General features: G+C 47.0%; 60 protein-coding genes, 3 pseudogenes and 2 other annotated features (1 of these 65 running past the window's edge). Of the genes and pseudogenes, 11 read left to right on the forward strand and 52 right to left on the reverse strand.

Translation table 11 applies throughout. From position 1 onward, the window contains the following. Nucleotides 1-7: 7 nt before the first annotated feature. The 14 genes and pseudogenes from PAV_RS00005 to PAV_RS00060 all read right to left on the reverse strand — a co-directional run bounded on the left by PAV_RS00005 (nucleotide 8) and on the right by PAV_RS00060 (nucleotide 6739). Nucleotides 8-544, reverse strand: a complete 537-nt coding sequence (locus tag PAV_RS00005) for a hypothetical protein (protein ID WP_005542498.1) — start codon at nucleotides 542-544, stop codon at nucleotides 8-10. Further along, nucleotides 535-876: a hypothetical protein gene (locus tag PAV_RS00010; RefSeq protein WP_005542500.1), complete on the reverse strand. Its 342-nt coding sequence runs from the start codon at nucleotides 874-876 to the stop codon at nucleotides 535-537. The genes PAV_RS00005 and PAV_RS00010 overlap by 10 nt, the downstream gene beginning before the upstream one ends. An 82-nt stretch (nucleotides 877-958) precedes the next feature. Beyond that, nucleotides 959-1135, reverse strand: coding sequence for a hypothetical protein (locus PAV_RS34315; RefSeq protein WP_005542502.1), 177 nt, complete (start codon nucleotides 1133-1135; stop codon nucleotides 959-961). A gap of 9 nt (nucleotides 1136-1144) precedes the next feature. Beyond that, entirely contained in the window at nucleotides 1145-1558 is a 414-nt protein-coding gene (locus PAV_RS00015) for a RusA family crossover junction endodeoxyribonuclease (RefSeq protein WP_005542504.1), read from the reverse strand. A 439-nt stretch (nucleotides 1559-1997) separates the two neighbouring features. After that, on the reverse strand, nucleotides 1998-2153 hold the full coding sequence (locus PAV_RS34320; protein ID WP_005542506.1) for a hypothetical protein: 156 nt from the start codon (nucleotides 2151-2153) through the stop codon (nucleotides 1998-2000). Next, the gene (locus PAV_RS00025; RefSeq protein ID WP_005542508.1) at nucleotides 2150-2356 is read right to left on the reverse strand and encodes a hypothetical protein; all 207 of its coding nucleotides are present in this window, start codon (nucleotides 2354-2356) and stop codon (nucleotides 2150-2152) included. Before PAV_RS00025 ends, PAV_RS34320 begins: the two co-directional genes overlap by 4 nt. Before the next feature lie 140 nt (nucleotides 2357-2496). Further along, on the reverse strand, nucleotides 2497-3315 hold the full coding sequence (locus PAV_RS00030; protein ID WP_005542512.1) for an ATP-binding protein: 819 nt from the start codon (nucleotides 3313-3315) through the stop codon (nucleotides 2497-2499). Then, nucleotides 3257-3973 carry a hypothetical protein gene (locus PAV_RS32020; protein ID WP_163979656.1) on the reverse strand — a complete coding sequence of 239 codons (717 nt, stop codon included), beginning with the start codon at nucleotides 3971-3973 and terminating at the stop codon, nucleotides 3257-3259. The genes PAV_RS00030 and PAV_RS32020 overlap by 59 nt, the downstream gene beginning before the upstream one ends. A gap of 129 nt (nucleotides 3974-4102) precedes the next feature. Continuing rightward, nucleotides 4103-4438, reverse strand: coding sequence for a hypothetical protein (locus PAV_RS00040; RefSeq protein WP_005542517.1), 336 nt, complete (start codon nucleotides 4436-4438; stop codon nucleotides 4103-4105). Nucleotides 4439-4450: 12 nt separating this feature from the next. Beyond that, nucleotides 4451-5262: pseudogene (locus tag PAV_RS37455) on the reverse strand (PD-(D/E)XK nuclease-like domain-containing protein). Beyond that, entirely contained in the window at nucleotides 5249-5863 is a 615-nt protein-coding gene (locus PAV_RS00050; protein WP_081505642.1) for an ERF family protein, read from the reverse strand. Before PAV_RS00050 ends, PAV_RS37455 begins: the two are co-directional and overlap by 14 nt. 71 nt (nucleotides 5864-5934) lie before the next feature. After that, nucleotides 5935-6135: a hypothetical protein gene (locus PAV_RS00055; protein WP_005542524.1), complete on the reverse strand. Its 201-nt coding sequence runs from the start codon at nucleotides 6133-6135 to the stop codon at nucleotides 5935-5937. A gap of 141 nt (nucleotides 6136-6276) precedes the next feature. Further along, nucleotides 6277-6441 carry a hypothetical protein gene (locus tag PAV_RS34325; protein WP_005542526.1) on the reverse strand — a complete coding sequence of 55 codons (165 nt, stop codon included), beginning with the start codon at nucleotides 6439-6441 and terminating at the stop codon, nucleotides 6277-6279. A 100-nt stretch (nucleotides 6442-6541) separates the two neighbouring features. Next, nucleotides 6542-6739, reverse strand: a complete 198-nt coding sequence (locus tag PAV_RS00060) for a hypothetical protein (protein ID WP_005542528.1) — start codon at nucleotides 6737-6739, stop codon at nucleotides 6542-6544. 94 nt (nucleotides 6740-6833) lie between these two features. Here PAV_RS00060 and PAV_RS00065 point away from each other — a divergent pair, with 94 nt between their 5' ends. Next, on the forward strand, nucleotides 6834-7547 hold the full coding sequence (locus PAV_RS00065) for a hypothetical protein (protein WP_005542529.1): 714 nt from the start codon (nucleotides 6834-6836) through the stop codon (nucleotides 7545-7547). Here PAV_RS00065 and PAV_RS35180 read toward each other — a convergent pair. Genes PAV_RS35180 through PAV_RS00080 form a run of 4 tightly spaced genes read right to left on the reverse strand, consistent with a single transcriptional unit; the run spans nucleotide 7488 to nucleotide 9047 of the window. After that, a complete protein-coding gene (locus PAV_RS35180) occupies nucleotides 7488-7802 on the reverse strand; it encodes a hypothetical protein (protein ID WP_005542530.1) in 315 nt (104 codons plus the stop codon). The two genes, PAV_RS00065 and PAV_RS35180, sit on opposite strands and share 60 nt — an antisense overlap. Before the next feature lie 16 nt (nucleotides 7803-7818). Continuing rightward, entirely contained in the window at nucleotides 7819-8529 is a 711-nt protein-coding gene (locus PAV_RS00070) for a Rha family transcriptional regulator (protein ID WP_005542531.1), read from the reverse strand. Further along, a complete protein-coding gene (locus PAV_RS00075) occupies nucleotides 8526-8756 on the reverse strand; it encodes a MerR family transcriptional regulator (RefSeq protein ID WP_005542532.1) in 231 nt (76 codons plus the stop codon). Before PAV_RS00075 ends, PAV_RS00070 begins: the two co-directional genes overlap by 4 nt. A gap of 15 nt (nucleotides 8757-8771) precedes the next feature. After that, the gene (locus PAV_RS00080; RefSeq protein WP_005542533.1) at nucleotides 8772-9047 is read right to left on the reverse strand and encodes a hypothetical protein; all 276 of its coding nucleotides are present in this window, start codon (nucleotides 9045-9047) and stop codon (nucleotides 8772-8774) included. Between the two features lie 180 nt (nucleotides 9048-9227). Between PAV_RS00080 and PAV_RS00085 the strand changes: the two genes are divergently transcribed. The 3 genes from PAV_RS00085 to PAV_RS35710 are packed head-to-tail and all read left to right on the forward strand — an operon-like array spanning nucleotide 9228 to nucleotide 11402. Continuing rightward, complete coding sequence (locus PAV_RS00085; protein WP_005542535.1) at nucleotides 9228-10160, forward strand: helix-turn-helix domain-containing protein; 933 nt, start codon at nucleotides 9228-9230, stop codon at nucleotides 10158-10160. 55 nt (nucleotides 10161-10215) lie between these two features. Beyond that, a complete protein-coding gene (locus PAV_RS00090; protein ID WP_238555724.1) occupies nucleotides 10216-11124 on the forward strand; it encodes an Arm DNA-binding domain-containing protein in 909 nt (302 codons plus the stop codon). Continuing rightward, a complete protein-coding gene (locus PAV_RS35710; RefSeq protein WP_420798657.1) occupies nucleotides 11124-11402 on the forward strand; it encodes a tyrosine-type recombinase/integrase in 279 nt (92 codons plus the stop codon). Before PAV_RS00090 ends, PAV_RS35710 begins: the two co-directional genes overlap by 1 nt. 55 nt (nucleotides 11403-11457) lie before the next feature. Here PAV_RS35710 and groL read toward each other — a convergent pair whose 3' ends face one another. The 6 genes from groL to PAV_RS00125 all read right to left on the reverse strand — a co-directional run bounded on the left by groL (nucleotide 11458) and on the right by PAV_RS00125 (nucleotide 16379). Beyond that, on the reverse strand, nucleotides 11458-13095 hold the full coding sequence (gene groL, locus PAV_RS00100) for a chaperonin GroEL (protein ID WP_005542538.1): 1638 nt from the start codon (nucleotides 13093-13095) through the stop codon (nucleotides 11458-11460). Nucleotides 13096-13222: 127 nt separating this feature from the next. Then, complete coding sequence (groES, locus tag PAV_RS00105; RefSeq protein ID WP_005542539.1) at nucleotides 13223-13504, reverse strand: co-chaperone GroES; 282 nt, start codon at nucleotides 13502-13504, stop codon at nucleotides 13223-13225. Between the two features lie 301 nt (nucleotides 13505-13805). Then, nucleotides 13806-14588 (reverse strand): twin-arginine translocase subunit TatC, encoded by a 783-nt coding sequence (gene tatC, locus PAV_RS00110; RefSeq protein WP_005542540.1) that lies wholly within the window; start codon nucleotides 14586-14588, stop codon nucleotides 13806-13808. 77 nt (nucleotides 14589-14665) lie between these two features. Beyond that, nucleotides 14666-14935, reverse strand: coding sequence for a twin-arginine translocase TatA/TatE family subunit (locus tag PAV_RS00115; protein ID WP_005542541.1), 270 nt, complete (start codon nucleotides 14933-14935; stop codon nucleotides 14666-14668). A 127-nt stretch (nucleotides 14936-15062) separates the two neighbouring features. Then, complete coding sequence (locus PAV_RS00120) at nucleotides 15063-15563, reverse strand: MogA/MoaB family molybdenum cofactor biosynthesis protein (protein WP_005542542.1); 501 nt, start codon at nucleotides 15561-15563, stop codon at nucleotides 15063-15065. Between the two features lie 93 nt (nucleotides 15564-15656). Continuing rightward, nucleotides 15657-16379, reverse strand: coding sequence for a 5-formyltetrahydrofolate cyclo-ligase (locus PAV_RS00125; protein ID WP_005542543.1), 723 nt, complete (start codon nucleotides 16377-16379; stop codon nucleotides 15657-15659). Nucleotides 16380-16697: 318 nt separating this feature from the next. Here PAV_RS00125 and PAV_RS00130 point away from each other — a divergent pair, with 318 nt between their 5' ends. Continuing rightward, the gene (locus PAV_RS00130; RefSeq protein ID WP_005542544.1) at nucleotides 16698-18668 is read left to right on the forward strand and encodes an ABC-F family ATP-binding cassette domain-containing protein; all 1971 of its coding nucleotides are present in this window, start codon (nucleotides 16698-16700) and stop codon (nucleotides 18666-18668) included. Nucleotides 18669-18764: 96 nt separating this feature from the next. Here PAV_RS00130 and PAV_RS00135 read toward each other — a convergent pair whose 3' ends face one another. The 7 genes and pseudogenes from PAV_RS00135 to PAV_RS00165 all read right to left on the reverse strand — a co-directional run bounded on the left by PAV_RS00135 (nucleotide 18765) and on the right by PAV_RS00165 (nucleotide 25635). Then, a complete protein-coding gene (locus PAV_RS00135) occupies nucleotides 18765-19241 on the reverse strand; it encodes a YbaK/EbsC family protein (protein ID WP_005542546.1) in 477 nt (158 codons plus the stop codon). Between the two features lie 477 nt (nucleotides 19242-19718). Then, entirely contained in the window at nucleotides 19719-21293 is a 1575-nt protein-coding gene (locus tag PAV_RS00140; RefSeq protein WP_005542550.1) for a 2-isopropylmalate synthase, read from the reverse strand. Nucleotides 21294-21424: 131 nt separating this feature from the next. Continuing rightward, nucleotides 21425-21717: a binding site (T-box leader), on the reverse strand. A gap of 67 nt (nucleotides 21718-21784) precedes the next feature. Next, nucleotides 21785-22070, reverse strand: a binding site (T-box leader). 110 nt (nucleotides 22071-22180) lie between these two features. Further along, nucleotides 22181-23187 (reverse strand): annotated as a pseudogene (tsaD, locus tag PAV_RS00145) (tRNA (adenosine(37)-N6)-threonylcarbamoyltransferase complex transferase subunit TsaD). Between the two features lie 60 nt (nucleotides 23188-23247). Continuing rightward, nucleotides 23248-23739, reverse strand: a complete 492-nt coding sequence (gene rimI / locus PAV_RS00150) for a ribosomal protein S18-alanine N-acetyltransferase (protein WP_040735036.1) — start codon at nucleotides 23737-23739, stop codon at nucleotides 23248-23250. Between the two features lie 96 nt (nucleotides 23740-23835). Then, entirely contained in the window at nucleotides 23836-24723 is an 888-nt protein-coding gene (tsaB, locus tag PAV_RS00155; RefSeq protein WP_005542554.1) for a tRNA (adenosine(37)-N6)-threonylcarbamoyltransferase complex dimerization subunit type 1 TsaB, read from the reverse strand. A 3-nt stretch (nucleotides 24724-24726) separates the two neighbouring features. Then, nucleotides 24727-25206 (reverse strand): tRNA (adenosine(37)-N6)-threonylcarbamoyltransferase complex ATPase subunit type 1 TsaE, encoded by a 480-nt coding sequence (tsaE, locus tag PAV_RS00160; RefSeq protein ID WP_005542556.1) that lies wholly within the window; start codon nucleotides 25204-25206, stop codon nucleotides 24727-24729. Nucleotides 25207-25443: 237 nt separating this feature from the next. Continuing rightward, nucleotides 25444-25635, reverse strand: a complete 192-nt coding sequence (locus tag PAV_RS00165) for an H-type small acid-soluble spore protein (protein ID WP_040735038.1) — start codon at nucleotides 25633-25635, stop codon at nucleotides 25444-25446. A 214-nt stretch (nucleotides 25636-25849) separates the two neighbouring features. Here PAV_RS00165 and ku point away from each other — a divergent pair, with 214 nt between their 5' ends. The 3 genes from ku (at nucleotide 25850) to ligD (ending at nucleotide 28990) form a co-directional block, all read left to right on the forward strand. Beyond that, nucleotides 25850-26920, forward strand: coding sequence for a non-homologous end joining protein Ku (ku, locus tag PAV_RS00170; protein ID WP_005542560.1), 1071 nt, complete (start codon nucleotides 25850-25852; stop codon nucleotides 26918-26920). Then, entirely contained in the window at nucleotides 26920-27885 is a 966-nt protein-coding gene (locus PAV_RS00175) for an ATP-dependent DNA ligase (RefSeq protein WP_005542562.1), read from the forward strand. Before ku ends, PAV_RS00175 begins: the two co-directional genes overlap by 1 nt. A 163-nt stretch (nucleotides 27886-28048) precedes the next feature. Next, entirely contained in the window at nucleotides 28049-28990 is a 942-nt protein-coding gene (gene ligD / locus PAV_RS00180) for a non-homologous end-joining DNA ligase (protein ID WP_005542564.1), read from the forward strand. Here the strand turns inward: ligD and cls are convergent. After that, nucleotides 28973-30400 carry a cardiolipin synthase gene (cls, locus tag PAV_RS00185; RefSeq protein WP_005542566.1) on the reverse strand — a complete coding sequence of 476 codons (1428 nt, stop codon included), beginning with the start codon at nucleotides 30398-30400 and terminating at the stop codon, nucleotides 28973-28975. The genes ligD and cls overlap by 18 nt on opposite strands. A 184-nt stretch (nucleotides 30401-30584) precedes the next feature. Here cls and PAV_RS00190 point away from each other — a divergent pair, with 184 nt between their 5' ends. The 3 genes from PAV_RS00190 (at nucleotide 30585) to PAV_RS00200 (ending at nucleotide 34543) form a co-directional block, all read left to right on the forward strand. Beyond that, complete coding sequence (locus PAV_RS00190) at nucleotides 30585-32789, forward strand: penicillin-binding transpeptidase domain-containing protein (RefSeq protein ID WP_005542567.1); 2205 nt, start codon at nucleotides 30585-30587, stop codon at nucleotides 32787-32789. A gap of 153 nt (nucleotides 32790-32942) precedes the next feature. Next, nucleotides 32943-34061, forward strand: coding sequence for a M23 family metallopeptidase (locus PAV_RS00195; RefSeq protein WP_005542570.1), 1119 nt, complete (start codon nucleotides 32943-32945; stop codon nucleotides 34059-34061). A gap of 38 nt (nucleotides 34062-34099) precedes the next feature. Further along, nucleotides 34100-34543 carry a bactofilin family protein gene (locus PAV_RS00200; protein WP_005542573.1) on the forward strand — a complete coding sequence of 148 codons (444 nt, stop codon included), beginning with the start codon at nucleotides 34100-34102 and terminating at the stop codon, nucleotides 34541-34543. Nucleotides 34544-34709: 166 nt separating this feature from the next. On the opposite strand, the gene PAV_RS00205 is transcribed toward PAV_RS00200, so the two are convergent. The 20 genes and pseudogenes from PAV_RS00205 to PAV_RS00300 form a co-directional block, all read right to left on the reverse strand. Continuing rightward, nucleotides 34710-35720, reverse strand: a complete 1011-nt coding sequence (locus tag PAV_RS00205) for an LCP family glycopolymer transferase (protein WP_005542574.1) — start codon at nucleotides 35718-35720, stop codon at nucleotides 34710-34712. A gap of 70 nt (nucleotides 35721-35790) precedes the next feature. Then, entirely contained in the window at nucleotides 35791-36660 is an 870-nt protein-coding gene (gene rfbD, locus PAV_RS00210) for a dTDP-4-dehydrorhamnose reductase (RefSeq protein ID WP_005542576.1), read from the reverse strand. Beyond that, the gene (gene rfbC / locus PAV_RS00215) at nucleotides 36657-37247 is read right to left on the reverse strand and encodes a dTDP-4-dehydrorhamnose 3,5-epimerase (RefSeq protein ID WP_040734809.1); all 591 of its coding nucleotides are present in this window, start codon (nucleotides 37245-37247) and stop codon (nucleotides 36657-36659) included. Before rfbC ends, rfbD begins: the two co-directional genes overlap by 4 nt. Nucleotides 37248-37352: 105 nt before the next feature. Then, nucleotides 37353-39215: a glycosyl hydrolase family 28-related protein gene (locus PAV_RS00220; protein WP_005542580.1), complete on the reverse strand. Its 1863-nt coding sequence runs from the start codon at nucleotides 39213-39215 to the stop codon at nucleotides 37353-37355. A gap of 119 nt (nucleotides 39216-39334) precedes the next feature. Next, nucleotides 39335-40435 (reverse strand): lipid II:glycine glycyltransferase FemX, encoded by a 1101-nt coding sequence (locus PAV_RS00225; protein WP_005542582.1) that lies wholly within the window; start codon nucleotides 40433-40435, stop codon nucleotides 39335-39337. Nucleotides 40436-40507: 72 nt separating this feature from the next. Continuing rightward, complete coding sequence (locus PAV_RS00230; protein WP_005542584.1) at nucleotides 40508-41287, reverse strand: formyl transferase; 780 nt, start codon at nucleotides 41285-41287, stop codon at nucleotides 40508-40510. A gap of 21 nt (nucleotides 41288-41308) precedes the next feature. Then, on the reverse strand, nucleotides 41309-41911 hold the full coding sequence (locus PAV_RS00235; RefSeq protein WP_005542585.1) for a sugar transferase: 603 nt from the start codon (nucleotides 41909-41911) through the stop codon (nucleotides 41309-41311). A 41-nt stretch (nucleotides 41912-41952) separates the two neighbouring features. Further along, nucleotides 41953-43113 carry a DegT/DnrJ/EryC1/StrS family aminotransferase gene (locus PAV_RS00240; RefSeq protein WP_005542587.1) on the reverse strand — a complete coding sequence of 387 codons (1161 nt, stop codon included), beginning with the start codon at nucleotides 43111-43113 and terminating at the stop codon, nucleotides 41953-41955. A gap of 44 nt (nucleotides 43114-43157) precedes the next feature. After that, complete coding sequence (locus PAV_RS00245) at nucleotides 43158-44504, reverse strand: UDP-glucose dehydrogenase family protein (RefSeq protein WP_005542588.1); 1347 nt, start codon at nucleotides 44502-44504, stop codon at nucleotides 43158-43160. Then, a complete protein-coding gene (galU, locus tag PAV_RS00250) occupies nucleotides 44501-45427 on the reverse strand; it encodes a UTP--glucose-1-phosphate uridylyltransferase GalU (protein WP_005542589.1) in 927 nt (308 codons plus the stop codon). The genes PAV_RS00245 and galU overlap by 4 nt, the downstream gene beginning before the upstream one ends. 17 nt (nucleotides 45428-45444) lie before the next feature. Next, complete coding sequence (locus PAV_RS00255) at nucleotides 45445-46434, reverse strand: NAD-dependent epimerase/dehydratase family protein (protein ID WP_005542590.1); 990 nt, start codon at nucleotides 46432-46434, stop codon at nucleotides 45445-45447. Next, the gene (locus tag PAV_RS00260; protein WP_005542591.1) at nucleotides 46431-47681 is read right to left on the reverse strand and encodes a glycosyltransferase family 4 protein; all 1251 of its coding nucleotides are present in this window, start codon (nucleotides 47679-47681) and stop codon (nucleotides 46431-46433) included. Before PAV_RS00260 ends, PAV_RS00255 begins: the two co-directional genes overlap by 4 nt. Then, on the reverse strand, nucleotides 47675-48667 hold the full coding sequence (locus PAV_RS00265; protein ID WP_005542592.1) for an NAD-dependent epimerase: 993 nt from the start codon (nucleotides 48665-48667) through the stop codon (nucleotides 47675-47677). The genes PAV_RS00260 and PAV_RS00265 overlap by 7 nt, the downstream gene beginning before the upstream one ends. Next, nucleotides 48664-49869 (reverse strand): glycosyltransferase family 4 protein, encoded by a 1206-nt coding sequence (locus PAV_RS00270; RefSeq protein WP_005542593.1) that lies wholly within the window; start codon nucleotides 49867-49869, stop codon nucleotides 48664-48666. The genes PAV_RS00265 and PAV_RS00270 overlap by 4 nt, the downstream gene beginning before the upstream one ends. Further along, the gene (locus PAV_RS00275) at nucleotides 49847-51103 is read right to left on the reverse strand and encodes a glycosyltransferase (protein ID WP_005542595.1); all 1257 of its coding nucleotides are present in this window, start codon (nucleotides 51101-51103) and stop codon (nucleotides 49847-49849) included. Before PAV_RS00275 ends, PAV_RS00270 begins: the two co-directional genes overlap by 23 nt. Nucleotides 51104-51195: 92 nt before the next feature. Next, nucleotides 51196-52620 carry an O-antigen polysaccharide polymerase Wzy gene (wzy, locus tag PAV_RS00280; protein WP_040734811.1) on the reverse strand — a complete coding sequence of 475 codons (1425 nt, stop codon included), beginning with the start codon at nucleotides 52618-52620 and terminating at the stop codon, nucleotides 51196-51198. A 5-nt stretch (nucleotides 52621-52625) separates the two neighbouring features. After that, complete coding sequence (locus tag PAV_RS00285; RefSeq protein ID WP_005542599.1) at nucleotides 52626-54149, reverse strand: lipopolysaccharide biosynthesis protein; 1524 nt, start codon at nucleotides 54147-54149, stop codon at nucleotides 52626-52628. Between the two features lie 66 nt (nucleotides 54150-54215). Further along, nucleotides 54216-56122 (reverse strand): annotated as a pseudogene (locus PAV_RS37460) (polysaccharide biosynthesis protein). A 324-nt stretch (nucleotides 56123-56446) separates the two neighbouring features. Then, nucleotides 56447-57145 (reverse strand): CpsD/CapB family tyrosine-protein kinase, encoded by a 699-nt coding sequence (locus PAV_RS00295; protein WP_005542605.1) that lies wholly within the window; start codon nucleotides 57143-57145, stop codon nucleotides 56447-56449. Then, on the reverse strand, nucleotides 57126-57671 hold the 3' portion of the coding sequence (locus PAV_RS00300) for a YveK family protein (RefSeq protein WP_005542606.1). It continues 225 nt past the right edge of the window; the window shows 546 of its 771 coding nt (coding positions 226-771); its start codon lies beyond the right edge, outside the window — the gene reads right to left on this strand; the stop codon is at nucleotides 57126-57128. The genes PAV_RS00295 and PAV_RS00300 overlap by 20 nt, the downstream gene beginning before the upstream one ends.

Genomic DNA, 57671 nt, shown 5'->3' on the forward strand with positions numbered 1-57671 from the left:
GAGCCTCCTACTGGATGCTGTATTCAAAATGATTTGTTATTTTCAGCAATTCGCCCTGTAATAGCTCTTGTTCTACGCGTATCGGTAGCACTACAATCATCCCGTTTGCTAGGAATACTGGACTGTTTTCTGCGTGGAACCCTTGAACTTTTCCGCCATCCGCCAGTGCTGCATAGCCTTCCTGGATTAATGTGAATCTATCACCAACCATAACTACTCTTTCCAACCTGTCTTCGTATTTCCGCATATACGCTGTGATTTTTCCCTCAGTCTCAGCCGTATCCGATTTTGGTATGCTGCTATGGTCGATATAGGTATAGTCATTTTGATACTCTCCGTATATGATTTTGAGAGTCTGGCCCATTTCTGGCTCACGAAGATACACGCCTAGTAACGTTGACAGCACATCGAGTGGTAAGTCTTTAAAACTAGCCAAGTAATGTTTGTTGGTTATGTGATGCCCCTGCTCATCTCTTGTCCATAACAACGTTTGTTTAGCATCTCGCTTGATCTGCTGACATAACTTCTTTGTATTTACTGACATGTCCGTTCCCCCTCATAGATTCCTAGCTCCTTAAATGCTAGAAGTAGTTTTGAAAATGCCGAACTCCTGATCTTTGCGTATGTCACCGCGCTTGTTGGTGGGTCAAATTCAAATGAATAGACTTGCATATCCGTTACTCTATCGCGCTTCATGTACCTTTCACGGATAAGTAGCTGCTCGTCCGGATCTAAGCCTGTAACGATGTCATCAATTGTTCTGCATATATGTGCTTCTACTGGAACCTCTGGTAGATTGAGTTTGTTTAAAATGTTGAATTTTCGGTATCTGATAAAGACATGTTCGATTGCTGCTTTGACCTCTTTATTGGTCATAAAACCACCTTTTCACGTACATATGTTCGGTTTAGGTCATGTAAAGTGTCGCTCCAGTAGTGCATATACTGGTTTCAGTTGCTTATGCTCGTTTGCATTGCAGACCTTTTCTTGATCTGCTCTTTGCGACAATGTTATCTGGGTCTGTTACATAGACCACTCCGTATTCTCTACCGTCTTCGTGAATGCTGTATCTATGGAGTCTTGTGCGTTCTTCCGTCGTTAGGTTCTTGTCCTTCTGGGAATCGAAACGCTTCATATTGACCTCCTAAACAGCTTTATTGATCGATATTTCAATGCGCGGCTTGCTGCTGTATCGCTTTTTCATTGAGACATCCGTCACGCAACTATCGTCACGCCATATAACGCCGTTTAGCGCGTCTTTCACGGCTTTCAGATAGTTGTCTATGTCTGGCTTGGTGACCGGAAGCAAACGACCTTCCTCGGCTTCTACGGCCTTCTTTTTGCTGAAGCTCTTGGGCATCTGTCTGTAAAATGTCACTTCCAGCCGCAATGGTTCTGTTATTAACTCATCCGGTGCATGCTCACTCGCTGCCAACTTCACATAATCCTTGAAGTCTCGGGACTTCTTTGGGTCATATGCCCTTGGAAATCCGCCTGCCGTTGAAAACTTAGGTCGTCCTTGCGCGACTGGGTCACCGTATATCGTAAATTCAATCACGTTGCTAACGCCTCCTATTTTCGTTTCTGAGATCGTTTATTGTTCGGATGATCGAATGTATTAATCTTTCCTTAGAATCGGAATTTGCCTATGTTCCGTTCGCCTGACGCGCTATTTTTGTCATTAGCTCATCGAAACGTTGACGGAAGTACTCTTCCTGTTTGCTTTTCGGGACATTAAACTGTGTTGCCTCTTTGAACATCCTTCTCGTTATGTCATCAGCTCTTTTCAATGCTTCTTCGAGATGATAGTCCCAGCTCTCCCATATTTCTTCTAGCGTTGTTTCTTTTCCCATGGCGTTAGGTGACGGATGGATTCATATGTCACACGCTCCGCCGATGTGATTCGCTGGGCGTAGTAGCGTACAAACTCTGTCCGTATCTCCTTTCGATGGTCGCTGCAAACGGGGACGAGTGCCCATGTCTTAGTCGCTATCTTCTTACAATCCGGTACTCGGCATATCATCGTATTCCCCATCCTTTCTGATGCGGTTCCATATTTCCTTGGAAGCTTGCTGCTTGTCTTCTTCAGTTGCCTGCTGGTCTTGTATCACCATGCATAATTGCAATGTTGTGGCTTCTGCAAAGTTAATCATTTTGAATGCACCCCCGGCACAATGATTTTTGAGTGCTTCCCGTTGTACGTTTTGTATGGCCCGATCTTTTCCATCCTTGCCCGTTCTTCATCGGTCATCTGTCGCTTTGTGACTTCACTAGGCTTTCGAGCTGCATCTTCTGCTGCTATATCGCGCCGTGGTACCGCTCTTACTCCACTGCTTTTATAACCGCTATCCATCATCTATCTCGCCCCCGGATGGTCGTCCTCTGCCGCCTCCTGACTGCAGCATGGGCACGGCCCTATTTTTAAATAGCCTTTAACCAACTGATACATTACTTTCGTTCCTTCGCAAACTTCGCATTTCATGGATTACGTCTCCCTCAAAACCTCTTGTTTTTTATCCGATAGTCTTCACCCTCGAATTTCAAAGGTTTTGTATTCGCCATCATGCGAGAAAAGTTTCGCGGCCCAACTTTACGCCGCAAGTCCTCAGATGTGAGGTTAGTAGTGTACAAGGTATGCCGCCCACTCCTGCCGTCGATAATCTCGAACAGCTTTTCTGTTGCCCAACTATCGCCTTCTTCTTCCCTGCGCACTTTCTCGGCGCCTATATCATCCAGAGCTAGAAAGTCAACTTTCGATAACACATCTAGCAATTCAGCTTCCGTGTAATCCGAATCATCGTGATATGTGCTTTTGATGATCGTTAGTAGTTTGGGCACTGAGATAAACACGGCTACCAATCCTTTTTCTCGCAGCTCCTTACAGACCGAATACGCCAGGTGAGACTTGCCAAGCCCATACATGCCGGAAAAAAGAAGGTTTATAGGTTTGTCGAGTGAAAACTCTTGAACGTATTTATACGCGGTGCTATAGGCATGTTCTAAATTAGGACTCAGGCGTTCATAATTTTCAAAGCATGCATTTTCTAACTCGGGATTAACCGTACTGTATCGATTAATCATGTATTCGATCTGTAATTCCTGATGTCTCAACTTCGCTTCTCGGGCCTGTTCATATTCCCAACACTTGCAACCTCGTTTTCCCCTTGTGATCTTTCCTTTGTTTGGTCCGCCGATAATTGGGGCTTCGATCACGACAACCTCATTACCACAACCGGAACAAATATATCGTTCAACCTCAGAAACCGAAGTCAATCCCGGCATAAGTGTCTTTAATACGTTCCCCAGTGGCTGCACTCTTTCTACCTCCTTTGTCCTTTAATTCGTATACACTTTGCCAACCGTGCAAAATTGACTGCTCCAAGATTGCTATTTTATCTTCATCGTTTGATGCAAGCTTATCCAACTTGTTTAAAAGCAACACAACCGCTTTGTCAGTCATTGGTTTTTTGATCTTCTTACGGAACTCGATGAATGATTCCAATGATTCTAACAATCTAGGATTTGAGGTGTAACCCTCAAATGCGGTCTTATATTCTTTCTTTTCTTTCTTGTCTTTCTTACTTCTTTCTTTACTTTCTTTGTTATTGGTTGGCTGCTGGTTAGCTGCTGGTTGGCTGCTGGTTGCTCGTTGGTTATGTTGTTGGTTGCTGTCATGGTTGTTCTGCTGGTTGACCAACCCCACTTTTGCTTGTAGTGGCGCTGATTCTTGTTGGTTGCCTTGCTGGTTAATCTCTTGGTTATCCTGCTGGTTGAATTTTTCATAGTTTTTAATTCGATAAAGCGTAAATCGTGGATATTTTTGAACAAGCTCGATCATGCCATCTTTAATCATCTTTTGAATAAGTGTCTTTAAGCGTTGCTCACTAATGCCTAACCTTTTGCTCCATTTAGGTCGGCCGAAGATGAATTCTCCTCGGCCAACCTCAATAAGTTGGTCGCCTACTAATTCCATGGATGATTCGTCCCAATACCTAGCCCTAACCAGCATTTCGACCCAGACTTTTAGGTACTCGGCGTCCTTGTAAATCCAATGATCTATAATCTCTCGATGGAGTTTAATCCACCCGTCCATACCACCCACCTACTTGCTTTTTAATGCTGTGTTTATCACTCTTGCAACCATTCGTCGGAAGCGTATGCCCTCGGGCTTCTCGTCCATCCAGTCATGACAATCTGTGCAAAGGTGGAGCAAGTCCGTAACTTTTGTCTTCCATTCCAAATGCTTGCGGCCCGTGAGATGCGCTCGTTCTATTGCCCTTTTCTTGCCGCACAACTCACAGATGCCCTGCGATCTATCTTTCAATTCCGCATCCACAGACGGGCTTATATCGCCCTTCTGCTTTTGCGTCTCCTTTATACGCTTGCTCTTTAGTTGCGCTTCTTTTGAATAAGGCCGAAACGGTAACGTCAAGATCATTCCGCCTCCTTATCAGTAAAGACTTAGCTCCGAAAAATGCTTGATTTGCTTTATCACCTTCGTTGCTCGGCAATACTCGCATTTCTCACAACGATTGGGTTCTACTCGTCCTGACTTAACAGCCTTTACTCGTTCAATGTTGTTTTGCACAATCTGCAGACTGGCTGCTATAACTTCATAATCGAAATAGATAATTTCATGGTCTGGTGGATCTTGTTTAGTTACTACTACCATGTGTGGCAGCAACCAAATATCATTGCCTGTCGCCCGTTTTTCTATCTCAGCGTAAACAGCCATTTGAATCGTGTACCCATAGTGCTCTAAGAAATTCTCATAAGCTTGAACATCCTTGTTCCACCATTTCCCGTCCATTTCTTTGATGGCTTTTAAATCCGTGAAAATCCCAATGTCCGGATTGTAGCTGTCTAACATCACTTTCCAAGGTATGCCGAACAGTTCAGCAGTCATAATGACTTCTTTTTTCCTGCTAGTTTCTCCATAACAAGAGGGTCGTTCTCCAGAACTTCGATCATCCTGTTACAGTATTTATAGTTAGCCTTGAGTTGTCCTTTTGTGGGGCCTTGGCTGCTGTATAAATGAGGGTTATCGGCTTTGAATTCCTCTAAAGTCCCCTCATTCCACGCATGTACATAGTGCCCCTCGTCAAAAGCCTCTTTTTTAGACTCGACAAACTCGCCCTTGATCTTAGCCATTGCTTGAGCTTCACAGCCCCCATACGAGGGAAGGAAGCTCTTAAATTGGCTTACTGACATGTACTGTAGGTTGGCTTCAAGGCTGTAATAGTTCTCCTTAGTTAACTCCATCAGGATCACCCATTTTCGCTTCTAGCATCGTCAGGAATTCTTCTGCTGCTTCTTCGCTCAACTGAGCCAAACCAGAGCCATAAATGGTTTTGCATTGATGTTCTAGTAAATTGATTTTCAGCCCGAGTTTCATCCATGTTTCTCTTATTTTGACCTGTATTTCTTTGGATGCCTTTTGCTCGAATTTCTTCTGGAATGTATCCGGATCGTCTTTATCAGTCGGTATATTGAAGAATTTTAAAATGAAATATTTCTCGCCATAGGTTAACGCCTTCCCTACTCCCTTTTCTCCAGCAATGTCCACTCCTTGTGAATACCATGGACATTCAACTGTCTCGGATGGATTATCAGCATTAACCCATGTCATTGATAGCGTTAATTCGGTGAAATATGTTGTTGTCTTTTTTGGCTTTTCTTTTTCGATAAATTCTACCGTTTCGGTATGGAGTGACTTGTCCAGAATTTTTGGAACCAAAATCAAACCCATTTCATTGATTTTGTCCCTTACAGACGCTAATACTTGAGCACTTCCGGTATATTTGTATTGCAGTGATGACTCTTCTTTTTTAGATAAGAAACAGACTTCCTTACCTCCAGTAATTTCTGATAAATATTCAGCTTCTCAGCGGCCAACTTTACAACCTCCCAAAAAGTGTGTTATTGTGTCCGTAACTAATTTTGTTGATCTGTTGAATTGGTCGCGGCCCCCACCGCGGCCATTTCGTTTTCTGCCTGCTGCAACAACATGATTACTTCCGCTAAATCGTGGCGTAGAAACACGGCAATATCTATGAGTGCTGCAGGAATCGAAACGTTTGTCGTATCATTTTGTAACTGCTCCAATTTGTCGATTGCTTTCCTGATTTCTTCCAAGCTCTCGCCCCCAATCCATTGGTTTACGAACCATGATATAGACCGAACATTCGATAGCTTCTTTCATACATGCCTCGCAATGCGGTTGCTCGTCCTCATACACCAAATACTCTGCCGTACGCCCGCATCCACATTTCGGCCTCATCTTCCTACACCACCATCAAATCCATACTTTCGTCCGATCTCATCCATTTGGGCACTCAATTGCTGTCTTATTTCAGGACTCGGTTCTTCAATAAAGCGATTGTATAATGGCATGTATTCATCAAAAGCTCGTTCAATTTGTGCCCGTTGTTGTATGGTCACGCTCTCGCCTCCCACATTTTCTCTGTCAGGTACACCATATATTCCAACGCTGACATTTTCTCTCCACTAGTCAATGAACGCCAAGATTTAACCTTGATAATCATGCTTGCACCCCCACATCTCCGCGTTTTCTATGTCCTACTGCCAGCAGCTTGTCCAATCTTACCAATGCCTTTTTCCACTGATCCGTGACCGAATCTTTCAAGTTGACCCAATACTCCGAATGGCTTACGAGAGTCGCTACAGTTACACCAAGCAAGCTTACGACTGTCTTTTTGCTCACACTTCGTTTACTCATTTGTCATCCACCTTTCCTATATTTGGCTTTAATATAGTTTCTCTTCCCTATACAATAGAGTTGTCCAGACACCATTGAAGGGATGGTAGTTTATTTGAAACATGATATTTTTGAAATGATTAATACGATTGAAAGATTAAATCACGACTTAACGCCTTCTTTGACAAGATTATTAGAACAACAAAACAGATTAAGAGAGGCTCTTAGACCTGCTACTTCAGCTTTGGCTACTGCTATGGAAGCAAATTATTTGGCATTATCTAAAGTCTCCGATGCTCTTCTTCCTGTAGCAAAGGAATGGGAAGCTGTTGCCGACTTCATTCGGGAACAAGATTATAGTCATTTTTCCATAACTGATTCCTTATCTTCAAAACTGAAAGACTTAATTCAATCAGTGGAAGTAGAACTACCAGATATTAAAGAAGAAATTATCCAAACAACTGCATTCGACATCAACTCACCATCATCTAATAAGAAAATGGATATCGGGCAATTTTTAAGTGTTATTGGCATTATCCTCACTGTTCTTAGCATGTTACACAATCAGCGAATCGCCGATGAAAGCAGCATAGAAGCTCAAAAATTACACCAGATTCAAATTGAACAAGCAGAGAGACATCATATCGAACGTATGGAGCAGGCAGAACGTCATCATCGTGAAGTGACGCAGGCTAATGGCGCAAAATCTTCACCCAATAAGGAATCAGATAATGTACTCGAAGACCTTATTTCTTCGATATTCACTGAGTTACGTTCTTTTTACCTTCTGAAAATACAAGTAATTCCGAAGATCAGTGAGGCTACTTAAAAGATCTCGTGCTCGCTTGATGTTTATTTCAGTTTCTTCGTTTATGTGATTACCTTGTTTGATTTGGTATTCGTATTGCTTGTTCAATTCTTCATACTTTTGATTCAATTTCTCTCGTTGCTCAATCAGTTGTGCATATTGCTGGTTGAGCTTGTTTTTTTCGATATTGACCCAAACATTGAAAGTTATGGACAATGTCAGACCAGCAATTACTACATAAAACATTCGGCGGGTAGGTTTCCCTAAAGCATCCATGTTCATATCCCCTTTCTTAATTAGTTGGCATTGGTACCCAACCTTCTACGTATTTCAATACCCTTTGCAAATCGGTACGCAGTACATCTTTGTAGCTGGTCACTTGGCAGCGGTTCTTAATTTCTCGGTGGAGCTGTCGGAAATACTCGCTTCGCTCTTCTTTGTCTTGTGTAAGGCTGTATACCTTCGAATTGATTGCCTTCTGCAGCCTCCGTTGTTCTCCACTTGCAAGCGTGATCTGCTCGTCCACTTTCTGTTCTACCTGATCTATACGGCTTTCCAACACCGGTACCTTTGTCATCATCTCAGCTGTTTGCTGGAGAGCTATTGCCATGGCTTGATTAGGTGAAAGGCTCGGCACACCACTTTGCAGCTGCTGCCGCATGCGGTCGAACTCCGAAATGTAACGTTCCTTGAATTCCATTGCCCGTTGCCCGGTATATCCCATTGCCAACAGCGTGAAACCTTGTTCAGTAATTAGATACTTAGGCATTTCGCGACCCTGTCCATTGATGTATGTTGACTCGCCAAAATTGGAGAGTCGGAAATCATCACTGCACCCAAGCCCCCGAATGTCTCGAAGCACTTTATCGTGTGCTTTCTCGAACACCTCCGCTACTGTCAAACTGTCTGTTACAACTCGTCCATTATCTACGAATAAAATTTCTTTATTACGTTGTGTATCCATCCATCCTTGCATTGCTGAATTAAACTGATTTTTGTTCATGCTGTTTTATCTCCCTTCTTCTTCAATTTATCTCTCCACTTCATAACATCTTCCTTATCAGCTCTTCTTGAAGTCCCAATACTGTAATTGGGTATGCCGCCCTTCTCAAGCGGTAAGTCAAAGAGGTCATAAACTCGACGTCTATCAATGCCGAAAATATCCGCAATGTTTTGGGCTGACATTTCATCCGGCATCTTGTCCCAGTGGATTACTTTCTCCCTTGACATTACTCATCAACCTTTCTAAGCAGTTGCTCGTTGTTTTGTTTTTCGAGGATCGTCGACTTCTTCGATATAGAAAAAGTCATCAAACCTACCTCCGAATACCTCCATTACACCTGCAATAAATTGATTTCCAGGCGTATTATATTTTTCATGAGTTATTGGAAGCTTAGTTCTCCATACCTGTGTGACATTTACATTTAACAAGTCAGCCAAGTCTTTATCAGTAGTGATGTCTTTATCTATTTGCGCCTTCATTAACTCTTTGACTCTTAGCCGAACTACATATTTTTTCATTTGTTCCCCTTTCTTAATTGCGCCGTCGCAATTATTTTTTACTTTGATTTCGTCCTCGCAATTTGATTATATTACACTGATTTCGACCGCGCAATAGATTGATAGATAATAATTGCGTGCGCGCAATGTTTGTGTTATGATATTTCCAACCATTAGATGAAGGGAGATTTTTGAATCTCAATGAAAGAAATTAAGATCGGTGATTTTATTAAAGATGCACGGCTTGCGAGCGGTTATAACACGAAGAAGGAATTCTCGTTAGTTACTGGCGTTTCACCGGCTACATTGACCAGAATCGAAAATAATACCCAAACTCCTACTCCGGACACTTTATTGAAACTTTCCAAACATTTAAAAAGTGTTACATATGGAGAGTTAATGAAAGTTGCCAACTATTTCGATGGTTTGAAGGAAGAACATGAAGTGTATTTGGTCGATTTCATGAACGAAAACGAGGAATTGGATGAAAAAATTATCGACATGCTGGAGACGTGCTTCATGTACACCAACATGGATAAAGACATACATAAAAAATTGATTTCGATGTTTGTTTCAAACGATGTTCTGGATCTATATGAAAATGCAAAATTGGATGAATTGATTGATTTGTATAGAAGAAATGATTATGACATTGATTCAAAGAAAAACATTGTAGAAGAGCTGAACAAAATCATCATGGGGTATTCCCCAAAATTAAAAGAATACTTTAAACATTGCAAAAAAGTTAAACCGATTCCACTTGTCGGCTCGATTTGTGCTGGTAATGGGCTTATAGCTAAAGAGGAGATAGAAGAATTTATCAACTTCCCATTCTTGAACGATCAACAAATAGACTATGCTTTGAAAGTCAAAGGTGATTCGATGAAGAATGCTGGAATTGAAGATGGAGACATCGTGTTTTTAAGAAAAGCTTCGTGGGCAGAATTTAATGGTCAAATCGTGGCTGTAATCATAAACGGAGAGGAAGGCAGTTTAAAGAGAATTAGTTGGTCTGAAGGCACTCCTAGATTTACTCTATCCCCAGAAAATGAAGCTTATCAGTCCGTGGAGGTGAGCCCAAATGAATTGATAATTTGCGGTGTATATGCAGGGCACTTTAGACCATTTTTGTAAGGAGTGTTTGATTTTGAAAGGTAGTTTTTATAAGCGAGGAAAGACTTGGTCTTTCATGATTGACGTTGGAAAAGACCCTCAAACAGGAGAGAGAAGACAACTCGGCAAAGGCGGATTTAAAACGAAAAAGGATGCTCAAGCTGCAGCTGCCGAAATACTTGCCGAGGCAAATCGCGGAACATATGTCCGAGAGGAAAAAGTAACTTTCGAGGAATTGTCAAAACGATGGTTAGATAACTACAGCAAACATGGAAAACCGAAAAAGGATGGGACAATAAGAGTTAGAAGCCACGAAAGAGATGTCTTGTTAACACGATTTGCTAAGCTGGTTGCTTGTGATATTATGCCTGACGACTATCAAAAAGGATTAAATGAACTAAAGGAAGGAACTGAAGAGAATAAGAAAGGATATTCTGAAAACACACTCTCTGGTGTTCATTCAACAGCTAGAATGATTTTTAAATATGGCGTGAAAATTGGTGCTGTTAAAAATGATCCAACCGAGTACGCTTATGTACCTAAAACGATAAAAACTGTTGAGGAACTTGAAAGGAATAATGAGCTTCCGAATTATTTAGAAAAAGATGAACTTATTCATTTCCTCAACACCGCCCAAATTCATGGTCTTGACAGGGACTATGAGATATTTTCCACACTTTCATTCACCGGGATTCGCGTAGGAGAACTCTGTGCACTCAAAGACACAGACGTTGATTTTGAAGAACATAAGATTCGGATAACAAAGACCTTGTACAATCCAAATAACAACTACAGCAAATACATTCTGAATACACCCAAGACCACATCATCCATTCGAGAAATTGATGTGGAACCTGAAATAATCGAGGGCATAAAAAATCTTCTAACAATTCAACAAATAGAAAAACTAAAAGACCAAAAAGCTACCACGATAAAGGTTTTGTTTTTGCAAAGATCGGTCAATATGCCGGCTATCCAGAAGTAATTAAGATGATTCAACTTAGAATGAAACGTCTTTTAAGATTGGCCGGACTAAATGAAGAGCTTACGCCCCATTCATTAAGACACACCCATACTTCGTTGCTTGCTGAAGCTGGTGTCAGCCTTGAACAGATAATGCAGAGACTGGGGCATGCTAACGACGATCTAACACGAAGAATATATCTGCATATAACCAAGCCAAAAAGAAAAGAGGCTTCTCAAAAGTTCGGAGAACTAATGAGAGCCTCTAAAAAAACGGATTCTGAGTTAACAGATTGTTAACAAGTAGGCATTACCGGCTGTCGAACCCTTGATGCAACAAGGGTTCACGGCCTTATTACATCATGCCGCCCATTCCGCCCATGCCACCCATGCCGCCCATATCAGGCATGCCGGCTTTTTCTTTTTCTGGCTTGTCAGCGATAACCGCTTCAGTTGTCAAGAACATAGCTGCAACGGAAGCTGCGTTTTGCAACGCGGAACGCGTTACTTTCGCAGGGTCAACGATACCTTGAGCGATCATGTCAACCCACTCGCCTGTAGCAGCGTTATAGCCTACGCCAACTTTTTCGTTTTTCAAACGCTCAACGATAACGGAGCCTTCTTGGCCAGCGTTGTCAGCGATTGTGCGAACTGGGGACTCAAGAGCTTTCAAGACGATGTTCACGCCTGTTTGCTCGTCGTCAGATGCTTTTACAGCTGCAACTGCATTATATACGTTCAGAAGCGCAGTACCGCCACCAGCAACGATACCTTCTTCAACTGCTGCACGAGTCGCGTTCAAAGCGTCCTCAATGCGCAATTTGCGCTCTTTCAATTCTGTTTCAGTAGCCGCACCAACTTTGATAACTGCTACGCCGCCAGCCAATTTAGCAAGACGCTCTTGCAGCTTCTCTTTGTCGAACTCGGAAGTTGTTTCTTCCAATTGCGTGCGGATTTGGTTTACACGTGCGTCGATGTCTGCTTTGTTGCCAGCGCCATCAACAACAATTGTGTTCTCTTTTGTTACGCGTACTTGACGAGCAGTACCCAATTGATCGATCGTAGTCGATTTCAATTCAAGGCCGAGCTCTTCTGTAATCACTTGGCCGCCTGTCAATGCAGCGATATCTTGCAGCATTGCTTTACGACGGTCACCGAAGCCAGGAGCTTTAACAGCTACGCAAGTGAATGTACCGCGCAATTTGTTCACTACCAATGTAGCAAGCGCTTCGCCTTCAACATCTTCAGCGATGATAACCAATTGCTTGCCTTGTTGAACGACTTTCTCAAGTACAGGCAAGATTTCTTGGATGTTCGTAATTTTCTTATCTGTGATCAAGATATAAGCGTTGTCCAGAACAGCTTCCATCTTGTCAGTGTCTGTGATCATGTATGGAGAGATGTATCCACGGTCGAATTGCATACCTTCAACCACTTCAAGCTCTGTATTGAAACCTTTGGATTCTTCGACAGTGATTACGCCATCCTTGCCGACTTTCTCCATCGCTTCAGCGATCAACGTACCAACTTCTTCGTCAGCTGCAGAAATTGCCGCAACTTGAGCAATATTTTGCTTGCCTTCGATTGGCTTCGCAATGCTGTGCAATTCTTCAACCGCTGCTTTCACAGCCTTCTCGATACCTTTGCGAACAACCATTGGGTTCGCACCAGCTGTAACGTTCTTCAAGCCTTCGCGGATCATTGCTTGAGCCAGAACAGTCGCTGTAGTTGTACCGTCACCAGCAACGTCGTTTGTTTTTGTAGCTACTTCTTTAACGAGTTGTGCACCCATGTTTTCGAATGCATCTTCCAACTCGATTTCTTTCGCGATCGTTACACCGTCGTTCGTGATAAGCGGAGAACCGAATTTCTTCTCCAATACAACGTTGCGACCTTTTGGTCCAAGCGTCACTTTAACCGCATTTGCCAAAGCATCTACACCGCGAAGCATCGCACGACGTGCTTCTTCAGAGAACAAAATATCCTTAGCCATTAGTGAAACCCTCCTCAATTCGTATCAATATGTTCATTCGTTCATTTTCATGTATGTGATTCAGCGGTTCCCACTCAGGAACCTGATCATGTGATTGCAAAATGAGCGCATACGCTCTACGGCTCTATTAGCCGATTACTGCGTGGATGTCGCTTTCTTTCATAATCAAATATTCTTTGCCTTCAAATTTGATTTCAGTTCCAGCGTATTTGGAGAACAGCACGCGGTCGCCTTCTTTTACTTCCAAAGCCACACGTTGGCCGTCTTTCCACACTCCGTTACCTACTGCCACAACTTTGCCTTCTTGCGGCTTTTCTTTGGCAGTGTCCGGCAATACGATTCCGAAAGCTGTAGTTTCCTCCTTCGCAATTGCCTCGATCAATACGCGTTCACCTAAAGGTCTGATCATGAAAAATAGCCTCCTTTTTAAACAAGAGTTATAAAGTGAAGAATCCGTCGCCCGTTATGTACAGACAATGGCTTCACATCAAATATTGTAATGTGTTAGCACTCGATAGTGGTTAGTGCTAATAACAATTCTTATGATACTGATTTTAACTTTCGAATGCAAGGGGGTATTCGCTTAAAAATTTTTAACTTTTTATATGCAACCTACTCTCCTAGTGCATGAAGTCCTGTCTTTACCAACAAAAAATGCAGGTAGACAGAGTGCAATTCTGATCACACTCTCTCTAGCCTGCATTTATGACTTAGGCGATTGTAGCGTCTGCTGATTCATCGAATTCCTTTTCCCATGCTTGCTGTTCTGCCAATTGCTTACGATAAACGATCGAAGACAAGAACACGCTTAACTCATACAGTACGAGAAGAGGGATCGACACCAAAATGTCTGAGATAATATCCGGCGGAGACAGCATCGTACCTAATACGATCAACACAAAATAAGCAATGCGGCGCATCTTGCGCAAACGCAGCGGATTCAACAATCGAATTCGCGTCAAAAACATAATGACTACCGGCAACTCAAATAACAACGAAATCGGAAGCAGAATATTAAACATAAACGAAAAATATTGCGTAATTCCGTACGTTGCTTGCAGCTCCATATGCTTATTAATCGATGAGGTAAATTCAAAAGCCATCGGAAAGACTACAAAATAGGCAAATGACAGCCCTAATAAAAACAGCAAAAATACGAAGGGCACATAACGAAGTGCCGCGCGCCGCTCTGCTGCTTTCAGGCCTGGACTGACAAAAGCCCATAACTGATACAGCGTAATCGGCAGCGTAATTGCCAAAGCAACAATAAAGGCAAACTTCATATAAATGCTGATTCCATCCCATAGAGAGAAGCCATGCAGCGGCATATTTTTGGCTGGCTCGACACTTCGCAAATAGTTATATATCGGATCGGCAAGGATAAGCCCGCCTACGAGTCCGACAACAAGAGCCACTAGAATCAGAACAATCCGCTTGCGCAGTTCGACAATGTGCTCGACTATCGTCATTTGGTCTTCCTTTTCAATCGACATTCCTACACCAGCCTGTTCATCTCATTGTTGCAATCTTCATTAGGCGTCACAGCAATTGGTGTGACACGAACGAAGCATTACTCCGGCAAGCGCCGCTGAGACTCGGAATTAGTCGTCGAAGCCATTGGCGAAGGCTGTCCAGACTTTTCTACTTCTACATGCTGCACTTCCTTACGCACAGGCTTAGACTCTTCGTCATCCCCCATAATATCGCGTGCACCTGCTTTGAACTCACGTAATGTACGGCCAAATGCGCGCCCCAGCTCAGGAAGTTTATTCGGTCCGAACAATAACAAGGCAATAATCAACAGCAACAGAACACCTGAAACGCCGATTCCGTTAAACACCTTGTAACTCCACCTTTCATCGCCCCTATAAAATAAAATGCTATGATATTCATCATAACATACTAGATATGTAGAAAATACCAATGAACTGTAACAAATTTATGAAAATCGTTCCAGTTTCGGCATATCACTCGAATTCATCCGCGCTGCTCAGATTCCCGCTTACTGCATATAAAGCATGCGGCAGCTGATCAATAATCGCCAGCAAATGATCATGAACACCCTTAGGGCTTCCTGGCAAGTTGATAATAAGTGATTTTCCTCTAATCCCGCATACGGCACGAGACAGCATTGCTTTGCGGGTTCGCTGCATCGCTGCATATCGCATAGCTTCTGCCAAACCGGGTACCTCTTTATCGACGACCTTCATTGTCGCCTCAGGAGTTACATCTCGCGGAGCCAATCCATTGCCTCCCGTTGTAATAATTAAGTCTGCTTGGAAATAGTCTGCCATTTCAATTAATGATGCAGAAATATCGTTAATCTCATCAGGCACAATTCGGTACTCTACAACCTCACCATGCAGCTCTTCTTCCACCAGTTCACGGATAACCTGTGCGCTGGTATCCTCTCGCTCGCCGCGTGAACCTTTATCACTTGCTGTTAAAATCGCCACTTTCCAAAGCATGTTCACTCCTCCTTCCGCCATCGCCACGCCAAGTTTATGGAATCATCTTTTATTCACCAATATACTGGATATATCCCTCTATTTCTTCATTATTCAAAGGGGTTCGTCTTTCCTCTCTATATGGTAAACAGGTTGCTGCTGCAATCCAAATTCGAGTTCTTCCCCCAGAATCCTTCTTTGCTCACAAAAAATAATGCCTTGTTCGGAGATGAGCAGATCGACACCAATATCGTGTGGCTCCATTGGCACTTCATCCGTAATCTGCCAAGAATAGATGCAGCTTATCCGTACAACAGAAAAATTCTCCTCGTCTTTTTGATTATGCATACCCTGTTCCATAAAAGTCTGCCAAAATCGATCGTAATAGCCTGCCCCTAGTCCGAGTCTGCCCCCTGTGCGGTCAAAAGCAATTCCGGGAACAATGATAACGTCAAGGCTTCCCCATTCTTCAACTAGCAGCAAGCCTGACTGGGGTTCTGGTTCATGAAGGCCAAAGTTGCTTTCTATTAGCCTCGTCTCGCTATCCCAACGATGCAGTGTCATGGTTCTAGTAGATGGAACCGTGCGCGGCAAGTAAATGTTGTCTCCGGCATGCAAGCATTCTGTCAGCAATGGCTTTATGTCCAACTCCCTGCCAAACGGCCAATAGCCAAAAATGCGAAGTGGACGCTTCAATTGTGCTCGAAGCTGCATGAAATAAGCAGAAGCAAGCTGACATGCACCTGTACTGGATATAAAATATTCTTTCTCCATTACCGCCTTACGGCGTTGTTTGAATCGTTCTCGAAGTATGCCTTTATCTGCCGTGGACTCCAATTGAACTCCCTCCTCGGACAATGCAAAGTCTCTTCGCTGTATATCACCTATGTATGCTCATTTACTCGCATTTTCACTTGTTTTCACCATTTTCAACCTTAGTTTACCATCCTTGCTTCATTTCCGCCAGCTATACACAATCATTCGCACTAACTGTCGCACCACTCTATATTAGATATTGGGAAACGTAAAGATTTCGCACTTTTTCGCATTTTCATGTAAACTTAAAGGGATATGTTCAGTCTGGGATGCCACATTATTCATTGATTGAACTACCTCTTTAGACATGTTAGTTTGCCCAAAACGGAGGAGATACCGATGCTGCTTCAAGCGAACGGCATATGTAAAAGTTACGGGATTACCCCCGTGTTATCGAACATTACATTCCAAATTTTAGAACGCGAGCGGATAGGCTTGGTTGGAGTAAATGGTGCCGGCAAGTCCACGCTTCTACAACTGATTGCTGGAGAATTGACACCCGACGACGGCATCATATACAAATCGAAGGAGACTCGCATCGGCTATCTTGCCCAACATACCGGTCTCCATTCGGAACGATCGATTTGGGAAGAAATGATGTCCGTATTCGCTCACCTTACCGGGGCTGAGCAGGAACTGCGGGAGTTGGAGCATCTAATCGCAGATCCAGCGATAGCCGAGGATGAATCTCGATATGAAGAAACCTTGCGTCGTTATGCGGAACGGCAAGACTGGTTCCGTCAGCATGGCGGCTATGAAATGGAAACGCGTGTACGCAGTGTGCTACATGGAATGGGATTCGGCCAAATGGATCCTCACGCCGTCCACGTTCATACTTTAAGCGGCGGACAGAAGACCAGACTTGCACTTGCTCGTATCCTGCTCCAGCAGCCTGATTTGCTTCTGTTGGACGAGCCGACGAACCATTTGGATATTCACACCCTTACATGGCTCGAGGCTTATCTGCGTTCCTATCCTGGCGCTGTCCTTGTTGTATCTCATGACCGCTACTTCCTGGACGCGATGGTAACAACGATAATCGAGATCGAACGCCATCAGGCAAAGCGTTATACAGGTAATTATACGAAGTATATTGAGTTGAAGGCATCTGAGTATGAGCAACAAATAAAGCTATACGAAAAGCAGCAGGTTGAAATCGCCAAGCTCGAGGACTTTGTTCAACGCAATATCGTTCGCGCCTCCACAACAAAGCGCGCTCAAAGCCGCCGCAAAACACTTGAGAAGATGGAACGGATCGATAAACCGCTAGGTGATTTGAAGCGTGCAAGCTTTAGCTTCGAGATCGTGCGACAGAGCGGCAAAGATGTACTTAAAGTGGATGGAGCTGCCGCATCCTATGGAAATAACCCGCCATTATTCCGTAATGTCGGCTTCGAATTGAAGCGCGGGGAAATGGTTGCACTTATAGGACCTAACGGAATTGGCAAGTCCACACTGCTGAAAGCTTTGACCGGCAAACATGATCTTTTAGCAGGACAAATCAACTGGGGTACAAATGTTTCAATTGGTTACTATGATCAGGAACAGACGAATTTGAACCCGAATATGACAGTGCTAGAAGAAGTATGGTCTGCTTATCCGCATATGGAGGAAGTTCGCATTCGAACGGTTCTCGGAAGCTTCTTATTTAGCGGAGATGATGTACAGAAGAAAGTCGCATCTCTAAGCGGAGGAGAAAAGGCTAGAGTTGCACTTGCCAAGCTAATGCTCCTGCAAGCAAATGTCCTTATTCTCGATGAGCCGACCAACCACTTGGATTTATTCAGCAAAGAGGTTCTCGAATCTGCACTCATTGACTATGAAGGGACGCTGCTCTTCATATCCCATGACCGCTATTTCTTGAACAAAATGGCTGAGCGGATCGTCGAAATGAGTGCAGAAGGAACGTGTCATTTCCTAGGAAATTATGACGACTATGTAGAGAAGAAGCAACAGTTGGAAGAAGATAAAGAACTGCTCTCCTCAAAATCTGTACAGCCAAGCAGGCCTGCCTCATTCCAAAGCGGCACTGTAGATAGCAAGCTAGAAACAGCTCCTACGGGATCAGCCGCTTATGAAGCAGACAAGCAGTCGAAGCGTGAAGAACGTGCGCGCCAACGGAAGTTGGAGCAAATCGAGAAGCAAATTGCAGAGTTGGAAGCAGAGATAGCTGCCCGTGAACTGGAGCTAACTGAGCCCGATGTATTTAATGATTACGTACGTGTCCAGTCCATTCAGGAGCAGTTAGATGCAACCAAGGCGGCTCTTGATGAAGTATACGCGGAATGGGAGCTTCTTATGGAAGCATGAGCCCATGACCGTCATACAGCAGGATGGAGGGGTTCCCAACCGGGAATCCCTTTTTTCATCCATCACCAAAAGGCCCGTACAACGTAGTTATACGAATTAAGTGATCCGAGCTACCGTCCCATTTGTCATTTCCACTAGCTCCATGGGTGTTAACTGGAACACAGCTTGGGGATGGCCTGCCGCGGCCCATATCACCTCAACTTGCATTAAATCCTCATCAATTATTGTAACAATGGGATCTTTATGAGTAATTGGCGGCACACCTCCAATAACAAATCCTGTATGTTCTCGGACGAAATCCGCATCAGCTTTGCCAAGCTTTTCGTTTAACAAATGGCCGATCCTCTTTTCATTTACGCGATTTACTCCGCTTGCCACGACGAGCAAGGGAAGATTTGCTTCTTTTCTCCGAAAAATTATCGACTTTGCAATCTGTGATAATTCGCAACCGATTGTATTCGCGGCTTCTTCTGCGGTTCGTGTACTGTCAGGCAGCTCTATAACCAGATTAGGCAGCCCCATTGCAGAAAGCTTGTCCTGTACGGATTGCGCACTCCCTTTGAGCTTACTCATACCAATCCCTCCTACAGCAAAAAAACAATTCATCCAATTTCTCTACTCATATTTATAAAACGAATAGGTTCGGCGATGAGTACCTCCTCAGCACCGAACCACGAATAACAACAGACATATTTTTCCTCTGTCCATTATTAGCATTTTCGTACAGGTTCATCTAGCTCAACATTATTTTCATGAGTATATAAAGCAGCATCAGCATTCGTTATTAAACCACAGTTTATACACAACAATATTTTTATGAAACAACAATCACTTTTTCATATTCTGCTCAATTTTCGTTGGTATATCAATGTTTTTATTTTGTAAACCAACATTATCCACTGTTTTATCCACATTATCCACAATTCCAGTGTATTCCATCAGGGAAGTTATCCTTTTTTTCACCAAAATTAGATCCTTAGTCCTGTAAGGAAGAAAACGTTTTATCCACATTTTCAACGGAATATGTGGATAACTTTGTCCACACTCAGATTACGAAACCCCAACAGCCCCCGCCTTAACAGCAGAATTTTGCTCGTAGAGCTGACCTCGAACAGCTTGGTTGCACGCAGCCACATAGGCCTGAGCCGCTGCCATTACGATATCTTGATGCATCGCACTTCCCTGATAGCGAAAATCGTTGCAAGATACCGTCACGATTGCCTCACCAGCAGCATTTTCCCCTGAAGACAAAGAATGAAGCTCCAAGTCCTCAAATTCAATAAGCTCGGAGAAGGACTGTGCAATTGCACGTATTACCGCTTCAATAGGTCCGCTTCCGACACCAGCATAAGTGCGTTCCAATCCAGTCTCCTGCTCCTTGATGACAACAGATGCTACACGGCTGCGCGAGCTTCCTGCAATAACTTGAACATCAAGCAGTTCAACAGCCTCAAGCTGTTCATTCAACGTTTCTCCGATACAGTGCAGCAGTTGTTCATCGGTTACAACCTTTTGCTGATCCGCCATCCGCTTAAAGCTGGCATATACATCATCTAATTGACTTGCATCAAGTGTGACTCCGTATTGAGCAGCTTTATGCTTAAGTGCATGGCGCCCTGAATGCTTACCGAGAATTATCATATGATGCGGAATTCCCAGTTGAACGGGATCCATGATCTCGTAAGTGCTGCGGTTCTTAAGCAAACCATCCTGATGGATGCCGGACTCATGCTGGAAGGCATTGCGGCCCACAATTGGCTTATTGAAGGCAATTGGGTAATGCATCATCCGGCTGACCATACGGGACGTCTCGTACAAATGCTCTGGTCGAATTTGTGTGCCCACTCGCAGCGCATCATTTCGCGTATTCAGCGCCATTACAAGCTCTTCCAGCGCGCAATTTCCAGTTCGCTCTCCAACCCCGTTAACCGTCACCTCGATTTGGGTTGCTCCAGCTTGTATAGCGGCAATACTATTCGCAACCGCCAGACCAAGGTCATTGTGGCAATGGGCGCTGAATTGAACCCCGTCTGCTCCACGCGCCCCCTGTCTTACTTTGCGGAACAATGCTCCATACTCCTCGGGCAGCGCATAGCCGACCGTATCCGGCAAATTAATAATCGTAGCCCCTTCCTCAATAGCTGTTTCTACTAGCTCAATTACATAATCGGAATCGGCACGTGTCGCATCCATAGCCGTGAATTCTACCCGATCTACAAATTGCTTGGTATAGGCCACCATTTCCCGGGCCATTTGCTTCACTTCTGCACGGGACTTGCGCAGTTGATACTGTAAATGAATATCTGAAGCAGAAAGGAAGAGATGGATGCGTCTCTTCGCCGCATCTTCTGTTGCATGAACAGCAGCATCGATATCCCCCTCGACTGCACGTGCAAATCCACAGATTTCAACCTCAGGGAACATTCTAGAAATACGTTGCACTGCCTCAAATTCACCTGGACTGGAGATGGGAAATCCAGGTTCTATGACATCCACTCCCAATGCAGCCAGTCGTCCTGCAAGCTCAAGCTTCTGCTCCAACGTTAAGGCTGCACCCGGCGCCTGTTCTCCATCCCGCAGGGTAGTATCAAAAATTCGGATCATCTTCTCGTTGTTCATGGACATAGATAATTCCTCCTTATTTTGTTGAAGCTTTGAAATCAGTTTTCTGAGCGTATATTTCTTTTCTCGACCTGTGCTGCAAAGAACAAGCCTGAAACGGCTTTTAGAACACAAAAAACCTGCCATCTCCGTTACTTGGAGACGACAGGTTATATGCCGCGGTACCACTCCGATTGAAGGACATAAGTGCATGAAGCGATTAATCGCCTGCCTTATGAAGCCCTTCCTCTCAAATCCTAATAACGGCAGGCACCGTAACAGCCTATCGATACATGAAATGAAGACGTTCTATAGCCCTTCATGCCATCATGTTCGTTCAGCTGTTCCACTCCCAGGCGAGTTCAGACCTTACCGCCACTGCGTCGCATCTCCCCGCAGCTTGCTGTGAGACCGTTCGAGTCCTACTACTCCTGTTCGTCGTGTGTAAATCATTAATATCTTGTTGTAGCATTCTTTATTCATTATCACTGTGAAAATAAAAAACCTGCCGTCTCATTAGAGACGACAGGTGATCTGCCGTGGTACCACTCTAGTTGATGAACTTCATCCTCGCGAAAGATGAAGCTTCATCCGCTTCATGCACATGACGATTCAGAATCAGAACATAACGTCTCAATCCTATCGCCACGCACGCCCTATGACGGGGGCAGCCGTATCCGCGTACTCCATTCCGCCGATCCGCTCACAGGCGAGTTCAGGCTTGCTGCCGCCGCGTCGCACCATTCCCGCAGCTCTCTATAGGCCAGCATATTCCTTACTGCTCCTGATCTTAGCGTTTTACCGTATTTCCCATTCCATGGAAGGATTTAGGTTTATTGACTATTATATTGCCCTCGCTTCAAATCGTCAATACCTAAATTATCTTCACACATGGATACGGGACATCCCCTTTACACAGACCATGCTTCTAATGAGAACGATGGCTCTGCCTTAAAATCAAGCGGCGTCGATTGACCATTCTTCCACTTCAAATATGCAGCAGCTCCAATCATTGCCGCATTGTCCGTACAATATTCGAAAGGCGGGATCAGCAATGGAATCCCTTCATCAGCGCAGCGCTCTGTCAATGCAGCCCGCAAGCCGCGATTGGCGGCCACCCGCCGCACAGCAGAAGCTGCTTCGCACCGTATTGCTTTACGGCTCGCATGGCTTTTTCAATCAGTACATCGATGACAGATAGCTGGAACCCTCGAGCAATTCCAGCATAATTCGGTTGATCACCCTTCATCTTGGCCTGATTGACTGCATTCAATACCGCAGATTTCAACCCGCTGAAGCTGAAATCATATGATTCAGGATCCAGCCATGCACGCGGCATTTCCACCTCTTCCGTTGATTCGACAGCCAAGCGGTCGATATGCGGGCCTCCCGGGTAAGGGAACCCGACGGCCCGCGCTACCTTGTCATAAGCCTCGCCTACTGCATCATCTCTAGTACGTCCGATCACCTGGAACTTGCCCTCTTCCTGCAAAAGCACAAGTTCAGTATGACCACCGGATACAACGAGAGCCATACACGGGTATTCAAGCTCTTCTGCCAGCCGATTCGCATAAATATGCCCCGCAATATGGTGAGTGCCAATAAGAGGAATATCCAGCGCCATCGACAGCGACTTAGCGGCAACAACGCCTACAAGCAGTGAACCGACTAAACCTGGACCTTGTGTTACAGCTATAGCGTCCACATCCTCCATGGTAATGCCTGCTTCCTGAACAGCCTGCTCCAGCATGACAGTTATCGTCTCGACATGCTTACGGGAAGCAATCTCGGGGACGACCCCACCGAAGCGGCGATGAACGTCAATTTGACTGGATACCATATTGGACAGCACTTCTCGACCATCGCGAACGATAGCAACCGACGTTTCGTCGCAACTCGTTTCGATAGACATAATCATGCAAGATTCTTTATTAGATTTTATCGTCAATGATTTCACCTGCTTTAATCAGTTAGCGCCTTAGTATTTTGCATAAGGCGCTGTAGGATCCAAGTCTGACCACATAATAAGAGCGTCTTCTTGGTTATCGGAATAATAGCCTTTGCGCACGCCTTGCGAAGTAAAGCCGAATTTAGCGTACAATCGCTGGGCGACATGGTTCGAGACGCGAACCTCAAGCGTCATACGCAGCATGCCAAGCGAATGCGCCAGTTGGACGAGCTCTTGAAGCAAACGCTCGCCAAGCCGCTGTCCGCGATAATCCGGATGCACTGCAATATTTGTAATATGTGCTTCATCTAATACCGTCCACATACCTGCGTAGCCAATGATGCGCTCGCCTGTGGTCATCACAATGTATTTGGCAAATAAATTATTCGTCATCTCATTACGAAAGGCATCCTGCGTCCATGGCAGCGTAAATGAAGCATGCTCAACAGCAAGCACACCTGAAATATCATCAAGCGTCATCCGGCGAAATTGAACATCTTGAGCTTGTTCTGGCTGAGTCATGTGAACATGACCAGACTCCTTCTGACCAGCGTGTTGTGTCGACGAAAAGGATCCTTCCTTCTGTTCCTCAGCTTGTCCCATTCGAAGTACGCTCCTTTACAATTGTTGTATAGCCTTGGCTGCCGCCTGCTCTTTCGCAAGCAGCTTCGCTTCCGCCTCCGTCAATTGCGTGTAGTTCGGCTCCAATCGGTGTGTATCACCGAATTGCCCTTGATGAAATGCCTCCAACCCGATTCGGCCAATCCAATGCGCCTTCATTGTGCAAGACAACGCCTGGATGCGATCTCCGAATTGTTGCTGCAGCGCAGCAATACGTTCCATATGAGGCTCAATTTCTCCAACAAACCATACGCGTTCGGGAATATCAGCCGTTTCGGCATTTTCTGATCCAAGTGCATGAGTTACCTCTTCTGCAACTTGGCTAAATAATCGAATGCCATCCTCATGCACGCGATTGCCGAGCTGCGCATCCTTCTTCGAAGCTTGTCCAAAAGCTCCTGCTCCTGGTTCTACTTCGACAGCGCCTGTCGTTGTTCCTGTTCCAAAACGAGCCGTATATACTTGCCCTCTCCGAGCATCTATTAACGGGTACACCCAGTCTTGACCGATATTCAATGTACTCCTCGAAGAAAAATGTTCACGTGCCGTCTCCAATCCGCTAAGCGCTAGCGCATGTAAGCTTGATACGCCTACAACAGGCTTGCCCCACGCCCAAGCGATCGTCTTAGCCGCTGTAACGGAAATCCGCACCCCTGTATAAGAACCTGGACCGATCCCAACAGCAAGTAGAGACACATCGCAATTGTTCCAGCCTCGCTCTTGCAGCATGGATTGGATTGCCGGCACCAGTTTCAAAGAGTGATTCCGCTCCGCTTGAGACTCCATGTGAGCTGCTGTTTGTTGACCATGAAGAAGCGCTAGAGCCATAGATGAAGTAGATGTGTCTAACGCTAACACCTTGTCCTGCTCATGTTGTACTGCCATGATTTATACTCCCATCCGTTTCAATTCATTCACCCATGATACATACGGTTCACCGTACGCGGTCAATCGAATGATACGCTCTTGCTCCCCTTCTGACTGAATGAACAAGTGCAAATGCTGCGGCGGTAAAATCGGGGTAATTATGCTTGACCATTCCACCAATGATACACCCTCGCCATAGAAATATTCATCTAGGCCAAGCTCATCTGCCTCCGCCATTGATATCCGATACACATCCATATGATATAGAGGCAATTTTCCGCCTTCGTATTCCTTAATAATTGTAAAGGTCGGGCTGTTGACGACTTCCGTAATGCCCAGTGCCTTCGCTACAGCCTGTGAGAACCTCGTCTTGCCTGCACCCAAGTCCCCATCAAGTGCGATAACAGTCCCCGCAGTGAACCGTTCAGCCAGCCGGGAAGCAAGCCGTTCCGTATCTGCTTCACTGCTTGAACGGAAGGCGAATTCCGCAATTTGATTCATATAGAGCCTCCATCACGATACATGTAGTAACTAAGTTATCATTATATCATAAATTTCTTATCTCCAACCGCGAACCGCCTTTTGGCAGCCTATGCGATTATCGTGCACGCTCATTGCAGTTGGATCGAAGGCATCAATCATTCACGCTGTTATGCTGTTATATAGAAAAAGACACCTGCTGCCGCAGGCGCCTCCATCATCCTCGAACGATTGTCCATTTATTGTATTCAAAGAACGCTAGTGTTTCTTTTCCTCAACTAAACGATCTACGGATACGGTTTGTGTATTCAAGGGATTCGTACCGACCTGCACCGTAGCCATACTGTTGGCCACATCCACGCTTTCAATCCATACAGATTGCTCCCCATCCAAACGAACGGGCACTGTATCCTTCATCTCCAATATTTGCTTTGCACGGTTGGCATCCATCATCATGCTCCATCCTCCTTCACATTCCATGCCGCAGGCGGCACACTAGCCAAACAGCTGCCTTCTGTTAAGATGGCTCAATTCTTCCTATTTCATGCATGACACACAATGGGTAACGCTTATGCATCTGTCACATACTGAGATCAGAAATTCATCATCCATATGTCATACCTACAATCGAACATCATGGAACACGATGCAAAGGAGGCAGAGCATGCATACGGTATGGAAAGGCGCCATAAGCTTCGGGCTTGTACACGTCCCGGTCAAAATGCATACAGCTACCGAGGATAAGGATATATCCATGCGGATGATTCATAAGGAATGCGGTAGTCCGTTATCCTACGTCCGAACGTGTCCGGTCTGCGACAAAGAAGTAGCCTGGGACGAAATCATCAAGGGATACGAGTATGAGAAAGGAAGATATGTGCTGTTCGACAAAGAGGAGTTGGAACAGCTTCAAGAAGAAGCCAATCGTGCGATATCCATTATTGATTTCGTGGACTTGCAGGAAATTGACCCTGTGTATTATCAAAAAACCTACTACCTCTCCCCTGATCAAGCAGGGGCGAATGCATACCAGCTCCTTAGAGAAGCGCTTAATGAGACGGGGAAAATCGGAATCGCCAAGGTGACCCTTCGAGCCAAAAGCAGTCTTGCAGCGATCCGAGTACTAAACAATTGCCTCGTTATGGAAACCATGTTCTATCCCGATGAAATTCGGTCTTCTTCCCAAGTTCCGAATGTCCCTGAGCAGGTAAAGGTTAATCCGAAGGAGCTCGAAATGGCCAAGCTCCTCATTAGCCAGCTTTCAACCGCTTTCGAGCCTGAAAAATATACCGATGAATATCGGGAGCGTTTACTGGAGCGCATCGGGCAAAAAATTGCAGGAGAGGAAGTTCGCACCGCCCCAGCGGCCCAGCCTACAGCCAATGTCGTTGATTTAATGGCCGCCCTGCAGGCAAGCATTGACGCCATGAAATCTCCTGCACCGATCAGCACCGATACAGGTCATATCCAGACAGCTGCGGAAGAAGCGGCGCCCCGTAAGCGGAGAACAAAACGGAAGCCAGCCGCGGCTCCAGAAGAAACAGCAGTTCAATCCGGTGGACTTGCAGCAGCAGAAGAGACTGCAACTGTTGATGACGCTCCTCGCGGTAGACGCAAGGCACGCAGCACCGCAGCACGTGTTCCTACAAAGCAGGCAGCTAGCGGCGAGGGGACGGAGCCAACAACAAAGCGGCGCAAAAGTACAAAGAAGTCTGCTGACGGTGAGAAATCATAGTGAAGAAGCAGAGTTCGTACGATGTCACTGCAGAGTTTCGTTCTGAGGTCTATCGTCTACCCTCACCTCCTATGTCTCCACTGCTGTCATCCTATATTCCTACAGGAAGTGACTGGACGCATCAGCTTAAATGGGACGGTGTGCGCATTTTGGCATTTTGTTCAGCAGGCAAGGTGGAGCTTTACTCGAAGCGGCTGCTGAACAAAACGAGCATCTATCCGGAAATTACGGAGATGCTTACTCAATGGTCAATTAAGAATCAACTTTCCGTTCTATTGGATGGAGAAGTCGTTGTTCTGGATCCGAAGTCACTGCGTCCGTCCTTTCCGCTTGCGCTTCAGCGGGAACGAACAAGAACAGCGGGAAACGGCCAATTACTGCAAGCTATTTATGTTCTCTTTGATTTACTCGCGCTAAATGGCGAAAACATTCGAGCACTGCCCTACTCTGAACGTTATCAGTTGCTTGCCAATCTGCCTAAGCCTCCTGCAGAACGTTGTTTCGTAACCGATTGCTTCCATGATGGAGAGGCTTTATGGAAATGGATAAACGAGCATGAATGGGAGGGAGTAGTCAGCAAGCGACTGGCCTCTCCATATATAGAGGGAAAACAGCATCGGGATTGGACGAAAAGAAAAAAGGATATCCAGTTGGAAGCCCTGACTATCGGCTATATACGCAAAGATAATCGCCCCTCAAGTATCATTTTGGCAGATGCAAAGGGACAATATATGGGGAGAGCCTCAATTGGATTGGACGAGGTTCGCAGACAGCTTCTCGCAGCTTGGGCCAACAAGCATCCAGCCGTCCAGCCTATCGCACAAGGACTCCCTTCTACCCTATATAAGGAGCACATTATCTGGTACCACCATCCGATTCCCTGTCTCATCGGTGCGCTCGAATATACGGATACAGGCTTACTGCGCCACCCGCGCATTTTAACACTGCCATTGCTTGAATCCTGAGCATTGTTCAAACCACGGCAGATTGTTGTCTCAAATCATGTAAATCGATAAAAAAGCAATGTCCCCTGCTTTCGTGCCATTAAAAGGTGTTGCCTATTCTTAAATCGGTGAATGAAGCTAAGGGGAGCTTATCATTATCGCGATCATCAGGAGGCTGAACAAATTGGGAAAATCGAGGGGGAACACCGGTAGGGCACATACATCCTCTGCAACATTGGATATCGGCGGACATCAAGTTAACATCACGAATCCAGATAAAATACTGTTCCCTGAAATGGGAATAACGAAGGGGCGCTTTATGCAGGAACTCATTCGGCTAAGCCCTTATTTGCTCCCTGCTTGTTCAGGAAGGTTTTTGACTACAATTCGTTATCCGGACGGTGTAAACGGCAAGTTCTTTTATCAAAAAAATGCACCTGAACCGACTCCGCCCTTTGTTCGCACTGCTCTATCCGAGGGCATTTCCTATGTAGTGCTGAATGATATTGCCACACTGCTCTGGCTGGGAAATCTCGCTTGCATCGAATATCATCCCTCCTTGCACAAGGTAGATGATCCGTTGCCATCGGAATGGATTATTGATCTCGATCCTTCCGTTGAGGAAGAGCCCCGCATTATGGAGGCTGCTGTGCTTGTAGGCGAAATGCTGGCGCAGCTAGGACTTCGCTCTGTACCCAAGACTTCCGGCGCAACTGGGGTGCAAATTGTGATTCCAATTGAACACGGACCAACCTTCACCCAATTGAAAGAGCTTGGACATGTGGTAGCTGCTTATTTATGCGAACGGAATCCAGGACTCTTCACAATTGAGCGGTTCAAAAAACATCGCGGCACCAACATCTATATTGATTACATGCAGCACGACAAGGGACGGACAATCGCAGCGCCATACACCCCGCGCGCAACACGGTACGCCTCAGTTTCCATGCCGCTGACATGGGAGGAGGTAAGGCTCGATCCGAAGCCGCGCGATTTCCACTTGCTAAATGCCGTTGATCGCCTGAACACAACAGGCGATCTTATTCAGCTTGAGCCCAAACAACGCATTGAACCCGTCCTTGCTGCCCTATCGAATCAAATTGCTGCTCTACAAAAGCGGAGATAGCAGCCGGGCCAATGCCTCGGCTGCCCGCTGCCCGCGAGATCGATGGACAAATTTGGAATAATCAATTTCAACGCTATCGTCAAAGTCACGGTAAAAATCCTGTTCCAAGCGATCAATTGCCTGCTTGTCGAACAGTACCGCATTTAACTCAAAGTTACTAAAGAAACTGCGCATATCCAGATTAGCGGTTCCAACCGAAGCTAATGCTCTATCCATAATGAATGCCTTCGCATGGGCAAAGCCTTTCTGATATTGATAGAACCGAACCCCAGATTGCATAAGCTCCTCCACGTAGGATAATGAACCCCAATCAACGATGCGGGAATCCGATTTTCCAGGAATAATAATGCGTACATCGATGCCGCTCACTGCTGCGGTCTTGAGCGCAAGTCGTATGCTTGTATCAGGGATAAAATAAGGGGTAATGATCCATATCCGTTCCCTTGCAGAGCTTACTGCCCCGAAGAACAACTCTTGAATCGCATCCCAGCTTGCATCTGGCCCGCTCGAAATCATTTTCACCTGCTCACGGCCTTGGCAGACATGCTCTGGAAACAGATCCTTCCGATCAGAAGGAGGCTCCTTTACAAAGGACCAATCGTGCAAAAATACGGCCTGCAGCGCATAGACTCCGTCCCCTTCCACACACAAATGCGTATCTCGCCAAAATCCCAGCTTGTGGTTCAGTCCCAAGTAATCGTCACCGATATTAATTCCGCCAACGAAACCAATCGCCCCGTCAATCACGACAATTTTACGATGATTCCGATAATTGAGCCTGCGCCGGAAAAAGGATACCCATACAGGAAGGAACCAATGGAATTCTACGCCTGCTTGCTGAAGCTTGCGAACATATTTGCGGCGCAGCTCGATGCTCCCCACCCCGTCCGCAATGATGCGAACCTTGACGCCTTCTTTCGCCTTGGCAATGAGTGCCTCTTGGAACTTCGTGCCGATGGCGTCATCCCGTATAATATAAAATTCCATATGTATATGACGCTTTGCCCCACGAATTGCTGCCAGCATAGACTCGAAAGCAGCCTGTCCATTCGTTAGCACCTCCGCCGTATTGCAGCCTGTTATCGGACTTGCCGACAGGGATGATATTAGTGAAAACAAGCGCTCATGCTGAAGCATTTCGGGATTGTTCAATTCTTGAACATGATGGATCACGCTAATCTCAGGCAGTTCGCTTCTATTGACGTATTCCCCCCACGTTTCATGCTTGCGCACACGTCTTCGAGCTGTATATTCCTGTGCAAGGAAGTAATACATTACGAAGCCAATTAAAGGGAAACAAAACAGTATTAAGAGCCAGGCAAGCGCCTTAGACGGATGCTTGTATTCTGAGAGCACAATCGTCACAATTTGGAATAAATAAACAAGCAATATAACGACGATCCATATCATGAATGCGTGTAACCTCCATAATGTGACCTCTTCTATTTATATCATAATTCATTGCAATACCCATTGTTAGGTTGTTGACGTAGACTGCACCGCGCTTTTCCTCCGTTCACTCTTGTACAAATACCGCGCTCCATGTACAGTAAATATTACCACCCCAACACTAGCTACGGAGGATCATTCGATCATGAACCGCAGAATTCGATTGCGCGTGCTTGCACTAGGTATGATCATGGTATTTGTCTTTCTCGTCTTAATCATACGCACGTTCTGGATTCAAGTTATCAACTATGATTTCTATATGGAGCACAATGTAAAGACATGGGCACGCAGCGAAGTGCTTCTGGCCAAGCGAGGCACGATTTATGATCGGAATCACAAGCCGCTTGCCCTTGAAGCTTCTGCCTATAACTTAGTCGTATTTCCACAGGAAATCGAAAAATTGAAGCAGCAGGTTCGTGTAGCTGACGGACTGCATCAATTAATAGGAAAGCCTGTCCCGGAGCTTAATGATTTGATCAGTCGAACGAAGCAGCGTCAGGTCGAAGTACGTACGGAAGGCTGGCTCATGGACTATTCGAAGCTCGATGAATTTCGTAATCTTTTCGGGAAAGAGCTGGATTACGGCGATTGGCTTCATTTTCCTGATTATGGGATTGGATTATTGAAATCCTCTAAACGATACTACCCCTATAATCAACTCGCAGCCCATGTACTTGGTTATATTAATAAAGAAGGACAAGCTGTATCCGGCATAGAAGGCAAATTCGATAACCAGTTGCAAGGCGTTAACGGTCAGGCCGCATTTCTTAGAGATAATCGCGGCAACCCCATTGCACTGTCAAGCAGTTCAATTACCCCGCCTATTGACGGGCAATCGGTTACCCTTACGATCGATATTGAAATCCAGCGCTTCGTTGACGAGGCCATGAATCGCGTCATGAAGCAATGGCAGCCTGCTAGGGCAATGGCTGTCGTCATGGATCCGCACACGATGGAAGTGCTAGCTATGTCCTCAAAGCCCGATTTCAATCCGAATCGGTACTGGAATATACCCAATATTGGCGCGCTGACGAACAACACCTTGCATTTCGGATACGAGCCTGGTTCGACATTCAAAATCGTTACGCTAGCCGCAGCAATTGAAGAAGGTGTATTCCGGCCAGAGGATACGTTTGTCTCTGGCTTCATTAAGGTTCCCGGCAACATCATTCATGATGTAAAGCGCGATGGCTGGGGAACGATCAGCTATCAGCAGGGATTGGAGAAATCAAGTAACGTCGCCTTCGTCAAGCTCGGACTAGAGAAGCTCGGTAAGGAGAAGCTGTTCAACTATATCGACCGCTTCGGATTCACACATCCAACAGGCATTGAGCTAAATGGAGAGGCAGCGCCGCTTATCCGTTTCGAACGTCCCTCCGAGGTGGCAACCGCGACATTCGGGCAAGGCGGTGTACGCGTAAATACAATTCAGCTCGCTGCTGCTTATGCAAGCATTGCAAATGGCGGGAAATGGTTGCAAACGCGTATTGTGAAGGAAGCCCCCACTTCTCCCAAAACTTCAGAGCACCAAGTCGTTACCCCTGCAACAGCGAAGGAAGTCACAGAACGCTTAGAGCAGGTTATTCTGAAAGGTACGGGTAAGCCAGCCATTATTGACGGTTATCGGGTAGCCGGCAAAACCGGTACTGCACAAAAACCAGCCAAACGCGGTTACAAAAAAGGGAATTGGCTGATTTCATTCGTTGGCTACGCGCCTGCCGATAATCCGAAGGCTGTTGTAGCCATTGTCGTAGATGAGCCGGATCTTGGAGGCGATTTCACATTAGGCGGTCAGGTAGCTATGCCAGCCTTCCGTTCTATCATGCTCAGTACGCTTCAATATATGGGAATTAAGCCCGATCCAAATTTGCTCGCTTCGAACGCAGGAGCTTCAAAAACTTCAGTAAAGAACAGCAGCAAAGTAGATGCGAAGAATACGGCTATCGTAGGCAATTATGTTTTGAAGCCAGTAAAAGAATCAGCAGAGGCAATAAAGGATAAGCGTCTGCAGCCCGTTATTCTTGGGAAAGGAACAAAGGTGCTTGAACAATTCCCTCAGCAAGGCGAAGAACGGTATGAACAGCAGCCTGTCTATTTGCTGACTAGCCAGGAGAAAGATATTCCTCTCCCTTCACTAACCGGACAGTCTCTGCGCGATGCGCTGACAATCTGCCAACTGCTTGATCGCAAAACCACCATTATTGGGGAAGGTTATGTTGCCAAGCAAGTAGAAAATACCGCTGGCGGACAACGTTCTGTCACACTCTATCTGCAGTCTGGAAGCTATCGCAATCAACAGCAAGGGTCTACTTCCTCTTTAAATTCGGCTTCAAACGAAGGAAGAGAATGAGTGCCACACCCACGAAAAAAGGTATGTTTTGAGGAATCATTGAATAGAGTTCAATAGACAACTTTCTTACCAAACCTATGAATGGTGAACAATCTATGGGTTCCCATTTCGGGGTATGTGCTTTGAAGACGCAACTTAAGTCGAGGTGATAGGATGAAACGGCATTGGTGGAATGGATCGATGACACTGCTTGTCATTCGTGATGCAGATCAGGCAGTGAAGCAGGTCAATGTATCGAAGATGCTTGTTGTCTCCGTCCCGATTGCAGCAATCATGTCGATAACTGGACTCTTTATGGCTATGCAATGGAAATCTACTGCACAAATTCAAGAGCTTCAGGGGCAAGTAACGACGCAGACTATGGCCTTGGATGTCACGGTTAAGGATAAGGATGAGGCCATTCGTCTTCTGAAAAATGAAGTCATTCGCTTGTCCACTCAAGCCGAATCCGTCAAAGATCAGCTTGAACAAATGAGTGCCCTGGAGAAGCAACTGCAGCAGTTCGTTGAAGGCTATATTGCACCTCCTGGCGAACAGAGGAACTCGGCCATGTTGTCCGCCCCTGCCCAGGCTCCTGCGTGGAATGAACGCAATCAGGTTGGCGGCGAAGACATCGAAGCCAACACCGATCAGATTTTACAACTGGCGAACCGTTCGCGCATCGACTTGCAGCAGATTAGTGAAATGCTGAATACGATGCAGCGCTCTGTTCCGACTACCCTCATGCAAGCGAAGAACAGGCAGACGACAATCGCGGGGACGCCGTCCATCTGGCCGACGAAGTCACGCCGCATTACTTCAAATTTCGGCTACCGCCAAGATCCTATGCATGGCCGAGCCGCATTCCATGCGGGACTCGACATCGGCGGCGAGCTGGGCGACCCCGTCTATGCCGCAGCTGACGGCAAAGTCATCGAAGCTGGATTCCAGCCGGCACGCGGTAACTACATCATTATCCGCCATGTTAATCAACTGGACACCTGGTATATGCATCTGCAGTCTATTTTGGTTGATGTGAACGACACAGTGGCCAAAGGAGATGCGATTGCCAAGCTCGGGAATACCGGGCGGAGCACAGGGCCACATCTACATTTTCAAATCGTTCAGCGCGGTGAGCCAATCGATCCCTTCCCCTACGTACGCAACGCTCTGAATGAGAATGCAAATTCGAAAAAATTACTCCCCTCTCCACTTATTCGCACCCGACGTTCAACGGAACCATTAACGTCTCTCAGCACTCGTGCCGAAACATATCCGATGCATCAAACCTAGCTTCTCATTTTGATTTAAATCAAGGAGGTTATGCAAGCATGAGCATGCTCCGTCGCTCAACACAACCGAAGCACAGTGACACATTTATTGCGCATGGGACTCAATTGGAAGGTGTGATTCGCTGCGAGGCGAACATCCGAATCGACGGCAAGTTCACGGGAGAAGTAACCTGCAGCGGAACAATAACGATTGGAGAGCATGGAGAGGCGCACTCTACGCTTACCGCTAGTCACATTGTCGTTGCAGGCAGCGTAGTTGGCGATATCCACGCCAACGGTAAGTTGGTAATTGCCTCGACTGGGCAAGTATGCGGCAATTGTCTATCCGAAGTGTTATTAATCGAGGAAGGCGGGATGTTAAACGGAACAAGCCTTATGGAACGTTCTTCCGGAGGTGGTGCCAATAAGAAGGACAGTAAAGGAAGTCAACAGGAAGCGGCCAAAGTATCTGAACATAAAGAAGGCGAGAAGCAAGCGGGATAACCGCTTGCTTCTCTTCAATATATAGAGGAGAAGGAGTTAACGGAGGCAAAATCCAGCCCCTGAAGGGCCGGTTACTGCTAATGAATTCACCCATAGAAACAGGGGGATAAATGGAAGCTACACGCTGGAATCGATGTATGTTCAGTGTAGCATCTGCAGTATTGCCTTATGTAATCATATGCTCAATCCCCAATTGATTGCGTAACGATTCAGCCAATTTCTTCAATTGAGCCTCCTTAGGGATAAAAAAGTAAATTCCGTTTATCATCCTGCCTTCCCCCTGCAGCACGTGCTGTTCAACTTGCTGCAATTGCGGCCTGTAATGCACCATCAACTCCTGCCAATCGTCAAATTGCAAATTCGTACGAAAATTATCCTTCAACTGTTCGAGCAAATCCATCCACCGGGAAGCCGATCCGAGTTGAGCGGATTTGCTAAGCAGCGCTTGCAGCACCTGCCGCTGCCGTTGCATACGGCCAAAATCGCCATTTGGATCCTGCTTGCGCATCCGAACATAGACCAGCGCTTCCTTCCCTTTCAATGTTACCTTCCCCTGTGGGATAGATATTCCATCTTCTATAAAAGGGTGACTGTTCTCCACTTCGATGCCGCCCAGCAAATCAATCATCGATGCAAAGCCGTTCATATTTGTCTTTACATAATAATGCACAGGCACCTTCATGAGCTGTTCCACCGTTGCCACTGTCATGGGCACCCCGCCAAATGCGTAAGCGTGATTGATTTTATCAACGGTATGATGGCCTACAATTTCCGTCCTTGTATCACGAGGAATACTAAGCAAAGACAGCGTCCCGCTGCGCGGCTGAACGAGAACGAGAGCCAGTGAGTCTGATCTTCCCTTGTCTCCTGGCCGCTCATCCGTACCAATCAGAAGCAGTGTAAAGGGGGGCTGTTCCGCTAAATTCGGCTGACGATGATCTGTCGGCGCCGTCACTGCCTGATTCTTCTTCTCTACAATAGGTGTGATGAAAGAGAAGGACTGCTGCTTCGGCAGGTTCCCTTCCATCTTGTTTGGAAGCGGCTCATACATGGCATCGGCCGCTCCCTTCAACATATGCCATATGATAAGAAGGAATGCTGCAGCAACTAAAATCAATATTCCAAGCAAGATAAGAACTACCTTGTGCCATCTTCGCAGCCGTTTATTTATCTGCATCAGCCTAGCCCCTTCCAACCATCTTTCCAGCTATCTTCAATGTGTCCCCTTGGGCAATTCCATACTTTACTTACTGCTCAGGTTGGGTATCCTTCTGCAAAAAATGCCGTAACCCCTCATTCCAATGCCTAAGAGGAGAAAATCCATTCAGTCTCAATGCTAGCGGCTCCAGCACCGAATATTTTGGTCTGCGGGCAGGTCGCGGGAACTCGGAGGTTGGCACCGCACGCACGACAGCATTCAGCCCTGCCTCCTTAATAATCGCAGCGGCAAATTCATGCCATGAGCAGCTTCCACTGTTCGTAATGTGATAGGTTCCATATTTGCTAGTGAAGAGCAGTTCAACAATCTTCTCCGCCAAATCAAGCGCATATGTTGGCGCCCCCACCTGGTCATGGACAACTTGCAGCACCTGTTCCGTACTTGCCTTCCTTATAATCGCCTTGACAAAGTTGTCTCCGTAAATGCCGAATACCCAAGAGGTGCGTATAATAAAAGCGGCTGAATGGTGATTCCGTACGAATCGCTCGCCTTCCCACTTCGAACGCCCATATACATTGATTGGTCGAACAGGATGGAATTCGTTGTACGGGCTATCACTTTTTCCATCGAACACGTAGTCTGTACTGATATATACTAGTGCGGCCCCGATACGGCTGGCCGCTACAGCCACATTGCGCGTACCAAAGGCATTCACGCGATATGCCTGATCGGGATCGGACTCGGCCATATCCACCTTCGTATATGCACCGGCGTGAATAACATGAGTCGGGCGAACTGTTTCCATCACCTTCATCACTTGTTCTTCATCCGTTACATCCATGTCACCGTGTCCATAACCGACTGCTGGAATGCCTTGGCGATGCAGCACGATCAACATTTCCATCCCGAACTGTCCGCCCGCTCCTGTAACCAGCACCTTCATATCTTCCTTGTTCATTCGGCAGCACCACCTTTATCGCGAGCATGCAAGGCTGATAACCCGCTAGGGAGCTTAGCGTCGTTCAATAACGGATGCTTGCCATCCTTCTCAGACAAGATGGGCTCATTTACAGGCCAGGCAATATGGATTGCAGGATCATTCCATGCTATGCCTCGGTCGGATGCCGCATGATAAGGAGCGTCCACCTTGTACAGCACTTCGGTGTTCGGAACAAGGGTACAGAATCCGTGTGCGAAGCCTTGAGGTATAAGGAGCTGACGATGATTGGACGCACTTAAGATGACGCCAACCCACTGTCCGAAAGTTGGTGAGCCTTGGCGAATATCCACTGCGACATCATAGATAGCCCCCGCAACGACTCGCACCAGCTTCGTTTGCGCATACGGCTCCAATTGATAGTGCAAGCCGCGAAGTGTGCCCGCTCTTACGGACAAGGAGTGGTTATCCTGCACAAACGAATAATCTACGCCTAGCTGCCTCCACTTATCGGCATGGTAGCTTTCCATAAAGAAGCCTCGTTCGTCTTCAAACACTGTCGGTTCTATTAAAAGCACTTCAGATAAAGCTGTCTGACTGACTTTCATGAACACACCCCATTCCAGAGCAATAAGGAGCCACTGAAGCGGCTCCTTGCATATTATGGCGGGCCTGCGATCTGATCATGAAGAATGGAGCTGTGAACATTGGAATTAGAACGGCGTAGTCTGTATGATCGGTGTATTGCCCTGCGCGACCATCGTTTTGCCGCTAAGAAGAGGAGAGTTGGAAACAATCGAGTTATTTTGCCAATACAGCTGTGTTGCCGCATTGTCGTACGTTCCTGGACTGTATAACAGCAATCCGGTATACATTTTCGCCGGTATTCGATCATCTGAAATGGAGTTGTTGCGTACATAGCAGGAAATGAAGGAACGATTGCCATACAATGCAATGCCAGAACTATAGCCAGAATTGCCATTATATAAGGAACCAGGATTCACAATTGTATTGCGCTCCACAATCACACCAGATTGAGGCCCGAGTATGCTCCATGATATGCCGTTCGCATAAGCGTTGCGAATAAAGTTATTTGCGATGAGGAGACCATCTACATTCGTCCCGCTTCCGTACAAGGCTAAGTCAATGCCCGCAGCATGCTGATTCGTTGTCATGTAACCGTTGCCGGGATTTACGAAATCAATTGTATTGCTTCGTATGACGATGTTACTCCATTTATATGTGCTCGGATTATAAAACTGAACGCCTGATGCCTGTTCATCCGGGACGTAGTTTCCTCCGCCTGCGGCGTGCACGCGGATATAGTTGTTCTCAATTGTTAAGTTCGAAATATTGCCGTTCACTGCCCATAAGCTCATGCCGAATATCGTATCCAGCATTTGATTGTTTGTAAGCAATGAATCTCGATTCTCTTCATTGGGATTCGTTTCTGTTGCATACAATATTCCCGTTCGATACTTCTTTATTACATTGCCCTTTACCGTCTTCGTAGTACCATGAACTTCGATCGCCGTGTTCGCCCCAGACCCAGTTGCTTCAAACTGGTTATTCGCAACCGTAGAATTGTCTCCGACAATATAAATCGCGGAAGTATCAAAGAACAGATTGGTATTCGCCCCCATCTGCAAGAAGGAACTATTCGTAACCGTTACATTGGATACCGCATTCAACATTAATGATTGGACAGCAAGGCTGTTTTTTATCGTGATAGAGTCAATTTTTACCGTTTTCCCTGTTGTCATCTGAACTTCGATTCGTGCATCCGTCGCATAATCAGGAGTACCGGTTCGCGGATTGTTCGCACTATTCGAATCAATCGTGAGACTCGTTACGGAAATATTGCTGACCGGAGCCGTATATTCAAAAATACTCTTATACGTCCCGATTTGATTAGCAACCTTAACGATGCCTTTCCCGGACAAGGATACGTTTCCATTCAACCATACAAAATTCTTCTTGGGGGTCGTCATCGTTCCGAGGATGTAGTAACGTCCTTCCGAAAAGATCACGGTCCCTCCCTTTGACAACTGGCCGGCGAAATTAACTGCCGCTTGAATGGAAGGACGGTCGTCAGCAACAGCATCGCCTTTTGCCCCAAACCACTCTGGATATACATGTTTCACATTTTTAGCCTGGCCGACTGCGGTTCCTGTACCGCTGAATATTTGGTATAAGCCTGCTTTGAGCGAGCCATCTACGCGAAGAATAACTCCTGTGCTGGTCAGTATGCGGGCATTTTCACCAAATACAAGGGTTGTATTCTCACCGAAGCTTAAGCTGCTCTTCAACACATACGTGCCCGTCGGGAAGTAAATCGACCCTGTCAGCTTACTCGCATTAACTAATGCCTCTGTATCATCCTTTACTCCGTCACCGACTGCACCGAACTTCTTCACACTAACGCCTTGCGCCTTTGGTGTTTGCGGCGTTGGATTAGCAGCTGCCAATACACTCGTCGTCTGGGCGCTGCCCACCACAAAGAATGACGAGAATACTAGCATGCATGCTATGAGCGCAAACCTCCACTTCCAAATGCGCGTTGATGTCCTCTGCATTGCACACCCCTTCTTCTAAGCATCTGGATTCTCTATTAATTTGAAATAGAGTTTATGCTTCCTCTATCGTATGCACGAGTAAGCCAAATGGAATTAGTTGATTAGCCTTTCACAAGTAGTTACCCAATGCTCCGTATGCTGTACGAAGGAAGCATGCTCTTCAGTGAAGGATGTCGGTATGCAGGAAAATAATCCTCGGGGACTGAACTGGGGAGCATGCGAAGTAATGCATCATAGATTTCGTGGTTTATAATTCTTCGACCAATATAAAAATCGGTACTGCTTCGCGCGTTAAAATTTTGCTTAAATCGAAACAGCCCGTCATTGCCCGTATAACCGCCGCCTAAATGAAGCTTCTTGCAGCCTTGGGCAGCCGCCCATGCAGCAGCTTCATGAATGAGCAGATTGACTGGCGAGTCCCGCAGCTTGTCGCGATCAGATCCCATGAGATGATAGTGGGCATAGTCTCCCTTGTATAAAAATAGACTCGACGCAACAACGCCCTCTTCATCGCGAACTTCCATCAAGGTATAGTTTCCTTGCAAATAACGTACGGTATTATAGAAAAAATCATCATTGAAATAATAGTAGGACAGGGCTTGCTTCTTATCCATTGTAGCCTTGTACAGACTTATGAATTTTTCCAGACCTTCCTCTCCTGCTGTTGTGACGGTAAATCCCTTTCTGAGCGCATGTCTGATGCGATTGCGATTTCCCTTCGTATAAGCTGCAATACGCTCCTCTTCCGGTTGTGTTAGATCCATGCATATCGTATTGCGAATCCACTGCGGGGATACGGATGTATAATCGTTCCACCCTTCCAGCAGCGGATGGAATCGAACGAATTCCGTAATAATATGCTGTTCTCGGCAGCATCTCTCGAACTCTTGATCAAAGGCTTGAAATAATCGTGCTCGCTTCTGGGGCTCTGTGGCATTGCATAGTGGACCTCCATAACCATAAGCTGTCGAAATATCGTAGAGTGGGTTATCCCATCCTTGCGCCTGCAGCCACGGCAATTCTGTAATGGTCCTCATGAGATACGGATAGCATATCATTCCATCATCGTCTTCATAGACGAATAGAATCGCCTTCCCATCGCCATTATATTCATAGATTCTCAGATAGTCCGCTAAATAATACACATCTGCACAAGGCATCTGACGTATGATTTGATTCCATTCGTCTGCTTGAGAGAGATCATAGCAACGTACATTCATGACCGTTCATTCCCTTCGTTATCATGCAATAAGCCGATTCAAAAATTCGAAGAAGCTACGCCATTTCCAAAATTAGTTGTCGCTCCCGCTCGCAACCTGCAAGGTGACATCGCCATATGGTGTTTTTATGTAGGCAGGGGTATGGCCTGGGAAATGGAAAGCACGAACCGTGTTCCATAGCTCGTTCGGATTTGCCCCCTGCTTAATTTCTTTATAGTTCTGAATCTGATTCTTGTAATATGTCTTGACACTGATCCCCAGTTCCTTCGCTACTTCGGTCTGAGGACAAGAAGGAGCTGTCCCCTCCACAATTGAGGGCAGCCATTGCCTGATCAGCTCCAGACCCAATTCATTGGCTCGGCAAAACAAATCATATGCCGTATGGTGCGGCTCGATCGGAAACCTCCGCACATCAATAATGTTGCCAGAGTCAATGCCATCGTCCATCCAATGTAAGCTCGTACCGAACTGCTGCCGATTCTCTAGAATAGCCATGATGTTACACATAGCTCCGCGCATTTCGGGAAGGGGAGCTCCGTGTAAGTTCACGACGCCATATCGGAATCTTGCAATATGCTCGCTGCGCAGCAGCTCATGAAATCGAACACTAAGACCGATATCGGCTTCGAGACGCAGTATATCGTCCAATGTCAGCAGTGGAATGCCAAGTGTCGGCGCCACTTGCTGCATATCCTCGTCTCCGATGGCTGCGCGCCATGCGGACATCGGGGCACGGCTGCACACAACACCTATAATATGTACATCCTCCCTTGCCATCAGCCAGCGCAAGCATTGAACTGATACCCCAATGCTTCCAAAAATAATAAGCCTCTTTTTCAATCTATCTTCCAATGCGAATCCCCCTTTCAGCGACTATCCGCTTATTTTGCGTTCCACATCCAGATCCGGCTCTGCCGAGCTCGTGCAAACCGCGACATCCTTTCTCAACAGCACAATTCGGATTGTCTTCAACAGAATAATGATATCCAGCCAGATGCTCCAGTGCTCTACATACTGCACATCCAATTGGAACCTTTCTTGGAACGGCAAATAGTTTCGCCCAGACACCTGAGCAAGTCCCGTTATCCCTGGACGAACGAGAAATCTCTTTTTCTCCCAATCCGCGTAATACGGATTGTATTTCATAAGCAATGGACGGGGACCAATCAGGCTCATCTCCCCACGCAGCACATTACATAATTGCGGAAGCTCATCAAGACTTGTCTTGCGCAGCCACAATCCGAAAGGCGTCAATCGCTGAGCGTCTGGAAGCAGCTCTCCATTGCTGTCTCTAGCATCTGTCATCGTGCGGAACTTCCATAAATGAAAGGGCTGCATATTCAGCCCTGGCCGCTGCTGCTTAAATAGTACGGGCGAGCCCAGCTTCGTCTTTACCAACATAGCAACGATGAGCATGACAGGGCATAGTAAGGTAATAAGAATCAGTGAAGCCACAATATCCAGTAATCGCTTCATGAATATTTCTTCTCCTCTGTACGGTGCGAATGGTTTCTTCGCTAGGATTTGAGTTCAGCATAATTACCCTGCAGAATGTGAACGACAGCCTCAATTACACGCTGCTGATCAGCTTCAAGCAAGTCTGCTCCGGAAGGCAGACAAACCCCCTCTACGAATAGACGTTCGGACACAGATTCATCTTCTTGATGGGGATAATAGCGGCAATCCGCGAACAACGGCTGCAGATGGAGCGGCTTCCATACGACCCGTGATTCAATCTGTTGCTCAGATAATTGCTTCACGACATCAGCAGCTGTGATCCCTGTATTTGCATCAATGGTAAGCGCTGTTAGCCAATGCGTTGACCAACCCTTTGCATGCTCCGGCATCATTGAGATCCCTGCTGCGGAGTCAAATGCTTGCTGATAACGGTGATAAATCGCCCGCCGCTTCTGAATGAATTGCTGCAAGAACGGAACCTGAGATCGGCCCATAGCGGCGGCAAGGCTGCTCATCTGGTAGTTGTAGCCCATCTCACTATGCTGATAGTGGGGCGCACGATCCTTGGCTTGCGATGCATAGAATCTTGCCTTTTGCAGTGCCTCGATGTCATCTGATACGAGCATACCGCCGCCAGCTGTCGTAATCATTTTGTTGCAGTTGAATGACAAGGCGGCAAATTGGCCGAATGACCCGCTCGGAGCATTTAAATAAGTGGCTCCTAGCGATTCCGCCGCATCTTCAATGATGGGAACCCCATACTGTAAGCACAGCTTGACGATTGGTTCATAATCCGCACTCTGTCCATACAAGTTGACAACAATGACAGCTTTCGGCAGCCGCCCTTCAGCTTCTGCCTCTAGCAAGGCGCGCTCAAGCGCGATCGGAGACATATTCCACGTCGCAGGCTCTGAATCAATGAACACAGGGGTAGCCCCTAAGTATGTGATCGGATTCGCACTGGCTACGAACGTAAGCGACGAGCAGAACACCTCATCCCCAGGCGTAACTCCGATTAATCTTAGCGCGAGATGAATGGCTGCCGTGCCCGAATTCACAGCGACACCAGCTCGTGTCCCGGTAAGATGCGCAATTTCCTGCTCGAACAGGCGGACAGTTTCACTAAAGGGAAGGATACCTTGGCTGTGCATCATTTGGCCGATCCACTGCATTTCGTAACCGCTTAAAGAGGGGGAAGAAAGGTAAATAGGCATCCCCATATCATAATCACCTTCCTTTTTGAATTTTACCGATTGCTGCTTGATTAAATGACGACTTCGTGCCTGATCATTTCTCCCCAGCTAACAGCGGGTCTGCCGATTGCAAAGTACTGAAACCCATGCTCCTCCATCTTTAATGGATTCATACAATTGCGGCCATCGACGACAAGCGGATATTTCATGAGCGCACGTATCATTTCCAGATCGGCTTGTTTAATTTCATCCCATTCTGTCACTATGATTGCTGCGTCACAGTTCGTGACAGCCGCGTACACATCGCGATGATAGTGCGGTGAATCGCCAAGATGCAGCCTCGCCTCCTGCTCGGCAATCGGGTCGTATGTATGAACAATCGCTCCCTGCCGCTCCAGGAGTGGAATAATGGTTAAGGACGGAGCTTCACGCATGTCATTTGTATTCGGCTTGAATGCTAATCCGAGCACACAGATATGTTTGCCTCTCAGCATTCCCAGTTCATGCTTCAGCCGCTCCACCACTCGCAAACGCTGCTTCTCATTGGTTTCAATTACCGCATGAAGAATCGGGAATTCGCATTCTGCATGCTTCGCCATATACCGCAGCGCATAGGTATCCTTCGGGAAGCAGGAGCCTCCATATCCGATTCCGGCCTGTAGGAATTTACCGCCGATTCGACTATCTAATCCCATTCCATGCGCTACTTCTTGAACATCGGCGCCCATCTTCTCGCATAAGTTCGCGATTGAATTAATATAAGAGATCTTCATCGCCAAAAAGGCGTTGGAAGCATACTTGATCATCTCTGCACTTTCCAGTGACGTGCGCAGCACAACGGTCCCGAAAGGCTCATGCAGGCTCTCGATCATGCGGGAAGCGTAATCGCTGTCCGAGCCAATAATCGCCCTTTCCATGTTCAAGCAATCATGAACCGCCGAGCCTTCTCGCAAAAATTCGGGGTTCGAAACAACATCGAATGTAAAATCAGCAGCGGCCTGATGTCGAATGAGATCGGCTAACATTCGCCCCGTGCCAACAGGGACTGTGCTTTTGGTGACGATGATTTTGTAGCCGCGGCTATAACGGGCAATCATGGCAGCAGCATCTCGGACATAGGTTAAGTCAGCTTCTCCACTGTCGCTCATCGGGGTGCCTACAGCGATAAAGATGACATCCGCCTGTAGGATCGCTTCCTGAGTATTGAATGTAAAGCTCAATCTCCCCGCCTCGACGGTCTCCCTGACGAGCCCATCGAGACCCGGCTCATAAATAGGAATTTCCCCTCGCTGCAGCATGGCAATCTTCTGCTCATCAATATCGCAGCACACGACACGATGACCGACATGAGCGAAGCACACCCCCGACACAAGCCCAACATACCCCGTACCCACAACGGCAATAGAACGTCCATTCATCCCGTGACAACCTCCTTACCCTTCTCCGAGCCAACTTCCTTCAGCCATTCATAACGCTCGACGATGTGATGCAAATAAGCGTATATGCTCGCTTGCAAGTCTGGACGCTGCAAAGCAAAATCAATCGTCGCTTGCAAGAAGCCCAATTTATCTCCAATATCATAGCGAATGCCTTCAAATTCATAAGCGAGCACGGTCTGTGAATCATGCAAGCGCCGAATTGCATCCGTCAGCTGAATTTCTCCGCCTGCCCCAGGAGACTGTGTAGCGAGAATATCGAAGATTTCCGGGGTCAAAATATAACGCCCCATCATCGCAAAATTAGATGGAGAATCCTGCAGCGCAGGCTTTTCAATGAAGGACTTCGCCTGCAAGACATGCGGCCCTAATAATGCCCCCGACGGCTCAACAATTCCGTACTTATGGACATCTGCATCCGCGACCCATTGAACGCCAACAACAGGCGATTGGAATTGGTCATACACCTCGATTAACTGCTTCGTACACGGAATGCTCGACTGCACAATATCATCGCCCAGCAATACTGCAAATGGTTCATTGCCAATGAAGGATCGGGCGCAATAGATCGCATGTCCAAGCCCCCGTGGTTCTTTTTGGCGAATATAGTGGATATGAGCTAATTCCGATATCGCTTGGATCTGTTCCAGTGCTCGCAGCTTTCCCTTGGAAGCTAAATTATCTTCAAGCTCGTATGTCTTATCGAAGTGATCCTCGATGGCGCGTTTGCCGCGTCCGCTAATAATTAAGATGTCTTCGATTCCAGCCGCTGTAGCCTCTTCAACGATATATTGAATCGTCGGCTTATCTACAATAGGCATCATCTCTTTAGGCTGCGCCTTGGTGGCGGGCAAGAACCGTGTTCCAAGACCTGCTGCGGGAATTATCGCCTTTCGAATTCGCATTGCTTACTCCTCCGTTGCTATACAGTAATGGCTGATGCAGTTGGGAATATCCCGCCCATAGGTATATCTGATCCGCTTTGCAAACTGCCCACGCCCAGTTTTTCTTGCGTATATTGAAGCGTACGCTCCAATCCAGCCAACAAGCTTACTTGCGGCCGCCAATTCAACCGCTGCATAGCTTCTGTATTACATAAGTAGCTATGATCGATATCCCCGCTTCTTTTAGGAGCGAACCTCGGCTCTTGACCGTTGCACATCCGCTGAATCAATCGATACAGCTCATGAATAGAGGTCGGCTGTGAGGTGCTAATATTGAGGATCAGATTGTCATCCGTCTCCAGTGCAGCAATGTTGGCGCCAGCAACGTCGTCCACATGAATAAAATCACGAGTTTGACTGCCATCTCCATAGATTGTGACCGCTTGATTCCGTGCAGCTCGATCGGTAAAAATCGATATGACACCGCCCTCGCCCTTGGACATTTGCCTTGCGCCGTATACATTCGCATAACGCAGAATCACATATTGATAGCCGTACTGTTCTGCCAATACCCGCAAATACTGTTCCGGGACATACTTTGATAATCCGTATGGCGACAGCGGCATAATCGGATGCTGCTCCTGAATGGGCAAATGCTGCGGCTCTCCATATATCGCTGCTGAGGAGGAATAAATGAATTTTCGCACACCATATTGGCCGCACATCTCCATCAGCCTGATTGAGCCGATAATGTTCGTATTGGCATCTGCAATTGGCTGATGAATCGAGCATTGAACATCACTCTGGGCAGCCAAATGGAATACCGCCTCCGGGCGCTCCCGTTCAAACAAAATTCGCATCTCATCAGAAGCAATATTCAGCTCATAACAGCGTACATGACTAGAAATACTCTCGAAGTACCCGCTCGTTCCGTTATCAACAACGACGACCTGATGGCCAGCTTGAAGCAGACGCTCCACAACATGTGACCCGATAAATCCTGCACCGCCTGTTACCAGCGTCTTCATCCCAACGTCTCCCCTTTCCTCTCCGCAGGAAGTTCCCTCTGCCTGATTCCCCTTGCAGTAGATTGAAGCATGCTTCTATAGAACGCCTCGTGTGCCGCAATAATATCTGCAGGATTGTAATGCTCCTTCACACGCTTCCTTGCCACAGAACCCATGTACTGTCTTATCAGCGGAAAAAGTATAAATTCTCGTATCTGATCCGCAATTCGTTCTACATCGCCAGCCGGTACGAGACTGCCGGTTACCCCATTTACAACAGCGTCTTTCAAACCCGTAACATCAGAAGCAATGACCGGAATCCCTGCCGCACCTGCCTCCAGCACAACGTTCCCAAAGCCCTCGCGATAAGAAGGGAGAACGAGCATCGTCATCAGCGAAAAAAAAGGTGCAAGCCGCTCCTGATACCCTCCTGAAATAATGCGAGGTTCTCGAGCGATTGCACGCTTTGTATGATCCATAATCGGATCGCCTTCTTCTTCATTTCCAAGAATTAATAAATACAAATGAGGAAACTGCGCTTGAACACGCAAGAACGCCTCGACTAACAGATCCAAGCCTTTATCCCTGGTTTGTCTGCCCACAAATCCGATAATCTCGGCCTCTACAGGGATGTTCAACTGCTGACGAATAACCGCTGCTTCAGCTTGCAGCTCTTCCGAAGGCTCGAACTTTGAGGCGTCTACCCCCTTGCAGCTGCCGTGATGCAGCACCTTCACCTTATCGGCAGAAGCAAGGCCAAGCGCAATTAATCGCTGGCGCAAGCTGCCGCTAACCGAAATCACTTGGTGCGCTGCTCTTCCAGAAATCCGCTCCGACCAGGTCAGCATAATTCTCTTCCAACCTTGAAGCGTCTCCAGCCGCAAGCCATGGCATGTATAGATGCGATGGGGCACTCTGCATATCCAAGCAGCCAGCCCCATAATCAGTCCGGCCTTCGGCGTGCCGGTATTGATGAGGTCAGGCTTCCAGCGCCGAATTGCCCGGACTGCATGGAACAGGCTGGCAAGATCGGACAGTAACGAGATTTCCCGCTTCATTGGCACGCGAATATATTCCGCTCCTTCAAGCAGGGCGTCACTAGGCCGATCATCACATATAACTGCAACATCATAGCCTTGATGAATCAACGCATGAATATGCCCCTCGAAAAAGCTGACACTCGCTGCAATCGTAACCGATAGTAAAATTCTTGGCTTTCTTGTGTTGGATTGGCGTCCCCTTACATCGGACTTGGCTGTTATCAGCATATGGCGTCTTCCTTCCGATGATAGGATACATACCAATCCACAAAGTGCTTCAAGCCGACCTCAATCGGTGTATGAGGGCGATATCCAATCTCTCGCTCCAATGCCGAAATATCCGCGTATGTGGCAGGAACATCACCCGGCTGCATCGGGAGCATCTCAATGACCGCCTTCTTTCCTAAATACTGTTCCAGCACCTCGATGAAGCGCATGAGCGAGACCGGCTGATTATTGCCAATGTTGTATACCCGATGCGGAGGCGTCTCACCTTCTCGAGCTGGCGCACGATTCAACAGCTTCATGATTCCTCCAACGATGTCGTCAATGTACGTAAAGTCCCGCTGCATCTCGCCATAGTTGAACACTTGAATCGGCAATCCCTGCGAGATGCGTTCCGCAAAGGAGTAGTATGCCATATCCGGCCTGCCCCAAGGACCGTATACGGTAAAAAATCGCAGCCCCGTGCTTGGAATGTTGAATAGATGGCTATACGCATAGGCCATGAGCTCATTCGATTTCTTGGTAGCGGCATACAAGCTGACCGGCTCATCAGTCTGGTCGGCCACATCAAACGGAATTTTCTTATTTGCACCGTATACCGAACTGGAGGATGCATACAGCAAATGCTGCACAGATACATGCCTGCAAGCTTCCAATACATTTACGAATCCTACGAGATTCGAATCAACATAGGCGCGAGGATTGAGCAGACTATACCGTACACCCGCTTGGGCAGCCAAGTGGACGACGACACCAGGACGAACCTCTTCCATCAACGCGCGAAGCCTGCCTTCCTCCTCGATTCCGAACCGATGCAGTTCAAATTCGCCGCCAGCCTGCTCGCATAAGGCGATTCTCGCTTCCTTCAGTGCGGGATCATAGTAATCATTCACTTGATCGACACCGACGACTCGAATCCCTTGCTCCATACAGCGGCGAGCAACATGCGAACCAATAAATCCAGCTGCTCCCGTTATAATTACCGTCATCTTGACACCAACCTTATAACGGAATGATCGACCCCAGACAAGGCATAATCTCGAAACTCCTGCCAAAAGTCGCTGCGTCTTTGATCCAATGCTTCCTTCGCATATCGCTGCGCAGTCTCATAATTTACTCTTGCTGCTTCAGAACGCTCTCCAGTCTCGCGTATCATTCGACGCAAACGACTAGCGAGTGCGCTCATATCCCCCGCTGGAAAGATCCACTTTTCCGGCAGCAGCTCCGGAATCCCACCCGCGGTCGATCCGATGGCGGGAAGCCCACGGCTCATTGCCTCGATTAAGGCTCTAGGCAGCCCTTCCTGCAAGCTTGGCTGCATATACATATCAAGCGCATCCAACCATTCAAATACGGCCGTTCCGCTAGGCAGCGGCGAATAAAAGTGAACGCGGTCGATGATGCCCAACTGTTCACACAACGCCTTCCAAGGCACTGGGTCGCCCTCTCCCAAGATGCGGAATTCAAAGCGCAGCTCATCCTTAAGCGAGGCAAGCGCATGGAGCGCCGTATGAATTCCTTTGTACCTCGTCGCCATGGAGCCTACCAGCCCAATACGAACGACATCCTTAGAGCCTGCCGTGAATTGCTTCGCAACCTGCTCGACAGCCGGAATCGGAATCTCCACATTCGAGCAATGGGTAGTGCGCCCCCTGCATGGATAATGGGATTGCAGAAAATGTTCCGTAACATAAAGGGCGAACGGAGCACGCTTCACCAGTTGCTTCGTTCGCCACGTCATAATTGGTGCATACACTTTGCCCTGCCATGTTCCATAGTTCCATAATGCATCCCATGCATGGCCCACCACTTCGACTGCCCACGGCTTGCCCAGACGCTTTGCCAGTTGAATCGCTACGGCTCCCGTCTCACTAGGCAATCGGGCAATCAGCGCATCTGACGCCAGCAGACACTCCTTGAGGGCGTGTCTGGCAAGTGCTCGATTTTGAAACTGAGCGATGGGATTACTTAAGTTAGGAACGGCTTGGAACATCACTCGCTCCCCGCTGGACAGCTTCGTATTCGCTGGCTTCTCCTTATCTCCAAGCTGCTTCACGCGTGTCGCGACCGTCACCTCATCGAATACATTCAAGTAACGCTGCCAGACCGTATAATCAAAATAATTATGATACACTCGATTGGCATGAATATCCTGCTCAACCACAACATCATATGCGAACACTAATTTCACGCTTGTTCTCCCTTCCATCTGGCGCTGTGCGAGATTGAATGCAATCCAGCCTGCCCCGCTGCGCCAATATATCCATTATTAGCTTCGAATATTGCTCCGTGACTTGATCCGATACATATCGCTTCATTGCAACCGGACACTCCGACGCCGCATGCCGTCTCTTCCCCTTTGTGTGATTATCGATTGCTTGAGCTTGAAGCTGCATAACAATAGCCTGCACAAGCGCCTCTACATCGCCGCAAGGGATGAGGGCTGCCGCTTCGATTCCATCCAACACCTCTGCTGTTCCTGCAACTGTATTCGTAGCGACAACCGGCGTGCCGCAAGCCACCGCCTCGATTAATGCAGTCGGAAGCCCCTCCACATCTGAAGTCTGTACGAATACATCCGCATGTGCCATATACGGCAGAGGATTTTTTGTAAAGCCAGGGAAGTCGACCGCATGATCGAGTCCAAGCGCAGAACGAAGAGATTCCAATTCATTGCGCAGATGGCCTTCCCCAATAATGACGGCGCGAATTGCTTGCCGTTCATTTATTCGAGCGATAGCATGCAGAAGCAGATCGAACCGCTTTTCCGGCACCAATCTCCCAGCCCCTACTACAACGGGAACTCGCTCTCCCTCTTCCCGCGTGTGCATCCATAAGTGGGGATTCGGTTCCTGTAATCTTTTATAAAAAGATTCATCAATCACTGCATTCGGAATGACATGCACCCGATGGACAGGCACCTGCAGCAGTGTAACAATCTCATCGCCCATATGCTGCGAACAGCCAATTACCGCATCAGCCCTGCTGTACGCCCAGCGGCGTAGCAGATTCGCCCCGATTCGCCGCTTGCGGCTAATCGCGCTATGCTCACACAATATCGCGGCAAACGAATTGCGCAAGAAGCGATTCGCCGCCATCGTCAGTACATTGTTCTCCCACATGTGAGATACAACAACATCAGGACGAATTTCGCACAGGCAGCGAATGAGAGCAGGAAGAGCATGCCTGAGTCTCCGCACCCCCAGCTCTGTCACCTTCACATGCGCTGGAATTCGTTCACTGTACGGACCTTCGAAGCGGTTGACGAGCAAATGAAGCTCGAATTGTTCAGAATTATGGCATTGCAATAAGGAAGCGACGGCCTTCTCAGCACCGCCTCCTGCCATCGAAGTAATGAAATACATCACTCGAGGCTTACAAGCAGAGTCCCGTTTGCGTGCTTGTTGATTCGATGATGGATTCATAAATGAATTCCCCTTGTTCGAGCATTTGACACTGCTTTTCATATTTGGAATTAGACGACAGAACGGCTGACACTGAAGAAGCTATGTCATAGCTAAACCATGATTTTCGGCATCCGACTGTGTGCTGGCTGCCTGCGAATGTGCTGACTCCGCATGATGGCGGCCAGCAGCATAATGCAGCCGATGAAGGCTAAGTTGAATAACAGCTCAGACATGACCGCATGGAATGAACTGCGCTGAAACAAAATAACGAGCGGCAAGCAAACGTATTGCAGCAAGCGGCCCCTCGTCATTCTCATCGTCAAAAATCCAATGATAAAAAATACAATCATCACTCCTGAATACTGTCCATTCATCCATGCTTGCGCAACTGGGGAAAATCCCCGTCCTCCCCCTTCGCCATAGATGTAAGGATAGAAATACCAAACATACCAGTCGCCCAAATTTTTAGGCTTGGCATGCCCAAATGCAGCCTTATAGACCGCAGCTGGAAGCACATAGGCGACGGCGGTCGTATAGGTTGCATCGGCTTCTGGATATGTGTTCGTTGCCGTAATATCCATCGTTACTTGAAAGGAGGAGCCCGTTTCCCCTGCAGAAAAAGACCAATATTTAGCGGGCAATGCACTTAGCGGGATATCCTCCATCAGACTTAAACGAACGGCAGAGAAAAGAGGAGAGAGCAAGAGAAGCAGCGTAATAAAAAACAGCAGGTTCAAGCGGCGGTTTAACGGGATAAAACCCTTCGCGATCAGCACACCTAAACTTGGCAGGAAGGTCGACAAGATGATGCTTCGGCTACCCAATCCCATAAAATAAAACAGCGAAAACGAAAACATCAGGATTAGAAAAAAGCGGAACTGCCATTTTCCCCGAATACTAAGAGCAAGCATAAGCATCGCGCTTGACATGATTGATTTCCAAGGAAGTGACAAGCCTTCCAACTGACGCTGCGCTTGAAAGTTATTCATCCGATTCGAGATGCCGATTACGCTCCATCCCCCTAAACGGCTGAAATCATATATCATGATACAAGCTCCGATGAACAACACAATCAGCGCCGGCCAAAACAAAAATGGATAAGTTAGACCTGCCTCAAGAGATAAAGCGTTCTCTGGTTGGATTGTTTCATTATTGCGACGCGGTGATTTCATAAAGCATCCGGCAATAAACATCCCCGCAACGAGGCATAAGTTTGCTAAAGAGAAGATTTGCAGGTTATCCAGCAATTGTTCTTCCGAGATATCCTGTATCGAACCGAGCAAATCATCGAGCGGATACGCGACCGCATATAGTGTGAAAAACAGCAGCATGACAATGACAATATCCGTGAAGGGCGAACGTATACGGGCCTTATGTACGTACATGATGCCAAATAGAAGATTCAATGCGACCATGAAGACAATGTGACAAAGCACAGGCTCCTGCTTAAAGCCCACGATCAGGAGCGCTCCAGCAGCCAAGGCCGCTAAACAGCATCCGATAAGGACAGCAACAAACATTTTTCGCACACTCATAACCATCATACCCCTAGCTGCTTCATGAATTCGCACTCGCGAATCGATTTGCGCAGCAGCCATGCACTTCCTATAAACTGTACAATGTTGGCACATACCAGTGCGTACGCAGCATGGATTGTCCCGCCCTCAAAGATTATCGAGAGCCACGTATAGGCAAGCAGTACGCCCAACACAACTAGGCTTACCATGAACTGGCTCCAGAACTTGCGCGCAGCCGTTAAGGCAAAGCCGTATAAGGAAGCTGCATAGCCGATGCTTGAGGCAACGGTAATCCACACGAACATGTCTTGATAGGCTGCATATGAAGCGTTATACAGGAGCGTCAAAAGAGGTTTGCCTGCAAGGATAACGGCCAGCAGCAGCAGGAATGATCCACCCCCTATCAGCCAAATCATGCGCTGAAGCAGGTAAATGAGCCCCTTCTTGTCTCCAGAAGCATACAACTGAGCTATACGGGGGCTGGCGCTCTGTCCAATGGCGCTAATTATCGTCGTTCCCGCTACCATCACGTACATTAATGCCGAGAAATAGCCCAATTCTTCATTGCCGTATACATGTGAAATGAAGTAACGAGGTACGTTCGACTGCAACGATACGATCATCATAACAGCCCCCATTGGCCAACAATAGCGCAGCAGACTGCCCCATTCCGCTGTTTTCCAGCTGATACCGAATCCTTCAATGCGTTTCGCTCTTGGCAGATCGTGCAGCAGCAGAACGAGCAGCCAGACAACGGCGTAACCAACAAGTGCTGGGATTAACTGTCCTATCCATACGTATATCGCGCCAAATACCACGAATGAGAAAACGCCGCGCAAAAGCAAGGATGTTGCGCTCCATCGCATCTTCTCGTGCTGCTGCCACCAGCCATAGACGATATCGCATATGGCTTCGATTGTTTTCGCGCAGGTAACGAGTACGATTGCCTTACATACTTGCCCGCTGTACCCGCCGCAGACTGCAAGAAGCAAAGATATCAATAATGCAGTACAAGAGGATACGATTCGGAAACCTACGTATGTTCCCGTACCTAGTTCCTCCAGCTTCCTTCTTGACCCGGGATCCGTCTCACGCTTATTGGGTTTGGTTCGAGTCGCTAGAATACCGCGAAGCTGGAAATTTGTCAGTAAATATACAGGTGCAGTCAAAGCTAAAGCAAGCGAAAATATGCCGACATCCTCTGGACTCCCGAACTTCGCCAGCACAACAAGCATCGCCCATTGACATGCTGCATACACGACATTGCCGATTAGCGTCCAAGAAAATAAGCGGGCCAGAGATGCACCGGCACGTGACTCTGTTTGCTGCACTATGCAGTGATCTATACGGTGATCCGCATGATCTGCTCGTTGTTCTGTGCAGTGATCCGTACGGTGATCCGCTTGATCTGCTCGTTGTTCTGTGCAGTGATCAGTGCGCCACTTTGTTGGTTGATCGATTTGCTGCTCTATGCAGTGCTCTGGTCGTTGCCCTGTATGCTGCTGTTCCTTGCTGCGTGGCCAAGCCACAGAATGACCGTCTGCCATGATTTTAAGCTCCTTAGTTTTGCTTCTAATCCTGCTTACAGCCGGCAGCATGCGGCAAGCTCATCGCTAAACAAGCGTAAGCTGCCCTTCCGACCATGGAATCTCTTCGTATTTTTCCTCATCTGATGGATTGGATGGATGAGCCGCAGACTCGATGGGAATGCACTGCACATAAGAGGGAACAAGCTGCTTCAGCACAGAGCGGATATGGTCTGCTTCATCTGTCAGTACAAGAGACAGCCTTGACAGGTTCGCTTCCAGCATCACTCTTGAATGGATGGCTGGACGGCCAATAAAGATGCGATCATGCTTCGTAGAGGTCAGTCCTTCTTCAGCCGTAAGAAGCTCTTCATACAGCTTCTCACCGGGACGGATTCCGGTGTATTCGATTGAAATATCCACATCCGGCTCGAGCCCGGAAAGACGAATCAAATCCTTAGCCAGCTCCGCGATTTTCGTCGGCTTCCCCATGTCCAGAATGAACACTTCCCCGCCTTTTGCTAAGGAACCCGCTTGGATCACCAATTGAACGGCTTCGGGTATCGTCATGAAATATCGGATCATTTCCGGATGCGTGACCGTTACCGGCCCTCCCGCCATAATTTGCTGTTTAAAACGAGGGATGACACTCCCCCTGCTGCCAAGCACATTTCCTAACCGAACTGAAGTAAATACCGTTTTGCTCGTTACGCTCATGCTCTGCACAATCATTTCTGCAACCCGCTTCGTCGCTCCCATCACGCTTGTCGGATTGACAGCCTTGTCAGTCGAGATCAGCATGAAATAGTCAACATCATAGCAATCTGCGCATTCGGCAACATTTTTGGTGCCAAATACATTGTTTTTACTGCCTCGGCAGGATTCCGCTCCATTAGCGGAACATGCTTGTGGGCAGCCGCATGAAAAACAACATTAGGACGGTAATACGCAAATACCGATTCAATCTTGTCTCTGTCTTGGATATCCGCAATAATCGTCTCAATAAGAAGTGTCGGATAATTATGGCGCAGCTCCATTTCAATTTGATAGATGCTGTTCTCTCCATGACCGAGCAGAATAAGACGATTCGGTGCGAGCGATGCAGCCTGGCGGCACAGTTCCGCACCAATCGACCCTCCTGCACCTGTAATCAGCACCGTTCGATTATGCAGATAGGATGCAATTTCATCTAAATTTTTCCGGACAGGCTCTCTGCCAAGTAAATCCTCTACCCCCACATCTCGAATTTCATTCAATGTAACCTTGCCCTGTATCAGATCATGGATGCTTGGGACCGTTCGCAATCTAGCCTTTGTCTGCTTGCAAATATCGATAATGTCCTTAATATCTCGTCTTGGCGCAGAGGGAGCTGCAATGATAATGCTGTCCACGCTGAGGGAACGTACCAGCTCAGGAATGGCGTGACGATTCCCGATTATCGATACACCGTGCACTTTATAACGGTGCTTGGCTGCGTCGTCATCTACAAATGCCACAGGCACGATGTGCTCATCGGGGCGGTTCAGCATTTCGCTAGCGATTACACTTCCGCAGCTTCCCGCACCAACAATAAGCGCACGCTGCGTAACTGCAACTGAACTGCGTCGCCCAACCGCAAAAGGGTATTTGCGCAGCATGCGCAGGGCAAATCTTGTCCCTCCTACTGTCAGCAGCATCGTCTCAAATATAGTAATAACAAAGGAAAGCGACAGGACAGGAGCCCATACCAAGTTCCAGAGCAGAACAGAAACGATGGTCGTGCAGCTTACTGCTTTTAATATGCTGACCAGTTCCTGGATGCTCGCATATACCCATACCCTTCGGTAAAGCTTAAAAGAATGCAAACTTATAATCGATACAGCCATTGCGAGCAGGGCAAAACTCAGGCATTGCCTGACCAACTCGTTCGTCCATACAAATCCGCAATGTAACGCAAACCCCCACAGTACACTCACACCCGTCAGCAAAATATCCATGCTCATCAATGCTGACATTTTTCTGATGTTATTGTCCAATTGGCCTTCTTCCTTTCCTACACTCTTAAAAGTAACAGCTATACCGTGCCCAACATGCGCTTCATTCGCAAGTAGACGGCACCATGGCACGGTATAACTCTAATACTTTTAAATACATAACTAGATAGGGCATCTAACCCTTCCTCACGCCACACCCTTGACGATGAACGTCTAAGGCTGCCTAGCCCACAGCATGGCCGAGTATCTCCGATGATAGAGGTATAGGAGACATCACCTATCAAATCATTATCTGTGCTCATGCGCCTAACTTAAGGCTTACATAAGCAACAAGCATAAACACGATTAGCGCTTCATACCGGAATAAGCCTGCAAGCCCGCTTCTTGTCTGCCTTTATAGCGATTCAGCACTGTACCTAATAAGTTCGCATTGACTCGCTCCAGTTGAAATTGTGCCTGCTGCAGCCATTTCCGCCTTGTTCGTCCAGACTGGGCTACAAGCAGCACCCCATCGCATCGCAGTGCAATCTGCTTCGCATCATTCACAACCAGCACAGGCGGTGTATCCATAATGACGATGTCATATTGCTCTCTTGCCAGTTGAACAAAACCTTCAAACCGCTTGGAGGCAAACAAATCCGCACTCGGGATTCCTGGCATATAACCTGCAGGGATGACAAAAAGATTTTCAATGGCAGATGCATAGGCTGCATCGACGGGAGCTTCATCAGCATGAATAGCCTGCACGAGACCGCTTCCGCCTTCATGACCGAATATGCCCTTAAAGCTCTGCTTGCGTATATCGCCCTCGATCAACAGCACACGCTTCCCTTCCTGAGCATAAGCGACTGCCAGATTTACTGCCGTTATTGTCTTTCCTTCCCCTGGATAAGCTGAGGTGACTGCAATGACATGAGGCGTCCATACACCACTGTCGCCCTGTATAAATTGCAAGTTGGTGCATAATGCCCGGAAGGATTCGGTAACCGGAGATAAAGCGTTGCGGGCTGTGATCATTGCATAGCTATCGCTGAGTCGCCGCATATACTTCTCCTCCCTTCGAAGGTGAAACTTCATTTTTCGGTGATGCTTTAGAGGAACGCCGTCTTACGTCTTGTCTGCGAATGTACGGGATGATTGCGAGCACATGTGCACCAACGGCAATTTCGACATCTTCTTCTTCTAGAATCCTGTCATCAAAATGCTGGAGAACAAATGCCCCTCCGATGCTCACTACTAAGGCTGCCACTCCGGCAATGATCAAGTTCAAGAGCCGATTCGGCTCAACGGGTGCGGGATGCAAATTGCGATCTGCTGCCGTAAGCAGGGTTACATTATCAATTTGATATAAGTTCGGGATTTTCTTAACAAATATGTTCGTGATGGCATTCACCAAATCAGCTGCCTGACTGTAGGAAGGATCGGTTACGGAAATCGTCATCACTTGCGTGTTGTTCATGGAGGAAACCTTGATTTTGGCAAGCAGTTCATGAGGGGTTAGCTTAAATTCTGGGTGAAGTTTCAGCACATCCTGTGTAATCCAGTCTGTACGTATCAATTCTTTATAGGT

The sequence above is a fragment of the Paenibacillus alvei DSM 29 genome, assembly GCF_000293805.1.
Classification (GTDB): Bacteria; Bacillota; Bacilli; order Paenibacillales; family Paenibacillaceae; genus Paenibacillus_B; species Paenibacillus_B alvei.

Excerpts from the sequence above, each read along its gene's own strand:
- PAV_RS00005 (WP_005542498.1), bottom strand. The coding sequence starts at position 544 with ATGTCAGTAAATACAAAGAAGTTATGTCAGCAGATCAAGCGAGATGCT.
- PAV_RS00010 (WP_005542500.1), bottom strand. The coding sequence starts at position 876 with ATGACCAATAAAGAGGTCAAAGCAGCAATCGAACATGTCTTTATCAGA.
- PAV_RS34315 (WP_005542502.1), bottom strand. The coding sequence starts at position 1,135 with ATGAAGCGTTTCGATTCCCAGAAGGACAAGAACCTAACGACGGAAGAA.
- PAV_RS34320 (WP_005542506.1), bottom strand. The coding sequence starts at position 2,153 with ATGATTAACTTTGCAGAAGCCACAACATTGCAATTATGCATGGTGATA.
- PAV_RS00025 (WP_005542508.1), bottom strand. The coding sequence starts at position 2,356 with ATGATGGATAGCGGTTATAAAAGCAGTGGAGTAAGAGCGGTACCACGG.
- PAV_RS32020 (WP_163979656.1), bottom strand. The coding sequence starts at position 3,973 with ATGGAATTAGTAGGCGACCAACTTATTGAGGTTGGCCGAGGAGAATTC.
- PAV_RS00040 (WP_005542517.1), bottom strand. The coding sequence starts at position 4,438 with ATGATCTTGACGTTACCGTTTCGGCCTTATTCAAAAGAAGCGCAACTA.
- PAV_RS00060 (WP_005542528.1), bottom strand. The coding sequence starts at position 6,739 with ATGAGTAAACGAAGTGTGAGCAAAAAGACAGTCGTAAGCTTGCTTGGT.
- PAV_RS35180 (WP_005542530.1), bottom strand. The coding sequence starts at position 7,802 with ATGGATGCTTTAGGGAAACCTACCCGCCGAATGTTTTATGTAGTAATT.
- PAV_RS00070 (WP_005542531.1), bottom strand. The coding sequence starts at position 8,529 with ATGAACAAAAATCAGTTTAATTCAGCAATGCAAGGATGGATGGATACA.
- PAV_RS00075 (WP_005542532.1), bottom strand. The coding sequence starts at position 8,756 with ATGTCAAGGGAGAAAGTAATCCACTGGGACAAGATGCCGGATGAAATG.
- PAV_RS00080 (WP_005542533.1), bottom strand. The coding sequence starts at position 9,047 with ATGAAAAAATATGTAGTTCGGCTAAGAGTCAAAGAGTTAATGAAGGCG.
- PAV_RS00085 (WP_005542535.1), top strand. The coding sequence starts at position 9,228 with ATGAAAGAAATTAAGATCGGTGATTTTATTAAAGATGCACGGCTTGCG.
- PAV_RS00090 (WP_238555724.1), top strand. The coding sequence starts at position 10,216 with ATGATTGACGTTGGAAAAGACCCTCAAACAGGAGAGAGAAGACAACTC.
- groL (WP_005542538.1), bottom strand. The coding sequence starts at position 13,095 with ATGGCTAAGGATATTTTGTTCTCTGAAGAAGCACGTCGTGCGATGCTT.
- groES (WP_005542539.1), bottom strand. The coding sequence starts at position 13,504 with ATGATCAGACCTTTAGGTGAACGCGTATTGATCGAGGCAATTGCGAAG.
- tatC (WP_005542540.1), bottom strand. The coding sequence starts at position 14,588 with ATGTCGATTGAAAAGGAAGACCAAATGACGATAGTCGAGCACATTGTC.
- PAV_RS00120 (WP_005542542.1), bottom strand. The coding sequence starts at position 15,563 with ATGCTTTGGAAAGTGGCGATTTTAACAGCAAGTGATAAAGGTTCACGC.
- PAV_RS00130 (WP_005542544.1), top strand. The coding sequence starts at position 16,698 with ATGCTGCTTCAAGCGAACGGCATATGTAAAAGTTACGGGATTACCCCC.
- PAV_RS00135 (WP_005542546.1), bottom strand. The coding sequence starts at position 19,241 with ATGAGTAAGCTCAAAGGGAGTGCGCAATCCGTACAGGACAAGCTTTCT.
- PAV_RS00140 (WP_005542550.1), bottom strand. The coding sequence starts at position 21,293 with ATGTCCATGAACAACGAGAAGATGATCCGAATTTTTGATACTACCCTG.
- rimI (WP_040735036.1), bottom strand. The coding sequence starts at position 23,739 with ATGACTCAGCCAGAACAAGCTCAAGATGTTCAATTTCGCCGGATGACG.
- tsaB (WP_005542554.1), bottom strand. The coding sequence starts at position 24,723 with ATGGCAGTACAACATGAGCAGGACAAGGTGTTAGCGTTAGACACATCT.
- tsaE (WP_005542556.1), bottom strand. The coding sequence starts at position 25,206 with ATGAATCAAATTGCGGAATTCGCCTTCCGTTCAAGCAGTGAAGCAGAT.
- PAV_RS00165 (WP_040735038.1), bottom strand. The coding sequence starts at position 25,635 with ATGGATGCCAACCGTGCAAAGCAAATATTGGAGATGAAGGATACAGTG.
- ku (WP_005542560.1), top strand. The coding sequence starts at position 25,850 with ATGCATACGGTATGGAAAGGCGCCATAAGCTTCGGGCTTGTACACGTC.
- cls (WP_005542566.1), bottom strand. The coding sequence starts at position 30,400 with ATGATATGGATCGTCGTTATATTGCTTGTTTATTTATTCCAAATTGTG.
- PAV_RS00190 (WP_005542567.1), top strand. The coding sequence starts at position 30,585 with ATGAACCGCAGAATTCGATTGCGCGTGCTTGCACTAGGTATGATCATG.
- PAV_RS00195 (WP_005542570.1), top strand. The coding sequence starts at position 32,943 with ATGAAACGGCATTGGTGGAATGGATCGATGACACTGCTTGTCATTCGT.
- PAV_RS00200 (WP_005542573.1), top strand. The coding sequence starts at position 34,100 with ATGAGCATGCTCCGTCGCTCAACACAACCGAAGCACAGTGACACATTT.
- PAV_RS00205 (WP_005542574.1), bottom strand. The coding sequence starts at position 35,720 with ATGCAGATAAATAAACGGCTGCGAAGATGGCACAAGGTAGTTCTTATC.
- rfbD (WP_005542576.1), bottom strand. The coding sequence starts at position 36,660 with ATGAACAAGGAAGATATGAAGGTGCTGGTTACAGGAGCGGGCGGACAG.
- rfbC (WP_040734809.1), bottom strand. The coding sequence starts at position 37,247 with ATGAAAGTCAGTCAGACAGCTTTATCTGAAGTGCTTTTAATAGAACCG.
- PAV_RS00220 (WP_005542580.1), bottom strand. The coding sequence starts at position 39,215 with ATGCAGAGGACATCAACGCGCATTTGGAAGTGGAGGTTTGCGCTCATA.
- PAV_RS00225 (WP_005542582.1), bottom strand. The coding sequence starts at position 40,435 with ATGAATGTACGTTGCTATGATCTCTCTCAAGCAGACGAATGGAATCAA.
- PAV_RS00235 (WP_005542585.1), bottom strand. The coding sequence starts at position 41,911 with ATGAAGCGATTACTGGATATTGTGGCTTCACTGATTCTTATTACCTTA.
- PAV_RS00240 (WP_005542587.1), bottom strand. The coding sequence starts at position 43,113 with ATGGGGATGCCTATTTACCTTTCTTCCCCCTCTTTAAGCGGTTACGAA.
- PAV_RS00245 (WP_005542588.1), bottom strand. The coding sequence starts at position 44,504 with ATGAATGGACGTTCTATTGCCGTTGTGGGTACGGGGTATGTTGGGCTT.
- galU (WP_005542589.1), bottom strand. The coding sequence starts at position 45,427 with ATGCGAATTCGAAAGGCGATAATTCCCGCAGCAGGTCTTGGAACACGG.
- PAV_RS00255 (WP_005542590.1), bottom strand. The coding sequence starts at position 46,434 with ATGAAGACGCTGGTAACAGGCGGTGCAGGATTTATCGGGTCACATGTT.
- PAV_RS00260 (WP_005542591.1), bottom strand. The coding sequence starts at position 47,681 with ATGCTGATAACAGCCAAGTCCGATGTAAGGGGACGCCAATCCAACACA.
- PAV_RS00265 (WP_005542592.1), bottom strand. The coding sequence starts at position 48,667 with ATGACGGTAATTATAACGGGAGCAGCTGGATTTATTGGTTCGCATGTT.
- PAV_RS00275 (WP_005542595.1), bottom strand. The coding sequence starts at position 51,103 with ATGAATCCATCATCGAATCAACAAGCACGCAAACGGGACTCTGCTTGT.
- wzy (WP_040734811.1), bottom strand. The coding sequence starts at position 52,620 with ATGAGTGTGCGAAAAATGTTTGTTGCTGTCCTTATCGGATGCTGTTTA.
- PAV_RS00285 (WP_005542599.1), bottom strand. The coding sequence starts at position 54,149 with ATGGCAGACGGTCATTCTGTGGCTTGGCCACGCAGCAAGGAACAGCAG.
- PAV_RS00295 (WP_005542605.1), bottom strand. The coding sequence starts at position 57,145 with ATGCGGCGACTCAGCGATAGCTATGCAATGATCACAGCCCGCAACGCT.